The 57,345-nt window shown below is 66.3% G+C and carries 52 protein-coding genes (1 of these 52 only partly in view); 17 read left to right on the forward strand and 35 right to left on the reverse strand.

Translation table 11 applies throughout. The annotated features are described in order from the left end of the window. The first annotated feature begins 107 nt into the window (after window positions 1-107). The 3 genes from AC3IMC_RS18670 (at window position 108) to AC3IMC_RS18680 (ending at window position 2,313) form a co-directional block, all read left to right on the forward strand. On the forward strand, window positions 108-860 hold the full coding sequence (locus AC3IMC_RS18670; protein ID WP_490920263.1) for a DUF4191 domain-containing protein: 753 nt from the start codon (window positions 108-110) through the stop codon (window positions 858-860). A 96-nt stretch (window positions 861-956) separates the two neighbouring features. After that, entirely contained in the window at window positions 957-1,328 is a 372-nt protein-coding gene (locus tag AC3IMC_RS18675; RefSeq protein ID WP_490920264.1) for a DUF3817 domain-containing protein, read from the forward strand. Window positions 1,329-1,386: 58 nt separating this feature from the next. Then, a complete protein-coding gene (locus AC3IMC_RS18680; RefSeq protein WP_490920265.1) occupies window positions 1,387-2,313 on the forward strand; it encodes a DMT family transporter in 927 nt (308 codons plus the stop codon). A gap of 9 nt (window positions 2,314-2,322) precedes the next feature. Here the strand turns inward: AC3IMC_RS18680 and AC3IMC_RS18685 are convergent, their stop codons facing one another. Beyond that, window positions 2,323-2,760, reverse strand: coding sequence for an RDD family protein (locus AC3IMC_RS18685; protein WP_490920266.1), 438 nt, complete (start codon window positions 2,758-2,760; stop codon window positions 2,323-2,325). 286 nt (window positions 2,761-3,046) lie between these two features. Between AC3IMC_RS18685 and glnA (AC3IMC_RS18690) the strand changes: the two genes are divergently transcribed. Both glnA (AC3IMC_RS18690) and AC3IMC_RS18695 read left to right on the forward strand, forming a co-directional pair. Continuing rightward, a complete protein-coding gene (glnA, locus tag AC3IMC_RS18690; RefSeq protein ID WP_221387522.1) occupies window positions 3,047-4,471 on the forward strand; it encodes a type I glutamate--ammonia ligase in 1,425 nt (474 codons plus the stop codon). Window positions 4,472-4,954: 483 nt separating this feature from the next. Further along, a complete protein-coding gene (locus tag AC3IMC_RS18695) occupies window positions 4,955-5,920 on the forward strand; it encodes an LGFP repeat-containing protein (RefSeq protein ID WP_490920268.1) in 966 nt (321 codons plus the stop codon). 289 nt (window positions 5,921-6,209) lie between these two features. Here AC3IMC_RS18695 and AC3IMC_RS18700 read toward each other — a convergent pair whose 3' ends face one another. From AC3IMC_RS18700 to glnA (AC3IMC_RS18710), 3 genes are read right to left on the reverse strand one after another with little or no spacing between them, the layout of a single operon-like run. Beyond that, window positions 6,210-6,761, reverse strand: coding sequence for a GNAT family N-acetyltransferase (locus AC3IMC_RS18700; RefSeq protein WP_490920269.1), 552 nt, complete (start codon window positions 6,759-6,761; stop codon window positions 6,210-6,212). Then, a complete protein-coding gene (locus AC3IMC_RS18705; RefSeq protein WP_490920270.1) occupies window positions 6,751-9,762 on the reverse strand; it encodes a bifunctional [glutamine synthetase] adenylyltransferase/[glutamine synthetase]-adenylyl-L-tyrosine phosphorylase in 3,012 nt (1,003 codons plus the stop codon). The genes AC3IMC_RS18700 and AC3IMC_RS18705 overlap by 11 nt, the downstream gene beginning before the upstream one ends. A 9-nt stretch (window positions 9,763-9,771) precedes the next feature. Continuing rightward, on the reverse strand, window positions 9,772-11,112 hold the full coding sequence (gene glnA, locus AC3IMC_RS18710; protein WP_490920273.1) for a type I glutamate--ammonia ligase: 1,341 nt from the start codon (window positions 11,110-11,112) through the stop codon (window positions 9,772-9,774). Between the two features lie 272 nt (window positions 11,113-11,384). On the opposite strand from glnA (AC3IMC_RS18710), the gene panB reads away from it, so the two are divergent. After that, window positions 11,385-12,281 (forward strand): 3-methyl-2-oxobutanoate hydroxymethyltransferase, encoded by an 897-nt coding sequence (gene panB / locus AC3IMC_RS18715; RefSeq protein WP_490920274.1) that lies wholly within the window; start codon window positions 11,385-11,387, stop codon window positions 12,279-12,281. A 180-nt stretch (window positions 12,282-12,461) separates the two neighbouring features. Here panB and AC3IMC_RS18720 read toward each other — a convergent pair whose 3' ends face one another. Continuing rightward, complete coding sequence (locus tag AC3IMC_RS18720; protein WP_490920275.1) at window positions 12,462-12,626, reverse strand: SPOR domain-containing protein; 165 nt, start codon at window positions 12,624-12,626, stop codon at window positions 12,462-12,464. Between the two features lie 118 nt (window positions 12,627-12,744). Between AC3IMC_RS18720 and map the strand changes: the two genes are divergently transcribed. Then, window positions 12,745-13,623: a type I methionyl aminopeptidase gene (map, locus tag AC3IMC_RS18725; protein ID WP_490920276.1), complete on the forward strand. Its 879-nt coding sequence runs from the start codon at window positions 12,745-12,747 to the stop codon at window positions 13,621-13,623. A gap of 140 nt (window positions 13,624-13,763) precedes the next feature. Beyond that, a complete protein-coding gene (gene ppgK / locus AC3IMC_RS18730; protein ID WP_490920278.1) occupies window positions 13,764-14,567 on the forward strand; it encodes a polyphosphate--glucose phosphotransferase in 804 nt (267 codons plus the stop codon). Between the two features lie 51 nt (window positions 14,568-14,618). On the opposite strand, the gene nrdR is transcribed toward ppgK, so the two are convergent. From nrdR to AC3IMC_RS18745, 3 genes are all read right to left on the reverse strand, one after another. Continuing rightward, window positions 14,619-15,119, reverse strand: coding sequence for a transcriptional regulator NrdR (nrdR, locus tag AC3IMC_RS18735; RefSeq protein ID WP_490920279.1), 501 nt, complete (start codon window positions 15,117-15,119; stop codon window positions 14,619-14,621). Between the two features lie 135 nt (window positions 15,120-15,254). Continuing rightward, window positions 15,255-16,628: a histidinol dehydrogenase gene (gene hisD / locus AC3IMC_RS18740; protein ID WP_490920280.1), complete on the reverse strand. Its 1,374-nt coding sequence runs from the start codon at window positions 16,626-16,628 to the stop codon at window positions 15,255-15,257. A 4-nt stretch (window positions 16,629-16,632) separates the two neighbouring features. Further along, the gene (locus AC3IMC_RS18745; protein WP_490920281.1) at window positions 16,633-17,160 is read right to left on the reverse strand and encodes a hypothetical protein; all 528 of its coding nucleotides are present in this window, start codon (window positions 17,158-17,160) and stop codon (window positions 16,633-16,635) included. Window positions 17,161-17,294: 134 nt separating this feature from the next. On the opposite strand from AC3IMC_RS18745, the gene AC3IMC_RS18750 reads away from it, so the two are divergent. Next, the gene (locus tag AC3IMC_RS18750) at window positions 17,295-17,795 is read left to right on the forward strand and encodes a flavin reductase family protein (RefSeq protein WP_490920282.1); all 501 of its coding nucleotides are present in this window, start codon (window positions 17,295-17,297) and stop codon (window positions 17,793-17,795) included. Between the two features lie 63 nt (window positions 17,796-17,858). Here the strand turns inward: AC3IMC_RS18750 and dnaE are convergent, their stop codons facing one another. The 23 genes from dnaE to dinB all read right to left on the reverse strand — a co-directional run bounded on the left by dnaE (window position 17,859) and on the right by dinB (window position 44,639). Beyond that, window positions 17,859-21,416: a DNA polymerase III subunit alpha gene (dnaE, locus tag AC3IMC_RS18755; RefSeq protein WP_490920283.1), complete on the reverse strand. Its 3,558-nt coding sequence runs from the start codon at window positions 21,414-21,416 to the stop codon at window positions 17,859-17,861. A 63-nt stretch (window positions 21,417-21,479) separates the two neighbouring features. Further along, complete coding sequence (locus AC3IMC_RS18760) at window positions 21,480-22,406, reverse strand: RluA family pseudouridine synthase (RefSeq protein ID WP_490920284.1); 927 nt, start codon at window positions 22,404-22,406, stop codon at window positions 21,480-21,482. After that, entirely contained in the window at window positions 22,399-22,971 is a 573-nt protein-coding gene (lspA, locus tag AC3IMC_RS18765; RefSeq protein WP_490920285.1) for a signal peptidase II, read from the reverse strand. Before lspA ends, AC3IMC_RS18760 begins: the two co-directional genes overlap by 8 nt. 88 nt (window positions 22,972-23,059) lie before the next feature. Further along, on the reverse strand, window positions 23,060-23,743 hold the full coding sequence (locus AC3IMC_RS18770) for a DivIVA domain-containing protein (protein ID WP_490920286.1): 684 nt from the start codon (window positions 23,741-23,743) through the stop codon (window positions 23,060-23,062). 179 nt (window positions 23,744-23,922) lie between these two features. Next, entirely contained in the window at window positions 23,923-24,210 is a 288-nt protein-coding gene (locus AC3IMC_RS18775; RefSeq protein WP_454485225.1) for a YggT family protein, read from the reverse strand. A gap of 107 nt (window positions 24,211-24,317) precedes the next feature. Then, window positions 24,318-24,848, reverse strand: coding sequence for a cell division protein SepF (locus AC3IMC_RS18780; protein WP_221387504.1), 531 nt, complete (start codon window positions 24,846-24,848; stop codon window positions 24,318-24,320). Between the two features lie 90 nt (window positions 24,849-24,938). Next, entirely contained in the window at window positions 24,939-25,697 is a 759-nt protein-coding gene (locus AC3IMC_RS18785) for a YggS family pyridoxal phosphate-dependent enzyme (RefSeq protein ID WP_490920287.1), read from the reverse strand. Further along, a complete protein-coding gene (locus tag AC3IMC_RS18790) occupies window positions 25,690-26,379 on the reverse strand; it encodes a purine nucleoside phosphorylase YfiH/LACC1 family protein (protein ID WP_490920289.1) in 690 nt (229 codons plus the stop codon). The genes AC3IMC_RS18785 and AC3IMC_RS18790 overlap by 8 nt, the downstream gene beginning before the upstream one ends. Window positions 26,380-26,387: 8 nt before the next feature. Beyond that, a complete protein-coding gene (ftsZ, locus tag AC3IMC_RS18795) occupies window positions 26,388-27,626 on the reverse strand; it encodes a cell division protein FtsZ (RefSeq protein WP_490920290.1) in 1,239 nt (412 codons plus the stop codon). Window positions 27,627-27,811: 185 nt separating this feature from the next. Further along, entirely contained in the window at window positions 27,812-28,729 is a 918-nt protein-coding gene (locus AC3IMC_RS18800; RefSeq protein ID WP_490920291.1) for a cell division protein FtsQ/DivIB, read from the reverse strand. Continuing rightward, window positions 28,722-30,095 carry a UDP-N-acetylmuramate--L-alanine ligase gene (gene murC, locus AC3IMC_RS18805; protein WP_490920293.1) on the reverse strand — a complete coding sequence of 458 codons (1,374 nt, stop codon included), beginning with the start codon at window positions 30,093-30,095 and terminating at the stop codon, window positions 28,722-28,724. Before murC ends, AC3IMC_RS18800 begins: the two co-directional genes overlap by 8 nt. Continuing rightward, window positions 30,092-31,192, reverse strand: a complete 1,101-nt coding sequence (gene murG, locus AC3IMC_RS18810) for an undecaprenyldiphospho-muramoylpentapeptide beta-N-acetylglucosaminyltransferase (RefSeq protein ID WP_490920295.1) — start codon at window positions 31,190-31,192, stop codon at window positions 30,092-30,094. Before murG ends, murC begins: the two co-directional genes overlap by 4 nt. A gap of 6 nt (window positions 31,193-31,198) precedes the next feature. Beyond that, entirely contained in the window at window positions 31,199-32,527 is a 1,329-nt protein-coding gene (gene ftsW / locus AC3IMC_RS18815) for a putative lipid II flippase FtsW (protein ID WP_490920297.1), read from the reverse strand. 2 nt (window positions 32,528-32,529) lie between these two features. Then, window positions 32,530-34,092, reverse strand: a complete 1,563-nt coding sequence (murD, locus tag AC3IMC_RS18820) for a UDP-N-acetylmuramoyl-L-alanine--D-glutamate ligase (protein ID WP_490920299.1) — start codon at window positions 34,090-34,092, stop codon at window positions 32,530-32,532. Beyond that, window positions 34,089-35,198 (reverse strand): phospho-N-acetylmuramoyl-pentapeptide-transferase, encoded by a 1,110-nt coding sequence (gene mraY, locus AC3IMC_RS18825; RefSeq protein WP_490920301.1) that lies wholly within the window; start codon window positions 35,196-35,198, stop codon window positions 34,089-34,091. Before mraY ends, murD begins: the two co-directional genes overlap by 4 nt. After that, the gene (locus AC3IMC_RS18830) at window positions 35,195-36,658 is read right to left on the reverse strand and encodes a UDP-N-acetylmuramoyl-tripeptide--D-alanyl-D-alanine ligase (protein WP_490920302.1); all 1,464 of its coding nucleotides are present in this window, start codon (window positions 36,656-36,658) and stop codon (window positions 35,195-35,197) included. The genes mraY and AC3IMC_RS18830 overlap by 4 nt, the downstream gene beginning before the upstream one ends. Before the next feature lie 6 nt (window positions 36,659-36,664). Further along, the gene (locus AC3IMC_RS18835) at window positions 36,665-38,290 is read right to left on the reverse strand and encodes a UDP-N-acetylmuramoyl-L-alanyl-D-glutamate--2,6-diaminopimelate ligase (RefSeq protein WP_490920304.1); all 1,626 of its coding nucleotides are present in this window, start codon (window positions 38,288-38,290) and stop codon (window positions 36,665-36,667) included. A 96-nt stretch (window positions 38,291-38,386) separates the two neighbouring features. After that, complete coding sequence (locus tag AC3IMC_RS18840) at window positions 38,387-40,189, reverse strand: peptidoglycan D,D-transpeptidase FtsI family protein (protein ID WP_490920306.1); 1,803 nt, start codon at window positions 40,187-40,189, stop codon at window positions 38,387-38,389. A 48-nt stretch (window positions 40,190-40,237) separates the two neighbouring features. After that, window positions 40,238-40,927 carry a cell division protein FtsL gene (ftsL, locus tag AC3IMC_RS18845; protein ID WP_490920308.1) on the reverse strand — a complete coding sequence of 230 codons (690 nt, stop codon included), beginning with the start codon at window positions 40,925-40,927 and terminating at the stop codon, window positions 40,238-40,240. Next, window positions 40,924-41,916 (reverse strand): 16S rRNA (cytosine(1402)-N(4))-methyltransferase RsmH, encoded by a 993-nt coding sequence (gene rsmH / locus AC3IMC_RS18850; protein WP_490920311.1) that lies wholly within the window; start codon window positions 41,914-41,916, stop codon window positions 40,924-40,926. Before rsmH ends, ftsL begins: the two co-directional genes overlap by 4 nt. Window positions 41,917-42,083: 167 nt before the next feature. Next, window positions 42,084-42,512, reverse strand: coding sequence for a division/cell wall cluster transcriptional repressor MraZ (gene mraZ / locus AC3IMC_RS18855; protein ID WP_009358613.1), 429 nt, complete (start codon window positions 42,510-42,512; stop codon window positions 42,084-42,086). 312 nt (window positions 42,513-42,824) lie between these two features. Next, window positions 42,825-43,196, reverse strand: a complete 372-nt coding sequence (locus AC3IMC_RS18860; RefSeq protein ID WP_473697533.1) for an SCO2097 family morphological protein — start codon at window positions 43,194-43,196, stop codon at window positions 42,825-42,827. 264 nt (window positions 43,197-43,460) lie between these two features. Continuing rightward, entirely contained in the window at window positions 43,461-44,639 is a 1,179-nt protein-coding gene (gene dinB, locus AC3IMC_RS18865) for a DNA polymerase IV (protein WP_490920316.1), read from the reverse strand. 156 nt (window positions 44,640-44,795) lie between these two features. On the opposite strand from dinB, the gene AC3IMC_RS18870 reads away from it, so the two are divergent. After that, a complete protein-coding gene (locus AC3IMC_RS18870; RefSeq protein WP_490920318.1) occupies window positions 44,796-45,320 on the forward strand; it encodes a hypothetical protein in 525 nt (174 codons plus the stop codon). Then, the gene (locus AC3IMC_RS18875; RefSeq protein WP_490920320.1) at window positions 45,317-46,411 is read left to right on the forward strand and encodes a polyprenyl synthetase family protein; all 1,095 of its coding nucleotides are present in this window, start codon (window positions 45,317-45,319) and stop codon (window positions 46,409-46,411) included. Before AC3IMC_RS18870 ends, AC3IMC_RS18875 begins: the two co-directional genes overlap by 4 nt. A gap of 19 nt (window positions 46,412-46,430) precedes the next feature. On the opposite strand, the gene AC3IMC_RS18880 is transcribed toward AC3IMC_RS18875, so the two are convergent. Continuing rightward, a complete protein-coding gene (locus AC3IMC_RS18880) occupies window positions 46,431-46,784 on the reverse strand; it encodes an Rv2175c family DNA-binding protein (RefSeq protein WP_490920322.1) in 354 nt (117 codons plus the stop codon). Between the two features lie 248 nt (window positions 46,785-47,032). On the opposite strand from AC3IMC_RS18880, the gene AC3IMC_RS18885 reads away from it, so the two are divergent. Further along, window positions 47,033-48,418 carry a lytic transglycosylase gene (locus AC3IMC_RS18885; protein WP_490920324.1) on the forward strand — a complete coding sequence of 462 codons (1,386 nt, stop codon included), beginning with the start codon at window positions 47,033-47,035 and terminating at the stop codon, window positions 48,416-48,418. A gap of 105 nt (window positions 48,419-48,523) precedes the next feature. Beyond that, entirely contained in the window at window positions 48,524-50,557 is a 2,034-nt protein-coding gene (gene pknB / locus AC3IMC_RS18890; RefSeq protein WP_490920326.1) for a Stk1 family PASTA domain-containing Ser/Thr kinase, read from the forward strand. A 53-nt stretch (window positions 50,558-50,610) separates the two neighbouring features. Here the strand turns inward: pknB and AC3IMC_RS18895 are convergent, their stop codons facing one another. Together AC3IMC_RS18895 and AC3IMC_RS18900 are read right to left on the reverse strand one after the other, a co-directional pair. Next, complete coding sequence (locus AC3IMC_RS18895; protein WP_490920328.1) at window positions 50,611-52,005, reverse strand: class II 3-deoxy-7-phosphoheptulonate synthase; 1,395 nt, start codon at window positions 52,003-52,005, stop codon at window positions 50,611-50,613. A 97-nt stretch (window positions 52,006-52,102) separates the two neighbouring features. Beyond that, the gene (locus AC3IMC_RS18900; protein WP_490920329.1) at window positions 52,103-52,927 is read right to left on the reverse strand and encodes a lysophospholipid acyltransferase family protein; all 825 of its coding nucleotides are present in this window, start codon (window positions 52,925-52,927) and stop codon (window positions 52,103-52,105) included. A 110-nt stretch (window positions 52,928-53,037) separates the two neighbouring features. Here AC3IMC_RS18900 and AC3IMC_RS18905 point away from each other — a divergent pair, with 110 nt between their 5' ends. The 3 genes from AC3IMC_RS18905 to AC3IMC_RS18915 are packed head-to-tail and all read left to right on the forward strand — an operon-like array spanning window position 53,038 to window position 55,170. Further along, entirely contained in the window at window positions 53,038-53,826 is a 789-nt protein-coding gene (locus AC3IMC_RS18905; protein WP_490920330.1) for an alpha/beta hydrolase, read from the forward strand. After that, the gene (locus AC3IMC_RS18910; protein WP_490920331.1) at window positions 53,823-54,605 is read left to right on the forward strand and encodes an alpha/beta hydrolase; all 783 of its coding nucleotides are present in this window, start codon (window positions 53,823-53,825) and stop codon (window positions 54,603-54,605) included. The genes AC3IMC_RS18905 and AC3IMC_RS18910 overlap by 4 nt, the downstream gene beginning before the upstream one ends. Beyond that, entirely contained in the window at window positions 54,592-55,170 is a 579-nt protein-coding gene (locus AC3IMC_RS18915) for a hypothetical protein (protein WP_490920333.1), read from the forward strand. The genes AC3IMC_RS18910 and AC3IMC_RS18915 overlap by 14 nt, the downstream gene beginning before the upstream one ends. Here AC3IMC_RS18915 and AC3IMC_RS18920 read toward each other — a convergent pair. Continuing rightward, complete coding sequence (locus tag AC3IMC_RS18920; RefSeq protein WP_490920334.1) at window positions 55,167-56,264, reverse strand: ROK family glucokinase; 1,098 nt, start codon at window positions 56,262-56,264, stop codon at window positions 55,167-55,169. The genes AC3IMC_RS18915 and AC3IMC_RS18920 overlap by 4 nt on opposite strands. 171 nt (window positions 56,265-56,435) lie before the next feature. Between AC3IMC_RS18920 and AC3IMC_RS18925 the strand changes: the two genes are divergently transcribed. Beyond that, window positions 56,436-57,345: the 5' portion of an AMP-dependent synthetase/ligase gene (locus AC3IMC_RS18925; RefSeq protein WP_490920335.1), read on the forward strand. Its footprint extends 899 nt past the window's final position; only the first 910 of its 1,809 coding nucleotides appear in the window; it begins with the start codon at window positions 56,436-56,438; its stop codon lies off the right edge, out of view.

Genomic DNA, 57,345 nt, shown 5'->3' on the forward strand with positions numbered 1-57,345 from the left:
GTTCTCGCCGCCCATTCCTGAGCTAGGGGAAGCGACGGCCAAGGGCCGGACACCGGAAGATTCCGGCGTCCGGCCCTTGTCGTTAAGTCACGTAGAATTGAGGCACTATGGCGAAATCCCCTGACTCCAGCAACTCCACCCCGGCGGGCTCCAGCGCGGTGAAGCGCAGTCCGTTCACGCGCAAGCCGAAGGAAGCAAAGGCCAAAAAGCCCAGCAGGTTCAAGCAGATCGGCGAGGTCTTCACCATGACCCGCCGCCACGACCCCATGGTCCCGTGGCTCATGCTGCTGGTCTTCCTGGGCGTTGTGGCCGTCAGCTTCCTGGTGGGCTTCTGGCTGGACAACTGGATCACGGGCCTGATCATCGGTATTCCGCTGGGCCTGCTGGCTGCTACCTTCATCCTGTCGCGCCGCGCCGAACGTGCGGCGTTCGCCCAGATTGAAAACCAGCCCGGCGCCTCCGGCGCCGCTCTGGGCACGCTCCGCCGCGGCTGGATCACGGAAGAACAGCCGGTGGCTGTCAATCCCCGCACCCAGGACGCCGTATTCCGCGCCGTTGGCCGTCCCGGCGTCGTTCTGGTCAGCGAAGGACCCACCCACAGGGTGAAGCCGCTGCTTGATGCCGAGCGCAAGCGGCTGGCACGGATCCTGCCCAACGTGCCCGTCCACACCATCCAGACCGGGCACGGCGAAGGCCAGGTGCCGCTGAGCCAGGTGGCGAAGCAGATGGGCAAGATGAAGAACGAACTGACCAAGCTGGAGGTCAGCACCGTATCCAAGCGCATCGCGTCCATGGGCACCCGGCTTCCCATCCCCAAGGGCATCGACCCGTACAAAGCGCGTCCCAACCGCGGACGCTAGGAAAAAGCGCCCCGGCGCCGGCACCGCCGGGCACCGGGGCGTTTTTCTTGCCCCCCCCCCCCGAGACCGGCGGCCTTCCAGGCCAAGCATCACCTCATGACAGGACATGCCACCATGCCCCTGCGGACAACAGTCCTCCGCGCCTTCCGGATCCTTGCCGTTGCCGAAGCATTCAGCTGGGCGGCGTTGCTCACCGGCATGTACTTCAAGTGGATTGCAGGCACCTCGGAGGTGGGCGTCCAAGTGGCCGGACCGATCCACGGGGCCCTGTTCGTGGGCTACGGGCTTGCCGCGCTCATCCTGTGGCGCGTGCAGCGCTGGCCGTTCCCGGTTGCCGTGCTCGCCGGCGTCTCCGCCGTCTTCCCCTTCGCCACCATCTGGTTCGAGCGATGGGCGGGCAGGCGCGGGCACCTCAGCAGCGCACCTGCGGAGGATGCCGCCGCTGACCTTGAACCCAGCCGGGCGTAGGCGCGGGCAGGTCGGAGGGGTTGGTGTCACCGATGCGGCAACAAGGGTCAAGGACCCGGTGAAGGGCTGGCAGGGCCGCCGGGGTACCGTAGCTGTTCTCTCCCTGCTGGGCGCAACCCTGTTCTGGGCAGGGAACTACGTGGTGGGTGCCGGAGCCGTCCAGAGCATCGACCCGCTGAGCCTTGTCTTCCTGCGGTGGTCGCTGGCGGTGGTGCCGCTGCTCGTCATTGCGCAGCTCGTGGAAAGGCCCTGCTGGCGGTCGGTCCTCGCAGCATGGCCGTGGCTGGCGTCGCTGAGCGTGCTGGGGCTGCTCGGGTACAACTTGCTCCTCTATTTCGCCTTGGAGCACACCGATGCGTTCAACGCCTCGCTCATCAACGCTTTCAACCCAGCGCTCATCAGCCTGGCTGCCGCGGTGTTCCTGCGCGAGCGGCTCACACCGCTGGCGGTGGCAGGCGTCCTGATGGCGCTGGCGGGCGTCCTGATTGTCATCAGCGGAGGGAACATAGGGCGGCTGGTGGCCACCGGTTTCGGCACCGGTGAGGTACTCATGGTGGGCGCCATCGTTGTCTGGACCGCGTACACCATCACGGGCCGGCTGGCACCGAAGATCCCGCCCATCACCGCAACAGCAGTCCAGGCGGCGGTGGTCGTGGCCATTCTGGGCCCGGTCCGCTTCGCCACGGGCGGCCTGGCATTTCCCCCAACAGGTGCCGCCCTGGCATCACTGCTGTTTATCGCCATCTTCCCGTCAGTCCTCTCGTACCTGCTGTGGAACCGGGCCCTGACGGTCCTGCCTGCGGCCGGTGCGGGAGTGTTCCTCAACCTCATCACCGTCTTCACGGCGATTCTGACCGTCCTTGCCGGGCAGGTCCACACGATTGCCCAACTGGTGGGCGGCGCCGTCGTTATTGCGGGCGTGGTGGTGACCAACGCTCCGGCCCTCCGGCGGCAGGGACGGACCGGGGAATTGCCGGAGGCGTAAGCGGGACCGCTACCGGCGGATCAGGAGTGTGTTCATGGCTTTGTCATGCAGACCGCGCTGGTCGGGATCGAAAATCACTGCCGGTACCACCAGGCACAGCAGCAGGGTCCGTACCAACGCCGCGAGCGGACCCGGTGTCCCGCCGCCGGGCTTCACGACGGCAATACCCATGGCGCGGTGGCCGATGCTGTAGCCAAGGGTGCCCACAAGGAGGATCTGCTCTATGGCGAAGACCGCAAGGGTTGCCCAGGAGTCGCCGGCAAAGGCAAAGTTGCTGATCAGCAGCGCGATGCCCCAGTCGATCATGATCGCCACGATCCTGCGCCCTGCCCGGGCTATCGAGCCAGGTCCCGACTCCGGCAGGCCCAGCCGCTCCCCGGGGTACTTGGAGATGCCCGAGGTGTCCGGTCCACTGAGCCACGAACCTATGTCTTTGCGATCTACCACCCTTCAAGCCTACCGGCCCTGCTGGACGCGGCGGCGCCCACAGTGTGGATAGGGTTGGACCACTCTGTGGACGGGGGATAGCGTTGCCATAGCAGGGCATTCTGTAACCTGCCCGAAACAATGCGGACATGGACGGGAAATGCCGGATCCATAGGCTGTTAGCAGTTTCAAGCAAATCCCCCGGCAGGTGTACGCAGCAGGGAAAACCTTGCGTTCTCCCTGCCTTTGGATTGCGCTGGATCAGATGGCTTGCACGCCAGATATTACATATGCGTTAGGAGCATAGATGTTCAAGACTGCGGACGAAGTCCTCAAGTTCATCAAGGACGAAGATGTAAAGTTCGTCGATATCCGCTTCACCGATCTTCCGGGTGTCCAGCAGCACTTCAACGTCCCCGCCAAGAGTGTTGACGCCGACTTCTTCGTCAACGGCCAGCTCTTCGACGGATCCTCCATCCGCGGCTTCCAGGGCATCGCCGAATCTGACATGCAGCTCATCCCGGACGTCACCACCGCGTTCCTGGACACCTTCCGCATGGAGAAGACGCTCGCGCTGAACTTCTCCATCGTGAACCCGCGTACCGGCGACCCCTACCACCGCGACCCTCGTGGCGTTGCCGAGAAGGCTGAAGCCTACCTGGCATCCACCGGCATCGCGGACACCGCCTTCTTCGCTCCCGAGGCCGAGTTCTTCGTCTTCGACAACGTCCAGTACAAGTCCTCCCCCGAGGGCAGCTTCTACAAGATCGACTCCGAAGAAGCCCACTGGAACACCGGCCGCGAGGAAGAAGGCGGCAACCTGGGCTACAAGACCCCCGTCAAGGGCGGTTACTTCCCGGTCTCCCCCACGGACAAGCAGGCCGACCTGCGCGATGCCATGTGCGTCGCCCTGGACGAGGCCGGCCTTGAGGTCGAGCGCAGCCACCACGAAGTTGGTTCCGCCGGCCAGGCAGAGATCAACTACAAGTTCACCACCCTGACCCACGCTGCCGATGACCTGCAGAAGTTCAAGTACGTCATCAAGAACACGGCCGACGCCTGGGGCAAGTCCGTGACCTTCATGCCTAAGCCGGTCTTCGGTGACAACGGTTCCGGCATGCACTGCCACCAGTCGCTGTGGAACGGTGGCGAGCCGCTGTTCTATGACGAGAAGGGCTACGCCGGCCTGTCCGACACCGCCCGCTGGTACATCGGCGGGCTGCTCAAGCACGCTTCCGCCGTCCTGGCGTTCACCAACCCGACGGTGAACTCATACCGCCGCCTGGTCAAGGGCTTCGAGGCCCCGGTCAACATGGTCTACTCGCAGGGCAACCGCTCCGCCGGTATCCGTATCCCGATCACCGGTTCCAACCCGAAGGCCAAGCGCATCGAGTTCCGCGCTCCGGACCCCTCCTCCAACCCGTACCTGGCTTTCGCAGCACAGCTGATGGCCGGCATCGACGGTATCCGCAACCGGATTGAACCGCCGGCGCCCATCGACAAGGACCTCTACGAGCTCCCCGCCGAGGAAGCCAAGGACATCCCCAAGGCTCCGGGCACCCTGGAGGAAGCACTGGAAGCCCTGCGCGAGGACAACGAGTTCCTGCAGGCCGGCGGCGTCTTCACCCAGGACCTGATCGACACCTGGATCGAGTACAAGTACGAGAACGAGATCCGCCCGCTGTCCCTGCGCCCGAACCCCTACGAGTTCGAGCTCTACTACGGCGTCTAGCCAGATCCCGCGGGTAGAGCCGGCAGCGTCCGCACACTCCGCAGGAATCTGGATTTGAAAAGGCCGGCCTCAGGTTTACCCCTGAGGCCGGCCTTTTCGCGCTTTAATGCTCCTGAAGCCTTCACGGGTAGGTCCCCTGGGGCGAATGTTTTGTCACAAGGCAAGCATTGTTGGATGCTTGTCCTCATTTGTCACGCCGGTCACTTATGCTCCTCTTATCATCAACCGCTGCACCAGCGGCAGCACTATGAGAAAAGAAAATCCATGGGGGCATCTCAGAGGCGGCTACTGGCCGCCGCTGCTTCATTCGCCATTGCAACGTCCAGCATCGGATCCGTTGCACCGGCCACCGCAGCACCAAGCAGCGCGGTAACGACTGATCAGGTTACCAAGCCAAGCAACTCACCGACCGAACCGTCCCCAGCGTCGACAGGAATTCAGCCGACACCTACGCCCACTGAGGCGGCACCCGCTGCTACAACCATGCCGGAGCCCGCGCCCGCGTCCGTGCCAGGCAGCAACGCAGTCCCGGAACGGGCAGTCGCAGCGCCAACTGCATCACCGGAGGCGGCACCAACAAGTACCGGCACCCCCACACCGAATATCGCCAGCGAAAGCTACCCAGTGCAGGGGGCCATCGGCGCTAAATACGAAACCGCTTCGGCCATCCTTGGAGACGCTACGTCCCAGGAATTCACAAACCAGCGTTTCGGTGGCTCATACCAGCTCTTCCAGAATGGCACCATCGCTTACCTCCAGGAGTATGGCGCCTTCATGGTCATCCGTGGAAACAACATTGTTTGGCAATCCGTTGGTGCCCAAAACAGCGACCTCGGCTATCCAACATCTGATGAGTATGCGAATGAGCGTGCATACTCGGCCGGCGGGGTGACGCAGAACTTCCAATTCGGCAAGATTTCGTGGTCCTTCCACCATGGCTCGAGGATTACCAAGGGCGGCATTGGTGCCACCTGGGATAACACTGGCGGCGCTGCGGGCGAACTCGGCTACCCCACGACCAATGAGTACACCCTGGTGGCCGGCGGTGTCATGCAGGGCTTCGAATACGGCAAGGTGTACTGGGGCGCCGCAACCGGCTCACACATTATCAAGGGCAGTATCGGGGCCACGTGGGAATCCCTCGGCGGCCCGCTCAGTGGCCTTGGCTATCCCACGACGGATGAATACGCCACCGCTAACGGCGGCGTCACCCAATCTTTCCAGTACGGCCAGATTGCCTACTCCCCGTCCACGGGCTCCCACGTCATCCTGGGCGGCATCGGTGCGACCTGGCTCAGCCTGGGCGGGCCCAACAGCAGCCTTGGTTACCCGACCAGCAACGAAATCACCGGCCTGACCGGCGGCGGTGCGAAGCAGTACTTCCAAGGTGGCCGCATCACGTGGTATCCGGGCAACGTCAGGATCGAGTACGCTTCAGGCGCTCACTAGCGGGTCCCGGCACCCTGGAAGCCAGCGCACGGAGCGGGCTGGGACAGGAAAAGGCGGCCACGGATATCGCATCCGGTGGCCGCCTTTTTCGTTCACCGAGGGTTCAGGGCAGGATCCCGGCTAAGGTGGAGGCCCGGCTCCTGACGTGCTGAGACCGGGAGCCGGACCCCCTGACGAATGCCCCCCGAGACGAAGACTTTGTCCAGCCTTCCCCCCAACAAGGTTGGAGAACACCGCCAATCCACATAATCGGGCAAACGGTTGCTGAGCGCAACGCCGGAAGCGCCCGTTACGCCGCCGGGGTGCCGTCGAAGGCGCGGAACATGGTCCGCTGCGGCCCGGCCGAGCCGCCCATATATTGGCCGCAATCAACATAGCCCGCCCGGCGGTAAGCGGCCGCAGCACGCGGGTTGGCTTCATTGACGGAGAGTACGACGCCGGACTGGCCGCTTTGGTGCCGCACGGTGAGGTGGTGCGCGGCCTCGGCAGCGGCGGCAGCAGCGCGCGTCCCCAAGCCTGTGCCCTGGTGCCGCCGGTCAATCAGGAAGCCGCGCAGCAGCCAGGCGGAGTGGTCATCGGGCCAGCCGGCCAGGCGCGCCGCCCCCGTCTGGAGGGTCAGCACGCCGACGGCGGCGCCGGCCCGCTCGATCACATACGGCCGCCGCGCCTCCTCCGCCAAGCCGGCAAGGGCCATCCTCAGCGGATCACCGACGAAGCGCTCCTGCCCGGGAGCCAGCTCAAGTTCCGCCACGGCGCCGAGTTGTACGGCACGGGCGTCGGCGTCCAATTCCCGCAGCGGAATAAGCCAGACATGGCCGCCCGGCCAACCGTCACTGTCCATAGAAGACTCGTTCGAAGACCGCACGGGCACGGCGGCTCACCCGCAGGTAATCCTCCTCCAGTGTGGTCGCGTTTCCGGGCTCGTAACCACACCAGCGCGCCACGGCCTCCAGGTCCCGGCGTGAGGAGGGCAGGAGGTCGGAGGCCTTACCGTTCCAGATGACGTTGGCGGACCGGATCCGGCTTGCCAGGCGCCAGGCCCTGACCAGGAGGGCGGCGTCGGGTCCAGCGAGCAGGCCCAGCTCAGCCGCGGCCTCCAGTGCTTCCACGGTGGAGGTGGTCCTCAGTTCCGGATGCTTGCCCGCGTGCTGGAGCTGGAGCAGCTGGATAAGCCATTCAACATCGCTCAGGCCACCGCGGCCCAGCTTGAGGTGCCGGGCGGGATCGGCGCCGCGGGGCAGCCGTTCAGACTCCACCCGGGCCTTGATGCGCCTGATCTCCCGGACGTCCTGCTCGGACACGGACTCCGGGTAGCGGATGGGGTCAACGAGCTTGACGAAGTCCGCAGCCAGCCCGTCATCGCCTGCCATGGGACGCGCCCGCAGCAGCGCCTGGGCTTCCCAGATCAGGGACCAGCGGCGGTAGTACTCGGCGAACGACTCAAGGGAGCGGACCATGGCGCCGTTCTTCCCCTCCGGCCGGAGATCGGCATCCATCTGGAGGACACGTTCGGCCATGATGGCGGGCTTCAGCGGTTGGGTCAGGAGACTGGAGACCTTGGCAACGATGCGGGCAGCCTGCTCCTGCGCCTCGGCCTCGGAGAAGCCGGGCAGGGCGCGGTGGACGTACATGACATCGGCGTCGGAGCCGTAGCCGATCTCCTGGCCGCCCTGGCGGCCCATCGCCACTACCAGCACTGCGGTCTTCAGGGGCCCGCTGGCGGACACTATGCCCTCCGCCACCCGCAGCGCACCCAGGACAGCGGCCCGGTCCGTGTCCGCCAGCGCCCTTCCCACCTGGTCCTGGTCCAGCAGGCCTGCGGAATCGGCGACCGCAATGCGCAGGATCTCGCGGCGGCGGATCAGCCGGATCAGCCGCATGGCGCTCTCCGGGTCCTTGTGCCGGGACATCTTGGAGGTGATCTCCTGCCACTGCGCCTGGAAATCCACCGGGACCAGGTCCTTGTCGTGTCCCAGCCAGGCCACCGATTCCGGCGACACCTCCAGCAGGTCCGCGATCAGCCGGGAGTTGGACAGCATGTGGCAGAGCCGCTCAGCGGCGGCGTTGGAGTCGCGGAGCATGCCGAGGTACCAGTGGGTGGTGCCCAGCGCCTCGCTGACCCGGCGGAAGGCCAGCAGACCGGCGTCGGGATCCACGCCCTCGGCCAGCCAGTCAAGCAGGATGGGCAGGAGCTGGCGCTGCAGGGCGGCGCGGCGGCTGACACCGGCGGTCAGGGCCTCGATATGCCGCATGGCGCCCTGGGGATCCCGGTACCCGAGGGCGGCGAGCCGGCCCTCGGCCGCTTCGGGCGTGAGCCTCGCATCCTCGCTGCTGAGTTTCGCCGCCGTATTCAGCAGCGGGCGGTAGAAGATGCGCTCATGCAGTTCCCGTACAGAGCGCTTGGTCTTCTGCCAGGCGGACAGGAGCGCATCGGGGTGCGGCCGCTCGTTGGAGAACGGACCAAGCACTGCCTTGGCCAGCGACCGCAGCGCAGGCTCGGCCACCGGCATGAGGTGTGTGCGGCGGAGCTGGAACAGTTGGATGCGGTGTTCCAACAGGCGCAGGTAGCGGTAAGCCTTGTCCAGTGCGGCGGCGTCGGACCGGCCGATGTAACCCCCGGCCGAAAGCGCGGCGATCGCGGACGTCGTGTCCCGCCGTCGTAATGTCTCATCCGACTTGCCATGCACCAGCTGGAGCAACTGGACAGTGAACTCCACGTCCCGCAGGCCGCCACGGCCAAGCTTGATCTGCCGCTGCTCTTCCGCCGCCGGGATATGCTCGGTGACCCGCCGGCGCATGGCCTGCACGGACTCGACAAAGCCTTCACGTCCCGCCGAATTCCAGATCAGCGGAGCCACGGCCTCCTCATACTTGCGGCCCAGGTCCGCGTCGCCTGCGATGGTGCGGGCTTTGAGCAGGGCCTGGAACTCCCAGCTCTCGGCCCACCGCGCATAATACGTCTCGTGCGAGGCCAGGGTGCGGACCAGCGGGCCGGACTTGCCCTCGGGCCGAAGGTTGGCATCCACCTCCCACAAACCGGGTTCCCGGGCAACGGAGGAGATGGCCCGCGAGATGCCGCTCGCCAGGGCCGTGCCGATCGTGTTGGCGCGGGCGTCCTCAAGGCCGCCGGCATCCACCACATAGATGACGTCGACGTCGGAAATGTAGTTCAGTTCGCGGGCTCCGCATTTGCCCATGCCGATCACGGCGAGGCCGACGTCCGCCACTTCCGTGGCACTGTACTGCTCCGCGGCCTCCGCGCGGGAGACTGCGAGGGCGGCCTCTATGGCGGCACCGGCAAGGTCCGCCAGTTCCCCGCCGACAGAGGGCATGAAGTCCAGCGGGTCCGCCGCGCACAGGTCCTTGACGGCCAGGTCCACAATCCCGCGGCGGTAGGCCGTTCGCAGGGCAACGTAGGCGTCGGCTCCGGTGGCGGTGGCGACAGGGCGGGCCGCCCGGGGGTCTGCGCCCACGGCCTGCAGGAGGGTTGCGCGCAGGCGCGCGGGGTCGGCAGGCAGGGGTTCCGGGCTGACGCGGACGTGGAAGGCGTCGAGGTGCTCGGGGTGCCGGATGAGGAACTCCCCCAGCGCTTCGGAGGCGCCGAGCAGCCGGTACAGCGGCTCACTCGTTTCCGGGTCGGCAGCAGCCAGGTCACGCAGCTGCGGGTGCTTTTCGATCAGGCGGACCAGGGACTGCAGGGCGGTGTCCGGGCTGGCAGCCAGGTGCAGGCCGGCAAAAAGCCGGTCCTGGTCCAGGCCTTCCAGCTCACGCGCAGCCAGGAAACGTTCGCCCTTTTCCAGGTCGCTGAATCCGGCCGCGATGAGGCGGCGTGCCAGGCTCACGCCGGGCACCTAGAGGATGCCGAGGTTGCGCTGCAGCTCGTAGGGCGTCACCTGCAGCCGGTAGTCCTGCCATTCGGCGCGCTTGTTCCGCAGGAAGTGCTCGTAGACCTGTTCGCCGAGGATCTGCGGCATCAGCTCGGAGTCCTCCATGGAGCGGATGGCGTCGTGGAGACTTGCCGGGAGCGGATCATGGCCCATGGCGCGGCGTTCGGCGGAGCTCAGCGACCAGACGTCATCCTCAGCGGCAGCAGGCAGCTCGTAGCCCTCCTCGATGCCCTTCAGGCCGGCGCCGAGCAGTACGGCGTAGGCGAGGTATGGGTTGGCGGCTGAGTCGATGCCGCGGTACTCGATCCGCGCCGACTGGCCCTTGCCCGGTTTGTACAGGGGCACGCGGACCAGGGCGGAGCGGTTGTTGTGGCCCCAGCTGAGGTAGCTGGGTGCCTCGCCGCCGCCCCACAGCCGCTTGTAGGAGTTGACGAACTGGTTGGTGACGGCGGTGAACTCGGGCGCATGCTTGAGGATGCCCGCAATGAACTGCCGCGCGGTCTTGGACAGCTGGAACTCGGCGCCGGCTTCAAAGAAGGCGTTGCTGTCGCCTTCGAACAGCGAGAAGTGGGTGTGCATGCCCGAGCCGGGGTGGGCGGTGAACGGCTTGGGCATGAAGGTGGCGTAGGTCCCCTGCTGCAGGGCCACCTCCTTGATGACGGTGCGGAACGTCATGATGTTGTCCGCCGTCTGCAGGGCGTCGGCGTAGCGGAGATCGATTTCGTTCTGGCCGGGGCCGCCCTCGTGGTGGCTGAATTCCACAGAGATTCCCACCGATTCCAGCATGGTGACGGCGGTACGGCGGAAGTCCTGGGCCACGCCGCCGGGAACGTGGTCGAAGTAGCCGCCCTCGTCAACCGGCACGGGGGCGCCATCCGGGCCCAATTCCTGGGACTTGAGAAGGTAGAACTCAATCTCGGGATGGGTGTAGCAGGTAAACCCCATGTCAGCGGCCTTGGCAAGGGTCCGCTTGAGGACGTTGCGCGGATCCGCGGTTGAGGGCTCGCCGTCGGGGGTCAGGATGTCGCAGAACATCCGCGAGGTCTGCTCGGTTTCGCCGCGCCACGGCAGGATCTGGAAGGTGGCAGGGTCGGGCTGCAGCAGCATGTCGGACTCGAAGACGCGCGCCAGGCCCTCAATGGAGGAGCCGTCAAAGCCGAGGCCTTCCTCGAAGGCGCCCTCCACTTCCGCGGGGGCCAGGGCCACGGACTTCAGCGATCCCACGACGTCGGTGAACCACAGGCGCACGAAACGTACGTCGCGCTCTTCGATTGTGCGCAGGACAAACTCTTGCTGGCGGTCCATGATGGCCTCTTCTCCGGTCAACGTCCATGCTCCGGGGCCCCACAGGGCAAGCCGGCAGCAGTTCACCAACACTGTACTAAGCATTCGGCGCCAATGCTTGAGCCTGCACCGCGCGTAACACAGCATTAACCTCCGCGACGGGGCATGCGCGCGGCGGACCCCTTGTGGCCGCCTACACCGGGTTCCCGCGCGCCCCCGCTATGACGCTAATCACTCTTCGCTGCCTGCTGCCCCGGTAGCTAGGACGGCGGGTACCGCATTACGCTCATCCCATGGCTTCCAGCAACAGTTCCGACTCCAGCGTGTCCGCCGACGTACCCGCCCCCTACGGCAGCGGCCCCGGGCAGCAGCCTGCTTCCGCTGCCGAAGGGAAGCCGGCGAAGGTCCGTATCCACCACCTGCAGCAGGCCAAGAGGGACGGAACGCGGTTCGCCATGCTGACCGCCTACGAACAATACACAGCCGAGATTTTCGACGCGGCCGGCATCGAAGTCCTCCTGGTAGGTGACTCGGCGTCCAACAACGTGTTCGGCAACGAGACCAGCCTGCCCGTCACCGTGGACGAGCTGCTGCCGCTGTGCCGGGCTGTTGCGCGGTCAGCCAAGCGCGCCCTGGTGGTGGCGGACCTTCCCTTCGGCAGTTATGAAGTCTCGGCCGAACAGGCGGTCGCTGCCGGCGTCCGATTCTTGAAGGAAGGCCTGGCCCATGCAGTGAAGATCGAGGGCGGAAAGTATTACGCCCCTACGGTCCGGGCCATGGTTCAGGCAGGCATTCCGGTGATGGCGCACATCGGATTCACGCCGCAGAGCGAACACGCCCTGGGTGGCTACCGGGTCCAGGGCCGCGGCGACGATGCGCAGCGGCTGATCGACGACGCCCGGGCCCTCGCCGATGCGGGCGCCTTCTGCGTGCTGATGGAGATGGTGCCGGCCGAAACCGCGGCGGCGGTCGATGCTGCAGTGCAGGTCCCCACCGTAGGCATCGGCGCGGGCAAGGCAACCACCGGCCAGGTGCTGGTGTGGCAGGACATGGCAGGGCTGCGGGGCGGCCGGATGGCGAAGTTCGTCAAGCAGTACGCGGACCTGCGCAGCACCCTCCTGGACGCCGCAACGGCCTACGGTGAGGACGTCCGGTCCGGCCAGTTCCCCGGCCCCGAGCACTCGTTCTAACTTTTTACAACGGCCCTGGCTCTTTACAACGGCGCTGCAACAGGCGACCTGACCGCAACGCGCGGGTGACGTGTCGGCGTCTGGTCGGTGCTCCGGAAGCGGACGTCAAGGTGAGGCCGCCCGCGGCCCAGGCAGTCCGCGGAGGAGCGCCGCCCAGGCGCCCCTGCGCCCGCCACCTGTTCAGTCGTCGTCGCCCTTTTCCCAGGCCTCGTTGCGTGCCCTCACCTTCTCCAGCGCGTGTTCCGCTTCGGCCCTGGTCTTGTACGGGCCAATGAGCTGGCTCCAGTCCGACAGCCGGTCCTCTTCCACCTCGTGGGTGTTGATGTTGAACCAATACTCGGTCATCGTTGCTCCTCGTTCCGTCGGGGGCACCGCAGGGTGACCCACGTAACTTAAACCCCGCGGCGGGTCTTCGCCGCCTGTCGGTTGTTGGGCGTTCTGCGGTGCCTTATATGATCAATCTATGCCTTCCCTTGCCTCGACTGCACCCATCGGCACCCTCACCCCTGGAGCCGTCAGCCCGCAGCGTCCCGTCCCGGCGTCCATCCCCCGTCCGGAGTATGTGGGCAAGCCTGCCCCGGCCAAGTTCACCGGGTCCGAGGTCAAGTCCGCCGAGACGATCGAGAAGATCCGGGTGGCCGGAAAGATCGCGGCCCAGGCCATCGTGGAGGTCGGAAAGCACATCCAGCCAGGTGTCACCACGGACCAGCTGGACAAGGTGGGCCACGAGTTCCTGCTCGACCACCACGCCTACCCCTCCACCCTCGGCTACCGCGGCTTCCCCAAGTCTCTGTGTTCGTCCCTGAACGAGGTCATCTGCCACGGCATTCCGGACAGCACGGTCGTCCAGGACGGCGACATCCTGAACATCGACATCACGGCGTACATCGACGGTGTCCACGGCGATACGAATTACACCTTCCTGGTGGGCGACGTGGATGAGGAGTCCCGGCTGCTGGTGGAACGGACCCGGGAATCGCTGAACCGGGCCATCAAGGCGGTGGCCCCCGGCCGGGAAATCAACATCATCGGCCGCGCCATCGAGTCCTATGCCAAGCGCTTCGGCTACGGCGTGGTCCGCGACTTCACCGGCCACGGCGTCGGCGAGGCCTTCCACACCGGCCTGATCATTCCCCACTACGACGCCGCCCCCGCCTACAACACGGTGATCGAGGCCGGCATGGTGTTCACCATCGAGCCGATGCTCACGCTGGGCACGGTGGAATGGGACATGTGGAGCGATGACTGGACGGTGGTCACCAGGGACCGCAAGCGTACGGCCCAGTTCGAACACACACTGCTGGTCACCGAGACCGGCGCAGAAATCCTGACCCTCCCCTGAAGGCGGCCCCACCGGCCAACACACGTAGAACCAAGCATGTAGAACCAAGCACGCAGAACCGGTCCACAACCGAGAATCCAAACCAGGGGCGCCCTGATGCGCCCCTTTCCTGCCCGCCCCTGTCACGAACGGAAACCCCATTGGCCAAGAACGACGAGAAGCCGCACAAGAACGAACCGCTGATCGGCATCGATATCGGTGGAACGGGTATCAAGGGCGGCATTGTCGACCTGAAGAAGGGCAAGCTCCTGGGTGACCGGTTCCGCGTGCCCACCCCGCAGCCGGCCACCCCGGAGGCTGTGGCCGAAGCCGTGGCCCTGGTGGTGGCGGAGCTCTCGGCCAGGCCCGAGGCACCTGCCGCCGGTTCGCCAGTGGGCGTGACGTTCCCCGGCATCATCCAGCACGGTGTGGTCCATTCGGCCGCCAACGTGGACAAGAGCTGGCTGGAGACGGACATCGACGCGCTCCTCACCGCGCGGCTGGGCCGGCCGGTGGAAGTCATCAACGACGCCGATGCCGCCGGCCTGGCCGAAGCGCGCTACGGCGCCGGGGCGGGCGTGTCCGGAACCGTCCTGGTCATCACGCTGGGCACCGGCATCGGTTCAGCCTTCATCTTCGACGGCAAGCTGGTGCCGAACGCAGAGCTGGGCCACCTGGAAATCGACGGTTTCGACGCCGAATCGAAAGCCTCCGCCGTGGCACGGGAACGGGACGGCCTGTCGTGGGACGAGTACAGCGTGCTGCTGCAGCGCTACTTCTCGCATGTCGAGTTCCTGTTCTCGCCGGAACTGTTCATCGTGGGCGGAGGCATCTCCAAGCGCGCGGATGAATACCTTCCCAACCTCAAGCTCCGCACGCCGATCGTACCCGCGGTGCTGCGCAACGAAGCAGGAATTGTCGGCGCCGCCCTGGAAATCGCGCTGAAGCACAAGCTGGCCAAGTAGCGCTGGTGCCGGTGGCGGCCGCGGCTTCCCCTCCGCTGCCGCCACCGGAGTCTAGAGGGCGCTCTTCTCGGAGCTCTTCGCGCCGGAGGTGCCCTTGGCGTCATCCTCGGCCTCATGGCGGAGCAGGGCAATGGCGGTTTCGAAATCCTCGAGGGACTCGAAAGCCTGGTAGACGCTGGCGAAGCGGAGGTAGGCCACCTTGTCCAGCTTCTGCAGGGGACCAAGGATGGCCAGGCCAACCTCATGAGCGTCGATCTCGGCAGCTCCGGATGCCCTGATCTGCTCCTCCACCTCCTGCGCCAGCAGGGCGAGGTCATCCTCGCTCACGGGCCGGCCCTGGCATGCCTTCCGCACGCCGTTGATGACCTTGCTCCGGCTGAAGGGCTCCCCCACGCCGGAGCGCTTGATCACGGACAGGCTGGTGGTTTCGACTGTGGTGAAGCGGCGGCCGCATTCGAGGCACTGGCGGCGCCGGCGGATCGCCGACCCGTCGTCAGCCATTCGGCTGTCCACCACGCGGGAATCGGGGTTGCGGCAGAACGGACAGTACATCGCGTTCCCCCTTCTCGCTCGTGGTGTGCAACGTCCTCGACGCCAACAGCACCGCCGCGTGGCAATGCTGTGGCGTCTTTCAGTTTACGGCCATATCTGGGGGAATAACAATCCTGTAATTACTACATGTAGTAGCTACGGCATCTCCGGGAAGCGGGCCGTGACGGCGTCTCCGTGGGCCGGCAGGTCCTCCGCCCGGGACAGGTTGACGATGTGGCTGCTGACCTCCGCCAGGGCGGCCTCACTGTAGTTGACGACCTGGATGGCCCGCAGGAAAGTGGTGACGTTCAGGCCCGAGGAGAAGGCCGCGGTGCCGCTGGTGGGCAGCACGTGGTTCGACCCGGCGCAGTAGTCGCCCAGGCTGACCGGGCTGTAATCGCCCACGAAGATGGCACCGGCGTTGCGGATGCGTGCCGCAACCTTCGCCGCGTCCCGCGTCATGATCTCCAGGTGCTCCGCGGCGTAGGCGTCGCAGGCCGTGATGCCCTGCTCCAGGCTGTCCACCAGCACCGCGCCGGACTGCGGGCCGGAGAGGGCCTCCCGGACGCGTGCGGAGTGCTTGGTGGTGCCTGCCTGCCGCTCCAGTTCCGCGCGCACCGCCGTCACGAGTTCCTCGGAATCGGTGATCAGCACCGAGGCCGCTTTCGGGTCGTGCTCGGCCTGGCTCACCAGGTCCGCGGCGACCAGCGCGGGCTGTGCTGTGTCATCTGCGAGGACGGCGATCTCGGTGGTTCCCGCCTCCGAGTCGATCCCCACGACGCCCTTGACCAGCCGCTTGGCGGTGGCGACGAAGATGTTACCCGGACCGGTCACCACGTCCACGGGCTCCAGCGCCGGGCCGTGGCCGTTGCCCTCCGCCCCGTAGGCGAAGGCGGCAATGGCCTGCGCGCCGCCGATGGCGTACACCTCGGTGATTCCCAGCAGTGCCGCTGCCGCCAGGATGGTGGGGTGCGGCAGTCCGCCGAACTCCTTCTGCGGGGGCGAGGCCAGGGCAATGGACTCCACGCCGGCGGCGAGTGCGGGCACCACGTTCATGATCACGGACGACGGGTAGACGGCCAGGCCGCCGGGGACGTAGAGCCCCACGCGAGCCACGGGAACCCAGTTCTGGCTGACCACCGCGCCGTCGCCGAGCTCCACGTCGACGTTGCGGGGACGCTGTCCGTCCGCGAACTTCCGGGCCCGGCTGATGGACTCCTCCAGCGCGGTCCGCACGGCCGGATCCAGCCCGGCCAGGGCATCGGCAATCGCCTGTGCGGGGACCAGCGGGTGGTCCTGCTCCACGCCGTCGAACTTGCCGGCCAGCTCGGCCAGGGCTGCAAAACCGCGCCCGCGGACGTCGGAGATGATGTCCAGGACCTTTTCTTCCGCGTCCGCCATGGTCTGGCCCTGGGCCCGCGGTACGGCGGCGCGCAGTGCGGCGAGGCTCATGCTGCGCCCGCGGAGGTCAATGGTGCGGAAGTCGACGGCGGCAGTCGCTGGGGCGGGGAACTCCGGGGAAATGGTCACCCGCCTATTTTACGGCGCTGAAGCTGCCCGGAGTTCCGCGCCCGCCGTCCGCGGGCTTCCGGCCAAGCAGGGTGACCAGTTCCAGGACGAAGACCGAGACGGCCGTGGCGCCGGGCCAGAGCAGCAGGACGGGCCAGGCACGCAGGGAAAAGGCGACGCTGGCGTTGGCTGAAGCGTCCGCCGCCGGACCCCATAGACGGGCTGCGAGGACACCTGTCTGCCATGCCACAATGCTGCCGGCAAGCGCCCCCGCCAACCCCATCAGCAGCGCTGCCTGCGGGTCCCTGCGCTTTCCGTCGGAGAGGAATACCGCCAGCAGGCAGCCGGCGAGGACCATAATCCCGGCGAGGGTCAGGTCCCTTGGAAGCCACACCACGGGGTTGCCGCCCGTTGCCAGGGAGGGGTCCCGGGTGATCAGGTTCAGGCCGCCGGGCGCAAGGACCCACCAGAGGATGCCGGCAGGAATCCCCGCCACCGCCGGGGCCAGCAACATGGTCCAGGGCAGCCGGGTGGGCCGGACAGAATTCGTCATGCAACACACCTTAACAAAGGTTTCCCGTGTCTCCCGGCGCCGGGTGGCGCGGGAGTGCTGCGGTATTTTCCGCGGCGGCCCAAAAGCCCAATAGGCTTGGAGAAAGAGCCACCCACTTATCGCCAGGAGTTCCGGTGACCGACAACAGCGCGCCGTTCGAGCAGACGTTCAGGGAGATGTTCCGGCGCCATGCCGCGGGCGTCGCCATCATCACGGTGAACTACCAGGACGAACCCTACGGTTTCACTGCCACCTCCGTGGCCTCCCTGTCCGCGAAGCCGCCGCGCTTCACGTTCAACATGGCGCGCAGTTCCAGGTCTTGGCCTGCGGTCGCCAATACCCAATACCTGGGTGTCCATATGCTGGGCCTGGAAAACCAGGAGCTTGCGGCCCGCTTCGCCCGGCCGGGGAACAGGTTTGAAGGCAACCACTGGGAAATCGGTTCGCACGGGGTGCCCATCCTGAAGGACGTGGCCGGGTGGCTGATCGGGGAAATACAGATGCGGTTGTCCTTCGAGAACAACGCCGTTGTGGTGGTCCAGGTGGTGGACGGCCAGGTGGGCGGCGACGGCTCGCCGCTGCTGTACCACGGCGGCGCCTACGGGCAGCCCGTTCCCCTCGACTACGAGATCTGAGCCAGCCTGGCAGAGACCGCGGACGACGGCGGGAGGTGCTTCCCGCCGTCGTCCGCGCCTCTCTCAGGCGTCCAGGCAGGCGGGCCCCAGCAGGACCTTCAGGTCACCGAAGAGCGAAGGGCTGGGGTTCACGCGCAGGTGGACCGGCAGGCCCATGATCTCCGTCCGGGTGTCCCCCTGCAGGTGCAGCCGGACCTCGGAGTTGCCGCGGTGCGTGCGCAGCACGTCGCCGAGCTCGGTGACCACGGCTTCGGTGGCCTTGTGCGTGGGCATGGTGATCACCAGTGGGCCGTGCAGCCCCTCGCTGAGGTCCGGGACGGACAGTTCCATGCAGTTCAGGGTGATGGCACCGTCGTCGCGTTTTTGCAGCCTGCCCTTGACCACCACGATCAGGTCCTCGGCGAGCACGGAGGCGATGGGCCCGTAGACCTGGCCGAAGAACATGACCTCGATGGAGCCGCCCAGGTCCTCCACTTCGGCGCGCGCGTAGGCGTTGCCGCTGGCCTTGGCGATGCGCCGGCTCAGGGAGGTGATCATGCCCGCAATAGTGATGATGGCGCCGTCCTGCGGCCCGTCCTCCCCCAGGATGGAGGTGATGCTCATCTCCGCGTGTTGGGCCAGGAGTCCTTCCAGGCCCTGCAGGGGGTGGTCCGAGACGTACAGGCCCAGCATGTCCCGCTCGAAGGAGAGCTTGTCCTTCTTCTCCCACTCGGGCAGGTCCGGAATCTCGATGCTGAGGGACGCTTCCGACTCGGCTTCATCGAACCCGGCGAAGAGGTCGAACTGGCCGATCGCCTCATTGCGCTTGAGGGTGATGACGGAATCGATGGCCTCTTCATGGACCATCGCCAGTGCGCGCCGATGGTGGCCCAGTGAGTCGAACGCGCCGGACTTGATCAGCGATTCGATGGTCCGCTTGTTGCAGACCACGGCCGGGACTTTCATCAGGTAGTCCTTGAAGGACGTGAAGGCGCCCTCGCTTTCGCGCGCAGCCACCATGGCCTCGACGGCGTTGACGCCCACGTTGCGAATGGCGCCCATGCCGAAGCGGATGTCGTTGCCCACAGGGGTGAAGTTCAGGGCGGACTCGTTGACGTCCGGCGGGAGCACCGTGATGCCCATGCGCCGGCATTCGTTGAGGTAGATGGCGGACTTGTCCTTGTCGTCACCCACCGAGGTCAGCAGCGCGGCCATGTACTCGGGCGCGTAGTGCGCCTTGAGGTAGGCGGTCCAGTAGGAGATGACCCCGTAAGCGGCGGAGTGGGCCTTGTTGAAGGCGTAGTCGGAGAACGGAAGCAGGATGTCCCACAGGGTCTTGACGGCCTCCATGGAGTAGCCGTTGTCCTGCATACCCTGGGAGAAGCCGGCGAACTGCTTGTCCAGCTCGGACTTCTTCTTCTTGCCCATGGCGCGGCGCAAAATGTCTGCCTGGCCCAGCGAGTAGCCGGCCAGCTTCTGCGCCACGGCCATGACCTGCTCCTGGTACACGATCAGGCCGAAGGTGCCGCCCAGGATCTCGCGGAGGGGTTCCTCAAGCTCCGGGTGGATGGGGATGACTTCCTGGATCCCGTTCTTGCGCAGCGCATAGTCCGTGTGGGCGTTGGCGCCCATGGGGCCGGGCCGGTACAGCGCCAGGACGGCGGAGATGTCTTCGAAGTTGTCAGGCTTCATGAGCTTGAGCAGCGACCGCATCGGTCCGCCATCGAGCTGGAAGACGCCCAGGGTGTCGCCGCGGGCCAGGAGTTCGTAGGACGCGGCGTCGTCCAACTCAAGGTTTTCCAGGTCCAGGTCGATGCCCCGGTTCATCTTGATGTTCTCAAGGGCGTCGGAAATGATCGTCAGGTTCCGCAGGCCCAGGAAGTCCATCTTGATCAGGCCCAGGCCCTCGGACGTCGGGTAGTCGAACTGGGTGATCACCTGGCCGTCCTGGAAGCGGCGCATGATCGGGATGACGTCGATGATGGGGTCCGAGGACATGATGACGCCGGCGGCGTGCACGCCCCACTGGCGCTTCAGGCCCTCGATGCCCAGTGCCGTCTCGAAGACCTTGGCGGCCTCGGGGTCGGTGGCGATCAGCTGCCGGAAGTCGCCGGCCTCAGAATACCGCTTTGCCTCCGGGTTCTGGATGTCCGCGAGCGGAATGTCCTTGGCCATGACCGCGGGCGGCAGCGCCTTGGTCAGCTGCTCGCCCATGCTGAAGGGGTAGCCCAGCACGCGGGATGAGTCTTTGAGGGCCTGTTTGGTCTTGATGGTGCCGTAGGTGACGATCATGGCCACGCGCTCGTCGCCGTACTTGCGGGTCACATAGTCGATGACCTCGGAGCGGCGCCGGTCATCGAAGTCGACGTCGAAGTCGGGCATGGAGACGCGGTCCGGGTTCAGGAACCGTTCGAAAATCAGCCCGTGCCGCAACGGGTCGAGGTCGGTGATGCGCATCGCGTAGGCCACCATGGAGCCGGCACCCGAGCCACGGCCGGGACCCACCCGGATGCCGTTGTTCTTGGCCCAGTTGATGAAGTCGGCAACCACCAGGAAGTAGCCCGGGAAGCCCATGGACGTGATGACGCCGAGCTCGTAGTCGGCCTGTTTCCGGACATCGTCCGGCACACCACCTGGGTACCGGTACTTCAGTCCCTTGTCCACTTCCTTGACCAGCCAGGATGTTTCGTCCTCCCCGGGCGGGCAGGGGAAGCGGGGCATGTAGTTGGCATCGGTGTTGAAGGACACCTCGCACCGCTCCGCGATGAGCAGGGTGTTGTCGCAGGCATCGGGGTGGTCGCGGAAAAGCTCCCGCATCTCCTGCGGGGACTTGAGGTAGTAGCCGCTGCCGGAGAAGGCGAAGCGCGAGCCGCCGTTGTCGTACGTCGGCTCCAGCAGGGTGGAACCGGACTGGATGGCCAGCAGGGCCTCGTGCGCCTTGGCGTCGTGCTCGTGCGTGTAGTGAAGGTCGTTGGTGGCCACCAGCGGCAGGTTCAGGTCCTTGGCGAGCCGCAGCAGGTCCCCCGTGACGCGGCGTTCGATATCAAGCCCGTGGTCCATCAGTTCGCAGAAGTAGTTCTCCGCGCCGAAGATGTCCCGGAATTCGGCCGCCGCTTCCAGGGCTTCCCGGTACTGGCCAAGGCGCAGCCGGGTCTGGACTTCGCCGGAGGGGCATCCGGTGGTGGCGATGAGGCCCTCGGAATAGGTGTTGAGCAGTTCGCGGTCCAGCCGGGGCCACTTGCCGAAGACGGAATCCAGCGACGCGATGGAGGAGGCGCGGAACAGGTTCCGCATGCCCACGTTGTTGTAGCTCAGCAGCGTCATGTGCGTGTAGGAGCCACCACCGGAAACGTCGTCCTTGCGCTGGGATTCGTCGCCCCACCGCACGCGTTCCTTGTCGGTCCGTGCGGTGCCCGGAGTCACGTAGGCTTCGACGCCGATGATCGGTTTGATGCCCTTGGCCTGGGCCTTCTGCCAGAAGTCGAAAGCACCGAACAGGTACCCGTGGTCCGTGGTGGCCAGGGCAGGCATGCCCAGGCGCTCGGTCTCGTCGAACAGCTCCCCCAGGCGGGCAGCTCCATCCAGCATGGAATATTCGGTGTGGGTGTGCAGGTGGACAAACGAATCATTGCTGGAACTCACCGCACTATTCTAAGCGCTGCCTCCCGGGCGTCCGGGCCGCGGCGGGCGTGTCCGGCCTGCCTGTCAGGCCTGCCCGGATCCCAGAACGTCCAGGGCGTAGGCCAGGTCCTGCGGATAATCGCTGGCAACCGTGACGCGCTCCCCCGTCACCGGATGGTCAAACGACAGCTCCCGCGCGTGCAGCCACTGCCGCGTAAGGCCGAGGTTGGCAGCCAGTCGTGGGTCCGCGCCGTAGGTGAGGTCCCCGGCGCAAGGGTGCCGGAGCGCGGAGAAGTGGACGCGGATCTGGTGCGTCCGGCCGGTTTCAAGGTGCACTTCCACCAGGCTGGCCGTGCCGAAGGCCTCAAGCACTTCGTAGTGCGTCACGGAGGGGCGGCCGTCCTCGATCACGGCGAAGCGCCAATCGTGTCCGGGGTGGCGGCCGATCGGGGCGTCGATGGTCCCCGTCAGGGGGTCCGGGAGTCCCTGCACCACAGCGTGGTAGACCTTGTCGACCGTGCGTTCCTTGAACGCCCGCTTGAGCGCAGTGTAGGCCCGCTCGGACTTTGCGACGACCATCACGCCGGAGGTGCCGACGTCGAGCCGGTGGACGATGCCGGCCCGCTCGGGGGCACCGGAGGTGGAGATGCGGTAGCCGGCGGCGGCAAGGCCGCCCACGACGGTGGGCCCCACCCAGCCGGGCGACGGGTGCGCCGCCACGCCCACGGGCTTGTCCACAACGACGAAATCATCGTCGTCGAGCAGGATGTTCAGGCCTTCCACAGGTTCCTCCACGACTTCCAGCGGGTTGCGCTGTTCCGGGACCGTGATGTCAAGGACATCCCCGGCCACGAGTTTTGCCGACTTGCCCAGCGTTTTGCCGCCGTGGAGCACATGGCCACCGGCCAGCAACGAAGCGGCAACGGACCGCGAAATTCCCAGGATGCCGGCCAGTCCGGCGTCCGCACGTGTTCCGCCGAATGCTTCTTCGATGACGATGCGCTCAGTCATGGCCGGCCCCGTCCTTGCGTCCGCTGCCCACCCGGGTGCCGTCCAGGGCAATGCCGCGGATGGTCAGGATGCAGATGATGCCGACGGCGGACACCACCGCCGAGTCCGCGATGTTGAAGATCGCGAAGTTGGGCAGTTGAATGAAATCCACCACGTGCCCCATCCCGAAGGACGGTTCACGGAAGAGCCGGTCGGTGAGGTTGCCGAGGGCACCGCCCAGCAGAAGGCCAAGCGCCAGGGACCACCAGGCGGATCCGAGCCTGCGGACCTGGAAGAGGATGGCGATGGCGACTCCGGCCATGATGAGGGAAAACACCCAGGTGATGTTCTCGCCGATGGAAAACGCGGCACCGGAGTTCCGGATGAAGTACCAGTGCAGGAGGGGCGGCAGCACCGGAATCCGCTCGCCCTCGACCATGGTGGAGGTGACCCAGAGTTTGGTCAACTGGTCCAGGACATAGGCAAACACCGCGAATCCGGCGAAGAGGGACAGCAGCACAGCCCGGCGCGGGCGCTGGGAGGGCGGGACAGGGCGTGCGGCGTCGGCGGCAAGTTCGTCAGTCATGGTGCTTTCATTCGTAATACCGGGTGATGCCAAAAGCCGGTGGCCGAGGAATCCTCAGCCACCGGCTTTCAGAATACGTGCTGCCAGGTTAGTTGGCTTCGCTGACTTCCGGCGTCGCAACCGAGCCACGGGCTTCGAGATCGCGGAGCTGGCCCTCGATGTAGGCCTTCAGGCGTGAGCGGTAGTCGCGCTCGAAGCCGCGCAGCTGCTCCACCTTCCGCTCGAGGACCGAACGCTGCTGTTCCAGGGCACCGAGGATCTTGCGGGACTTCTCCTGGGCGTCGTTGACGAGGCTGCTGGCTTCGATCTGCGCTTCGGCGATGATCTTGTCCTTCTGGGCCTGTCCGTCGGCAACGTGGCGGTCGTGCATCTGCTGGGCCATGGCCAGCAGGCCGGCAGCGGACTCGGCGGACGCGGTAGCGGCAGGAGCCGCGGCAGCGGGGGCGGCAGCAACCGGAGCCGGCTGGACGTCCTTCTTCTTGGCGGCTTCGGCAGCCTTGGCTTCAGCCTCTGCCTTTTCGCGGGCCTCGTCCTTGTCGGCCTTGACCGGCGCGGGGACCTTCTCCACCACGGGTGCGGCGGCAGCGCTTGCCGGGACGCTGGAACCTGCTTCGGCGAGCTTCTTGCGAAGTTCGTCGTTTTCCTGGTTCAGGCGGCGAAGCTCGACGACGATCTCGTCCAGGAAGTCGTCAACCTCGTCCTGGTCGTAGCCCTCACGGAACTTGGTGGGCTGAAAGCGCTTGTTGACAACGTCTTCTGGCGTCAAAGCCATCTGGTCACCTCACTGGTCTGGTTAGTCAGTAGGCCTTCCGGCCGTCAAAACTACGGTACCTAAATTTGGTCTGCTTACTCTAATTCAACACTGCGGTGTCAAACTCGAGCTTTATTCGCTTTCACAGTAACTGTTCCCCGTCGGAGAGCACCGCTGCACAGCTGGGTCGTGTCGGTAAATCAGGCAAGGCCCCTGGTGATGTTCATCGCAATGCTGACCCCGATGAAAAGGATCAGGAAGCCCAGGTCCAGCGAAATGCCCCCCAGCCGCAGGGGCGGGATCATCCGCCGCAGGCCCTTGAGGGGAGGATCCGTGATGGAGTACACGGTGTGCGCCACCACCAGGGCCGCACCCCTGGGACGCCACTCCCTCGCGAACATCTGCACCCAGTCAAAGACCAGGCGGATGATGAGGGCGATAAAGAAGAGCAGCAGCGCGAGATAGACCAGTGCGAAAACAATTGCCATGGCTTAATTCATATCTCCGTATCCAGCGGTGTTGCCGAGCGTCTTCTCTATTTCAGCACAGATGCCAGACAGGTGTCCCTGCCTGGCATCCGGCCTCATCCTGGTGTTCAGCTTTGGTTGAAGAAACTGGCCTGCGTGTCGCTGGCCTTTTTGTCGTCGCCGATGACTTCGACATACGACGGCGAGAGCAGGAATACCTTGTTGGTCACCCGTTCGATGCTTCCGCGCAGGCCGAACACCAGCCCGGCGGAAAAGTCCACCAGCCGCTTGGCGTCAGCCTCGCCCATGTCGGTGACATTCATGATCACCGGAATCCCGTCCCGGAAGCTCTCACCGATCAGCTTGGCGTCGTTGTAGGAGCGCGGGTGGATCGTGGTGATCTGGCGGAGACCGGTGTTCTCTTCACGGCTCGACGCCGCACGCTTAATGGGAGTCACAGGGGCGCGGTATTCCTCTTCAGGGGTGTAGGACGCCTCACGGCTGACTTCGCGGACCGGCGCTGGCGCACGGCGTTCCTCGCGGTCAACTTCCATTGTTTCGTCCTCATCCTTACGTGTGGTCTGTTGCTCGGGCTCGTAATGCTCATCGCCGTCGGCGAGCCCAAGATAGATCATTGTCTTGCGCAGAGCGCCGGCCATGGTCGACTCCTAATCGTGTCCCGTAAGCGGGCCGCCCAATGATTCGACAGCACTGGGGTCCCCCGCCCATCACTTCCAACAGGACCGACGCTACCCCACTGCGGGACGGGAACCGAGAATATCGGAACCGATTCGCAGGTGTGTCGCTCCGAACCTGATGGCCTCCTCCAGGTCCTGGCTCATCCCCGCCGAGATGGCTGTGGCGCCCGGGTGCTCCGCGACCAGCCGCGCGGAAATTGCGGCCAGCTCCTCGAACGCCGGACCCGGCGGCAGGCCCAGGGGGGCAACCGCCATAACCCCGGCAAGGTTCAGGCCGGGCTCCGCGGCGATCTTCTCCGCCAGTACCGGGACGTCGGCCGGGACAGCCCCTCCCCGGTGCGTGCCGGCGTCGTCTGCATGGTCTTCAAGGTTGACCTGGATAAAGCAGTCCAGGGGCGGCCGTCCGCTGGCGTCCATCTCATTGCGGGCCGCCTTCGCCAGGGCCTCTACCAGCTGCTGCCGGTCCACGGAGTGCACTGCCGAGGCATAGCGGACCACGGACTTGGCCTTCTTCGTCTGTAGCTGGCCCACGAAGTGCCAGGTGAGAGGGCAGTCGGCGAGTTCGGCCGCTTTCGCGGCTGCTTCCTGGTCCCGGTTTTCGCCCACGTCCGTCACGCCCAGGGCAGCAAGCCGCCTGATGTCTGCGGCCGGGTGGAACTTGGTGACCACGATGAGTGCGGGCAGCCGGTCAGCGCGCCCTGCGGCTTCGGCGGCGGCAGAGATGCGCCGCCGGACCGCTGCGAGGCGCTCCGCCAGCTCATTGGTCCGGGGATCGGTCCCTGGTTCGCTGTGGGCAGGGGCGTCAGTCATGGCACCACACAACTCCGGCAAAGCGGCCGGTGTTCCGGTCCCGCCGGTACGAATACAGGCTCTCGGTCTCCAGCGTGCAGGCGCCGGAGTATTCCACCTGCACCCCTGCTGCTTCAAGCTGGCTGCGGGCTCCAGCCGGAAGGTCCAGCGCGGGGGTTCCCCACGAGGTGGCGCTCCAGCTCGCGGGTACCAGGTCCGCGACCTCGTCGCGAAGGGCCGCGGGAACCTCGTAGCAGGCGCCACACACCGATGGACCCAGCCACGCGCGGATGCCGGAGGCGCCGAGGGACACCATCCTCTCCACTGCGGCAGGCAGGACACCGTTGGCAACGCCCGGGCGCCCGGCATGGACGGCGGCGAGGACTGGACCGGTGGACGCAGTACCGGCGAGCAGAACGGGAATGCAGTCGGCCACCATGACTGCCAGTGGCAGACCGCGGGACACCATGGCGTCCGCTTCCGGTGTCGGGGAACCGGCCTCCATGACGGCAACGTTTGCTCCGTGGACCTGGTTCATGAAGCGGAGCGACCGGGGAGGGACGCCCATGGACTGCTCCACGCGGCTCCGGCGCTCCTGGACGGCTGCAGGGTCGTCGCCTACATGCAGGGCCAGGTTGCCGGCGCCGGCGTCGGTGAATGCGGCCGACACCCCCGGAAGGATGCCGGCGCGCCAATGAAACAAGCCGGTGCCTACTTCAGGAAGTCGGGGACATCCAGGTCGTCCGGGTGGGTGCCGGTCAGGTCCGGCTCCACGACGGACGGCAGGTCGACGTCGAAGCCGGAATCAGCAGGGACGGCCGACGGACGCTGCTGGCCCCAGTTGCTCAGCCCTGCCGCGCCAACACCGGCGTGAATGGGCTGCACACTGGCCTGGTGGGTGCCGCCCGGCTGCGGCTGGGCAGACGCGGGCGCGGCGGCCGGGGCGGCCGGGCGCTGCGGGGCGGCCTGGGGCTGGGACTGGTCCATGGACGGCGAGGTGGCCTTGACGTCGTCGAACCCGGCGGCGATCACGGTGACGCGCGCTTCATCGCCCAGGGCGTCGTCAATGACGGCACCGAAGATGATGTTGGCCTCGGGGTGTGCAACCTCCTGCACCAGCCGGGCCGCCTCGTTGATCTCGAACAGGCCGAGGTCCGAACCGCCCTGGATGGAGAGCAGCACGCCATGGGCGCCGTCGATCGACGCTTCCAGCAGCGGCGAGGCGATGGCCAGTTCGGCCGCCTTGACGGCACGGTCTTCGCCCCGGGCCGAACCAATGCCCATCAGTGCGGACCCAGCACCCTGCATGACGGACTTCACGTCGGCGAAGTCGAGGTTGATCAGGCCAGGGGTGGTGATGAGGTCGGTAATGCCCTGCACACCCGAGAGCAGCACCTGGTCTGCGGAGCGGAAGGCGTCCAGGACCGACACGTTGCGGTCGCTGATGGACAGCAGGCGGTCGTTGGGGATCACGATGAGGGTGTCGACTTCGTCGCGCAGGGCGTCGATGCCGGCCTCTGCGGAGCCGGCGCGGCGGCGGCCCTCGAAGGTGAACGGACGCGTGACGACACCGATGGTCAGGGCGCCGAGGGACCGGGCAATCCGGGCGACGACGGGCGCGCCGCCGGTTCCGGTTCCACCGCCTTCACCGGCGGTCACGAACACCATGTCGGCTCCGCGCAGGACTTCCTCGATTTCGTCCGCGTGGTCCTCGGCGGCCTGCTTGCCGACCTCCGGGTTGGCGCCTGCTCCGAGGCCGCGGGTCAGCTCGCGCCCGACATCGAGCTTCACGTCGGCGTCGCTCATGAGCAGTGCCTGGGCGTCGGTATTGATCGCGATGAACTCAACACCCCGAAGCCCGACCTCGATCATGCGGTTGACTGCGTTCACGCCACCGCCGCCGATGCCGACGACTTTGATGACGGCCAAGTAATTCTGCGGAGCTGCCACGTTACGTGTCCCTTGTTCGTGTCTTATTGCGAAAACTGATGGAGAGCTTGAAGGTCCACAACCTTAACCTTCGAGTTGAAGGTTATAGTTATGTCAAGTAACTCTTGTCTGTGACGGTATTTCCTCTGGTTCGGACATTCAATAACCGGGTCCGCGTGTCGGATTAATACCGGAAAAGAAAGTGCTCACCGCGTCACGGGTTGGCGCGGCACGCTGACGTCGTAGACCCGGACCGGGTTCCTCGGGTCCACGGGAGCCTTGAGGAGCGCAGCCAGGACGCGGGCCTTGAGCTCTTTCTCCGACGCATTGCCCCAGACAATGGTCTGGCCATCCACAAGCTTGAGTTCGACGGCGTCGACCGACTGGGCGGAGGCATTGGACAGTTTCGCCAGTACGTCGGCAGGCAAGGCAGCAAGGACCGCGGCGGTTGCCCGGAACAGGTCCTGGCCGATTGCACCGGCACCGCCGTCGATCACGGGCAGGGAAACCGAGGCCGGATCAGCCGTGGTGGCCAGCTGGATCCCGTCGACGTCCACGAGCTGGTACTGCTCCCCCTGCTTGACCAGCGCCACGGGAATGCGTTCATGCACCGCGACAGCGAGGGTGGATGGCGGCCGCGCCTCCACCGTTACCGACTTGACCTGGACCAACGAATTGAGGAGACCGCGCACTTCGTCGTCCGTGATCTGCGGCAGCGGCTTGCCCCGCAGTGGTTCCAGCGCAGCCTCCACCTGCCCGGGCGTGGTGAGCCGCGTCCCGGAGACAGAGATGCTCTGGAGTGCCAGCAGCGGCGAGTAGACGGCAGCTGCCAGCAGCGCGGCAACGAGTGCCAGCACCGTTCCCGTAACCAGCAGCAGCCTCTTCCGGCGCCGCTTGCCCTTGGGCTCCGGAAACGCCAGGACCGTGGCACCGGCAGGTTTCTGCTCCTTCGCCGGCTTCGGCGCAACGCCGTTCGCAGCGTCGTCGGGGACACTCCGGGACGCCGTAATCACGTCACCCGCGGCGCTACCGGACGCCTCTTTCTTCGCACCGTTTCCGGACCCGGTTTCGGGCCGCCTGCTCCGGCTGGCCGGCGAGTAGGTGGGGCGGCGGGTGCTAGCCACGCAGCGCCTCGACAATCCTGGGGCCGTATGCAGTGACATCCCCGGCGCCGACGGTCAGGACGATGTCCCCGTCGGCGGCTTCGGCCGCCACCGCCGCGACGGCGTCGCCCGCAGCCACAAGGCGTCCTCCTGCCTGCAGGTGGTCGGCGATGAGCTGGCTGCTGACCCCGGGGATGGGATCCTCCCGGGCCGGGTAGATGTCCAGGACGAATGCGGTGTCGGCAAGGTTCAACGCATCCGCAAACTCTTCCGCGAACTCGCGGGTGCGGGAAAACAGGTGCGGCTGGAACAGCACGTGGACCTTGTGGTCCCCCGCAACGGAACGCGCCGCGGCGAGGGCAGCCCGTACTTCCGTGGGGTGGTGCGCATAGTCGTCAAAGACGCGCACCCCGCGTTCCGAACCCTTCAGTTCAAAGCGGCGGGATGCCCCCGAGAATGTGGCAAGCCCGGCGGCTGCCGCGGCAGGTTCGACTCCCAGTTCCAAGGCCACGGCAAAGGCGGCTGCCGCGTTGAGCGCGTTGTGCCGGCCGGGTACCTGCAGGGCAAGGTCGAACTGCCCCTGGGCCGTGGATACGGACACGTGGCCGGGGCCGCCGTCGAGCAGCCGTACGTCCGCGTCGCCGCCGGTGCCGTAAAGAATGACCCGGGTGGTGCCGCGGGCCTTGGTCCTGCCTGCCAGCGCCAGGGCGCCGGCGTCGTCAGCGCAGGCAACCAGCACGCCGTCGGCGGGCAGCAGTGCGGTGAAACGGTCGAAGGACTCGTACACCGCTTCGGCTGTGCCATAGAAGTCCAGGTGGTCGGGCTCCACGTTGGTGACGACGGCGATGCGGGGCCGGTAGTTGAGGAAAGAACCGTCGGACTCGTCCGCCTCGGCCACGAAGATACCGGACTGCCCGGACGCGGCGTTGACGCCGAGGGCAGGAACGTTGGCGCCGATGGCGAAGGAGGGATCGAGTCCGGCGCCCTGCAGCAGGACGGTGACCATCGACGTCGTGGTGGACTTGCCGTGCGTTCCCGCGACGGTCACCACGGTGTCACTGCCCATGGTGGCCGCCAGGGCCTGGGAACGGTGGAGCACGGGCAGCCCGGCCTGCCGTGCGGCCGCAAGCTCGGGGTTGTCCTCCCGAATGGCCGAGCCGGCAACCACCGTCTGCGCGTCGCCCAGGTGTGCCGCGTCGTAGCCGACGGCGATGCGGGCACCGGCCGCGGCGAGGTCGGCCATGACAGGCAGGTCCTTGGCGTCGGAGCCGCTGACGGGCACGCCGCGGGCTACCATGATCCGGGCGACGGCGGACATGCCTACTCCCCCGATGCCGATGAAATGCACCCGGCCAAGGGCGTCCAGGCCTGCGCTGTTGGGGTTCATGCGGATACCGCTTCCAGGATGAGGCCAGCCATGCGCTGGTCGGCGTTTCGGATGCCCAGCCGGTAGGAATTGGCTTCCATGCCGGCGAGCCGTGCTTTGTCGGTGATGAGCGGGATCAGTTCCCTGGAGACCCATTCGGCCGTGAAGTCCCGGTCGGCGACCAGCAGGGCTCCGCCGGCGGCGACAAGGCCGGCGGCGTTGAGTGCCTGCTCCCCGTTGCCGATCGGCAGGGGCACCAGGATGGCGGGAACGCCAACGGCGGCCACCTCGCAGACCGTGGCGGCACCCGACCGGGCCAGCAGCAGGTCTGCTGCCGCGTAGGCAAGCTCCATGCCGTCGACGTACTCCACCTGGCGGTAGCCGGGGGCGGCCAGCGGCTGTCCACCCTCATCCAGGACGGTCTTGCCGCGGCCAGTGATGTGCAGGGTCTGGATGCCCGCGGCGGACAATTGCCCCACGGCCGAGGCGATGGTTCGGTTGATGCTTTGGGCGCCCGAGGATCCGCCGGTAACGATCAGGGTGGGCTGGTGGGGGTCGAGTCCGAGTGCTTCGCGGGCCGCGGCGCGGGCGGCTTTGCGGTCCAGTCCGGAGATTTCGGTCCGCATGGGCATCCCGACGTGCACGGCGTTCCGCAGGGGGGTTCCCTCGAACGCCACGGCAACCCGCGCGTTCAGGAGGGCACCCACGCGGTTTGCGAGCCCGGGCCGGGCATTCGCCTCATGGATCACGATGGGGATCCGCCGCTTCCGCGCCGCGAGGTACATGGGGGTGCAGACGTAGCCGCCCACGCCCACCAGGACGTCTGCCGCCGCGTTGTCCAGGATAGCTCCGGCCTGGTGGACGGCGCCGGACAGCCGGGCGGGCAGGCGCAGCAGGTCGGCCGACGGCCTCCGCGGGAAGGGCACGCGGTCGATGGTGGCCAGTTTGACGCCTGCGGCGGGAACCAGCCGGGTCTCCATCCCGGAAGGTGTTCCCACGGCGAGGATGGCGGCCTCCGGCGAGGCGCTCCGAAGGGCGGCCGCAATGGCGAGGAGGGGGCTGATGTGGCCTGCTGTTCCGCCGCCGGCCAGGACGATGGAGGGTTGTGTCGGAGTCATCTCTGGTTAGGCACGCTTCCTTGCAGTCTTTTGTTTGGGCTTGGCGCCCCGCCCTTTCCGGGCCTTGAACTTGAGCATCCGCTTGGGCCGGATGGCGGGCGCCATCTGCTCCCGGGCCAGGGACAGGACCACGCCGATGGCACACAGCGACATCAGCAGCGCCGATCCGCCGTAGGAGATGAACGGCAGTGGAACACCGATAACCGGCATCAGGCCTGTCACCACCGACATGTTGACGGTGGCCTGGCCGAGCAGCCAGACCATGATGGTGCCGGCCAGGACCCGGTGGAACATGTCGGCCTGGGCCACCACAACGCGGTAGATGGCGGCGCCGAGGATGGCAAAGAGGACCAGGACGACGACGGTCCCCACCAGCCCGAGCTCCTCGCCAATGATGGCGAAGATAAAGTCGTTGTGCGCTTCGGGGATCCAGCTGTACTTCTGCCGGCTCTGCCCCAGGCCCACCCCGAGCCACCCGCCCGAGGCGAGGCCATAGAGGCCGTTTGTGGCCTGGTAGTTCGCGTCGATCCCGTCGGCGCACGATTGGCCCGTCCACCATGAGGTGATGCGGCACATGCGGTTCGAGCTGGTGACGGCCATGACGGCGGTGCCGGCGGCGGCGACGACGCCCGCGATGCCGAAAAGGTAGAGCGGAACGCCTGCGAAGAAGAGGGCGGCCGCGACGATCATCATGATGATCATCGCGGTGCCGAGGTCGTTGCCCACGAGGACCAGGCCGACGATGACCGCGGCCACGGGCACCGCCGGGACCAGCACGTGCTGCCAGCGGCTGATCAGCTGCCCCTTCCGGGCGAGGACGGTGGCCATCCAGAGGGCGAGGGCGAGTTTGGCTGCCTCGGACGGCTGGAAAGTCACGCCGCCGAGGTCGATCCAGTTCCGGTTGCCGTTGATCTCGTCACCGATGACCTGCACCAGGCCCAGGAGCACCACGGCTGCGCCGATGCCCGGCCACGCAAGCCGCTTGAGCCAGACGACATTGACGCGCGAGAGCACGAACATGGTGGAGATTCCGAGCGCCGCGAAGATGCCCTGCTTCAGGGCGTCCCCGTAGGGCGACTTGCCCGCGGCGATGGATTCGACGCTTGAGGCCGACAGGACCATCATGATCCCGATGGCCGTCAGGGCCAGGGTGGCCCCGAGGATGAGGTAGTACGTGGAGCCGTTCCGTGACGTGCCCGTTCCCTCCAGGGCGGACCAGAACCTGCGGTAGATGGTCCGCAGCCTCTCGACAGGGACAGCGTTGCCCCGTGCTGCCGTGGCGGTGGACCCGGGGCGCGGCTTGCCACCCTGTGGCCGGGTGGGCGTGCTGACCATTGTTACTCCTCGCCGGTCTGGGCCTGCCCTTCCACAAGCTCGCGGACAGCGTCGATGAAAGCACCACCACGGTGAGCATAGGAAGAGAACTGATCCATGGACGCAGCTGCCGGAGCCATCAGCACGGTATCGCCGGACCCGGCCAGCCGCGCTGCTGACGCAACGGCCCTGGCCATCACCTGCTCTCCGTTGCCGGAGGATCCGGCCTGGGTGCCGCCAGGTGCCCCGGCAGTCTGCACTCCTTCAGTGTCACCCGGGCCCGGCTCGATCACCGGGACATCGGGCGCGTGTCGCTGGAGGGCCTCGCGGAGCGCGGAGGTGTCTGTTCCGATCAGGACCACGGCCTTCAGCCGGTGGGCGTGTTCGCGGACCAGGTCGTCATAGGTCACGCCTTTGGAGAGCCCGCCGGCGATCCACACAACATTGCTGAACGCCGACAGGGAAGCAGAGGCGGCGTGCGGGTTGGTGGCCTTGGAGTCGTTGATCCAGAGGACGCCGTTCATGCGGGCCACGGGCTGGATGCGGTGGTCGCCCGGGATGTAGTCCTGGATGCCCTGGCGCACAGCCTTCGGCTCAACCCCGTAGGCCCGGACCAGGGCCGCGGCAGCCAGGGCATTGGCCACCATGTGCCGGGGCGCCAGCGGACCGAGGTCCGTCATGGCCGCCAGTTCAGCTGCGCTGTCCTTGCGCTCTTCGATGAAGGCGCGGTCCACCAGCAGTCCCTCCACGACGCCCAGCATGCTGATCGCGGGAGTGAGGGTCGTGAATGCGACGGCGCGGCATCCTTCCACCACGTCGGCGTTCTCCACCATCCGTTCGGTTTCCACCTGCTCGGCATTGTAGATGCAGGCCTTTTGGGTGCGTTCGTACACTTTGGCCTTGTCCGCCAGGTAGGAATCGTAGGAGCCATGCCAGTCGACGTGGTCCTCGGCCACGTTCAGGCAAACGCTGGCCACCGGCGAAACGGACTCTGCCCAGTGGAGCTGGAAGCTCGAGAGTTCGACGGCGAAGACGTCGTATTCCACCGGATCCCGGAGGGCATCCAGGATGGGTGTTCCCACGTTGCCCACCGCAATGGCCTTCAACCCGCCGGCCCTCAGCATGGACTCGGTGAGGCCAACGGTGGTGGTCTTTCCGTTGGTGCCCGTGATGGTCAGCCAGTCGGCCGTCTTCCTGCCCTCGCGGATCCGCACGCGCCAGGCGAGTTCCACGTCGCCCCACACCGGAATGTGGGCGCGTGCCGCCGCGGCGAGCAGGGCCTGGTCCGGCCGCCAGCCGGGCGAGGTGACAATCAGTTCGGGGAGTTCGCCGTCGATCCTGGGTATCCGGGTGACAGCATCCGGGCCCAGCAGCACGTCTGCGGCGCCGACGATCTTCAGGGTGTCCGCGTGCGCGCGGGCAGTCTCACTGGTAGCGGCGTCCACCACCACGACGCGTGCCCCGAGTTCAATGAGCGTATCCGCGGCGGCGAAGCCTGAAACTCCGATCCCGGTGACGGCCACCCGGAGGCCGGCCCAATCCGAGTCCCAGGAGACGAGGTTCTGCAGTCGGGGGGAAATGGTCATAGCAGTACAACCCATTCAGCGTAGAAAATACCCAGTCCGACGGCGACGAACAGTCCGCCCAGGATCCAGAACCGGACGACAACAGTGACCTCGGCCCAGCCCTTCAGTTCGAAGTGGTGCTGCAGCGGCGCCATCTTGAACACGCGCTTGCCCCCGGTGGCTTTGAAGTACCCCACCTGGATGATGACCGAGAGGGTGATCAGGACGAAGAGGCCGCCCACGATCCCGAGGAGGAGTTCGGTCCTGGAGAGGATGGCGAATCCGGCGACGGCTCCGCCAATGGCCAGTGAGCCGGTGTCGCCCATGAAGATCTTGGCGGGCGAGGTATTCCACCAGAGGAATCCCACCAGCGCGGCACTGAGGATCGCGGCCAGGAGCGCCAGGTCCAGCGGGTCCCGGACGAGGTAGCAGCCGCTGCCGGCTTCCCTCGGAGAGCCGCAGGCCTGGTTGCTCTGCCAGATGCCCATGAGCGTATATGCGCCGAAGACCATGACGGATGCGCCGGCGGCCAGCCCGTCCAGGCCGTCCGTCAGGTTCACGCCGTTGGTGGCAGCGGTGACGATGATGTTGGACCAGATCACGAACAGGATGGCACCGAGGACGGTGCCTCCGAAGGCGAGGTCAAGCCATGGCAGGTCCCGGACGAGGGAAATTTTGGTCGACGCCGGCGTGAGGCCTGCGTCGTTGGGAAAGTTCAGCGCCAGCACCGCAAAGATGATGCCCACCAGCCCCTGCAGGACCAGCTTGGCTTTGGCGTTCAGCCCGAGGCTGCGCTGCCGGGAGATCTTGATGAAGTCGTCCAGGAAGCCCACCAGGCCCATGCCCACCATGAGGAAGAGCAGGATGAGGGCGGATGCGGACGGTCCGGGCGAATCGGGGTTCATCATCAGCATGATGAGATGGGTCAGCCCGTAGCTGAGGAGCACCGCAGCCACCACCACCGTTCCGCCCATGGTCGGCGTGCCGCGCTTGGTGTGGTGCGACGTCGGTCCGTCGTCGCGGATGAACTGGCCGTAGCCCCGGCGCACCAGGAGCCGGATGAAAAGCGGGGTGCCCACCAGGGCGCACAGCAGTGCCAGGCCCGCACCGATCAAAAGTGCAATCACAGCAGAGTGCTCCTTTCGTCGGCAGGTCGCGGGGTTGGTGGCAATGCTATCCGATCGCCCAAATGGCGAAGTCCCACGCTGTTGGAAGACTTGAACAGCACCAGGTCGCCCGGCTGCAGTTCGGCGTCCAGAACCTCATAGGCCTCATCAACGGTTTCCGCGAAGAGGCATTCGTCACCCCAGGAGCCTTCCTGGACTGCCGAGACGTAGAGGGCACGGGCTTCGCGCCCCACCACCAGGAGCCTGGAGATGTTCAGGCGGACCACTTGGGTGCCGACGGCAGTGTGTTCGCGGATGGAGTCATCGCCGAGTTCCAGCATGGCCCCCAGGACCGCCCAGGTGCGGCGGCCCCGGCCGAGGTCGGCCAGGGTGCGCAGCGCGGCGCGCATCGACTCCGGGTTGGCGTTGTACGCGTCGTTGATGATGGTGACGCCGTCTTCGCGTTCGGTGCGTTCCATGCGCCAGCGGCTGGCGGCGGCCTGGTTGCTGAGGGACCGGGCAATGTGCTCACCGGGCACCCCTGCTGCCCAGGCTGCGGCAGCAGCAGCGAGGAGGTTCCCGGTGTGGTGGGCGCCGATGAGCCGGCTGCTGACGTGGCGCGGGTCCGCGCCGTCAGGCAGTTGAAGATCAAATTCAGGGCTTCCGCCCGCGTTGGTGTCGGCGTTCAGCGCCTGCACTTGAGCGTCGGGCCGTCCTTCAGCGGAGAAACCAATGACTGTGGCTTCGGTGCGGCTGCGCATGGCAGCAACACGTTCGTCGTCGAGGTTGATGATGGCGGTGCCGGCGGCACTAAGGCCTTCGACCATCTCGCCCTTGGCCAGCGCAATGTTATCCACTCCCCCGAACTCGCCGGCATGTGCCGTTCCCACCGCGAGGACAACGCCGATGTCCGGCTTGACCATCTCCGAGAGGTAGCGGATGTGGCCGATGCCGGTGGCGCCCATTTCGATGACCAGGTAGCGGGTATCGGTTCCGGCCCGGAAGACCGTGAGTGGCACGCCGACCTCGCCGTTGTAGGAGCCCTGTGGCGCGACCGTGTTGCCCTGGGTGGCAAGGATTCCCGCCAGGAGGTCCTTGGTGGTGGTCTTCCCGGCAGAGCCGGTGATGCCGACGACGGTGAGCTGGTCGCCGGCTTCGGCGCGGGCAGCACGGATGCGGCGGACGGCTTCGGCGGCAATGGCGCCCATGGCGAGGACGGCGTCCGGTACCACGATGGACGGGTAGGTGGTTCCGTCCGGGGCCACAGTGGGTCGCTCGACGAGGGCCAGGGTTGCCCCCGCGTCGAAGGCCGCCGCGATGAAGTCGTGGCCGTCGGCGTGCTCGCCCGGCTTGGCGACGTAGAGCGAGCCCTGGGTCGCTTCGCGTGAATCCGTCACCACCGACAGGGGCGTGATTCCGGGATCGGCGTCCAGGCGCCCGCTGGTGATGTCGGCAATTTCCGCCGCTGTGAATGCAATCATCTCGGTCTAGGACTCTATCCGGTCGTCATGGAGAACGTTGAATCCCCTGGCTGTCAAGGCAGCGCGCAGCTCCACCCTGTCGTCCAGGGCAAGATTCACGCCTTTCACTTCCTGCCACACCTCGTGGCCGCGGCCGGCAACGAGAATCGTGTCCTGCGGGCGCGCCAGTTCGACGGCACGCCGGATGGCTTCATCGCGCGGGAAGACCTCCAGCAACTGTGAGCCCAGCGGTTCAGTGTCAACAGCCTCGCGGGCTCCTGCCATCACGTCGGCCCGGATCGCCGCAGCGTCCTCGTCATGGGGATCGTCGTCGGTGATGATCACGGTGTCGGCAAGCCGGGCGGCGATGGCGCCCATCGCGGGACGCTTGCCCTGGTCCCGTTGTCCGGTGGCGCCGAAAACGACGATCAGGCGGGAGTCGGGTTCCGGCGACCGGACTGCTTCCAGTGCCCGCGCCAGGGCGTCGGTGTTGTGGGCGAAGTCGACCACGGCGGCTGGCCGCTCGGCGACCAGTTCCATGCGTCCTGGGACTGCCACTGTCAGGGGATCGCGCCTGTCCAGCGCGTCCTGCAGGGACGCCACCTCCACCCCCGCCGTGAGCACCATGACCACCGCCAGGGCGGCGTTGGCGACGTTGAAGCCGCCCGGCAGCCCGGTGTGGATGTCCAGGGTGGCACCCTCCGGCCCGGAGAGCGTAAAGTCGGTGCCCAGTCCGCGGGCCTCTGCCCGGGTGACTGTCCAGTCGGCAGGCGTTCCAGCGCTGGTGCTGACGGTGGTGACCGGCACCTCGGCGGCGCCGGCGAGGCGGCGGCCCCATTCGTCGTCGACCATCACCACTGCCTTGCGGGCCCGCCGGGGAGTGAACAGCTCCGCCTTGGTGGCGAAGTAGCCCTCCATGCTGTGATGCAGGTCCAGATGGTCCTGGGTGAGGTTGGTGAAGCCGGCGACATCGAACACCACTCCATCGACGCGCTGGTACGAGATGGCGTGTGACGAGACTTCCATGGCCGCCGCGTCGAGGCCCTTCTCGCGCATGAGTGCCAGCAGCCCATGGACCTCCGTGGACTCCGGCGTGGTGAGGAGGCTGGGAATAGGCTCCCCGCCGGCGAGGATTTCGATCGTGCCGATGAGGCCGCTGCGCTTCCCCAACGCACGAAGCAGCGAGGTAATGAAGTACGTGGTGGTGGTCTTCCCATTCGTGCCTGTCACCCCGAACAGCGGCAGCGGGTTTCCCGCCTGGCTCCGGTAGATCATGGCGGACAGCGGCCCAACGTCGTTGCGCGGGTTGTCCACGACGATCACCGGGACGGCCGTATCGGTGGACAGCGCAAGAAGGCGCGCGCCGGCGTCGTCTGTCAGGACTGCTGCCGCACCTGCCTTGATGGCGTCCGAAACGAAGTCGGCACCATGCCTGCTGGCGCCGGGCAACGCCACGTACAGGTCCCCGGGCTCCACGGTACGCGAGTTGAGGGATATGCCGGAGATCTCCACGTCGGCGGCAGGTGCCGGCACGGCCACGCCGAGGGCCTCCCCGACGGCGGCCAGGCGGACTGCCTCTACGACTGCAGGCCGGAAGCGGCCCTGGCTGGCGTCCCCGGCAGCTTCGCCGCCGGGCGTGGTGAACTCTGACAAGGGGATCTCCGATGGTGCTAGTGATCGCGCCCGGCGTTGATCGGCCGGGCACTGTGATGCGCTGGATGCTGCTGGTACTTCCGGCGTGGCGGACGGTTACTTGGCGTACTGGGGCATCCGGGCCGGTTCGCCGGTCGAAGGCTGGACGTTGTAGGTGCGCAGTGTCTGGCTCATGACGGACCGGAACACCGGCCCGTTGGTGATGCCATAGATGCTGCCCTTCGGCCGCTGGAGCACCACCTCCACAATAAACCGCGGATCATCCATCGGCGCCATTCCCACGATGGATGCTGTGTAGCCGCAGTAGCCTGACTTGCCGTCGTCGCAGGGTGATTCCGACGTGCCCGTCTTGGCTCCCACCCGGTAACCGTCAATCCCTGCGTCCTTGATCTCGCCCTCGGTCACGGCACTTTCCAGGATGTCCTGGACCTGCTGGGCCGTTTCGTTGGAGACGATCTCGCGGGAAGGCTGCGCCGGTACTTTTTCTTCGGTGCCATCCGGGGCAATGTACGAATCGATCAGCCGCGGCTGCAGCATCACACCGTTGTTCGCGATGCTCTGGTAGGCGCGGACGGTCTGCAGCGTGGACTGCGAGACGCCCTGCCCGAAGAGGACCGTGTACTGCTGGCGGCCGTCCCACTGGTCCGCGGGGGTGAGGATGCCGGAGGCTGTCGCCGGGAGGCCGATGTCCGGGGCCTCCCCGATGCCGAACTTCTTCAGCCAGTCGTAGCGCTGTTCCTTGCTCAGCCGCTGTCCGGCCATCACCGTACCGGTGTTCATGGAGTAGCCGATGATGCCCGCCAGCGTCCGTTCCTCGGTGCCGTGGGTAAACGCGTCGCTGAACGTCTGCCCGTCCACCGTATAGGTGGGCGGAATGGTGAACCTGTCCAGCGGGCTGGCGAGGCCTTCATCGATGACGGCGGCAGCCGTCATCATCTTTTCCACCGATCCGGGTTCGTAGGCCGCCGTCACCGACCGCACCCCGCGGTCCTTCGCGGCCACCAGGCCGGGGTTGTTCGGGTCGGGCGAATTCGTGTCGGCCAGGGCAAGGAGGTTGCCCGTCTTGGCATCCATCACGATGATGACGCCCCATTCCGCGCTCAGCTTGTCCGCCTGGCTCTGGATGGCCTGCTGCGCGAAGTACTGGAGGTCCGAGTTCAGGGTGAGCTTGACGTCCTTGCCGTTCTGCGGCGGAGTGAGCTCGTCGACTCCGACGGGGATACGGAGGCCGTCGGCACCGATTTCGAACAGGCGCTTGCCGTCCTTGCCCTTGAGCAGGTCGTCCTGGGTCTGTTCGATGCCGGCCTGTCCTGTGGTGCCGTCCTGCAGGAAGCCCACCACTCCCCCCGCAACCGCACCGTTCGGATATACGCGCTTGCTCACGCCTTCGGCAACGATCCCTGGCACCTGGAGCTTGGAAATCCGGTCCTCGACGTCGGGCTTCACGTCCTTGGCCACGATGTAATAGGGCTGCTGTCCCGTCACGGCATCACGGACGGCGTTGGTCTCCATGCCCAGGGCCGCGGCAAGTTCGGTAATCGCCTGGTCGCGGCTGACGTCCACCAGTTTCTCGTGGCCGTCCGTCTGTTCCAGCCGCTTATAGGAGTCAGTCTTGGTGTTGACCCGCTGGTCAACGACGATGTTGTACCGGATGACGCTGTTCGCGAGGACGGTGCCGCGGGAGTCCAGGATGCTGCCGCGCTCTGCGGGCAGCACTGCGGAGGTCATGCGGCTGTTCACTGCTGCCTCGGCCATGCCGCCCACGTCCAGGCCCTGGACCAGGAAGAGCTTTCCGCCCACCACCAGCAGGAGCGTGAGCATAATGCCGAGCCCCAGGCGCAGGCGCTTGGTGGCGTTGGGCACCTTGCTTGTTCCTGCCTTGCCGGACTTTTGCGCCACCGTGTAATCCCTTGCTGCTTGACCCTGCTGCCTGACCTGCCTGTTGACCTACTGCCCGGGGACCTTCTGCTGCGGCGCCGGAACGGAGCCGCCGTGAAGCTCAGGAGCCGGGGCAGCCGAAGCCGCCGGCGCCGGCGTGGTTGCAGGAGCCGGGCTTGCCGCCCCGGCGGCTGCAGCCTTGTCCGCTGCGGCCTTATCCGCCGCAGCCTTGTCCGCCACAGCCTTGTCCGCCGCGACTTTGTCCGCCGACGGAACAATTTGCTGGCCGGCCACCGCCGGAGCAGGAATGACGGCTCCCGCGGCAGCACCCTTGGCTGCCGGCGTCGCTTTTCCTGTCACGGACAGCGTGGACAGGTCGATCTGGCCCTTGACGGTGGATGCCACCATTCCCAGCTCCGTGGCCTTGGCGGCCAGGTTCTGGGGAGCCTCGTAGCCCTGCACCTGCTGGGTAAGGTCCTGGTTCTGCTTGGTCAGGGTGCTCTGCTTGGCGCGCAGCTCCACCAGCTGGTACTGGGCAGTGGATACCGAGATGTTCAGGACCAGCACGGCGAGCAGTGCCACCGCCAGCATGGCGAAGCAGAGCACCACGAAAGGGGCCCGGCGCTTGCGCGGGGCTGTGCGCACCACGGAGAGCGGGGTGCGGCCCTTCCGGCCGTCGCCGGGCGCACCTGCCGGCCTGGCATCAGCCGCCGAACTGCCGGAGACAACGGGAAAGTTCTTGACGGCGGCGGTGCTCATGCAGCTCTCCTGGCTCTGATTCGTTCGGCCGCGCGCAGCCTTGCGGAGGCAGCGCGGGGGTTTTCGGCGATTTCGACGGCGGTGGGCACCTCGGTGCCTTTGGTCAGGGTCTTCAGTTCGGGCTTGTGTTCCTCCAGCTCCACGGGGAAGCCAAGGGGGGCCGAGGACTTGGAGCGGGCCTGGAAGACGCTCTTGACGATCTTGTCTTCCAGTGAGTGGTAGGACATGACCACGATGCGGCCGCCCAATGCGAGTGAGTCAACGGCAGCCGGTACGGCCCGTTCCAGGACGTCAAGCTCTTCGTTGACCTCGATCCGCAGGGCCTGGAAAGTGCGCTTCGCAGGGTGGCCGCCGGACTTTGCGGCTGCGGCCGGGACGACGGACCGGATTTGTTCGACCAGCTCGCCGGTGGTGGTGAACGGCTTGGCGGCACGTGCTGTGACGATCCGGTTGGCGATCCGGCCGGCGAACTTCTCTTCGCCCCACTTCCGGATGATCCTGACCAGGTCTTCCTCGCTGTACGTGTTCACGACGTCGGCAGCAGTTTGGCCCCGGCTCGTGTCCATGCGCATATCCAGGGGCGCATCAAAGGAGTAGGCGAACCCGCGGTCCCGCTCGTCGAGCTGGAGCGAAGAGACGCCCAGGTCCATCAGGATGCCATGGACTTCGGCAACCCCGAGGTCTTCCAGGACGTCCTGGATTTCGTCGTACACGGCGTGGACGAGGTCCGTCCGGGAGGCGAACGGCGCCAGCCGTTCCCCCGCCAGAGCGAGGGCTTCCTCGTCGCGGTCGATGCCGATCAAGTGGAGATCCGGGAAGCGCTGCAGCATGGCCTCGGAGTGGCCACCCATGCCCAGCGTGGCGTCCACGGCGACCGGCGTTTCACCGCGGAGCCTGGCAGCTTCGAATCCCGGTGCCAACAAATTGATGCACCGGTCCCGCAGGACCGGCACATGGCGTTCGGACGTGGGCTTGGGTTGATCGTTCATGCCTGGTCCTTTCCCGCCGTCGTTGTCACCTGCTGCTTCTGGAACCAGATCCCCATCCGCGCCTACCGTCCCGCCCGCCTGGCTCCGGGGAAGGTGAGCCAGGTTGGCAGCCGATGGGCCGGCTGGAGATCTCATCCAAGAAGCCACCCGCTGCCCCGTTCCGGAATTCAGAGAATGCCCGGAATGGGATCGTCAGTTTCGGAGAAGGCCGTTTCCTTCTCCGCAAGGTATTCATTCCAAGCCTGGGCGTCCCAGATCTCGGCACGGGATCCGGCGCCGATGACGGCCAGTTCCCTCCCGAGTCCTGCATACTCCCGGAGCGCCGGTGGAATGGTCACGCGCCCCTGCTTGTCAGGTACCTCATCAGAGGCTCCAGAGAGAAACACACGGATGTAGTCGCGGGCCTGCTTTGAGGAGATCGGTGCCTCCCGCATCTGCTCGTGGACCCGTGCAAATTCCTTCTCACTGAAGACGTAGATGCAACGTTCCTGGCCCCTCGTGAGCACCAGCCCGCTGGCAAGCTCCTCGCGGAACTTCGCGGGGAGGATGATCCGTCCCTTTTCGTCCAGACGTGGCGAGTGAGTGCCCAGAAACACTGGCCCACCGCCTGTCCGCCGTCAGGAACTGCACATCCCCTGTGTTGCAACCACCCTCTTATGTCCTCCACATTACTCCACTTTCCACCACAGTCAACGCAAAACGGCGGGTGGCGCGGCTGTTTTGTGGGAATTTACCCGCTTAAAGACGCGGATTTCCTGCCGTGGTGGGAAGTGGAGGAATTTGGGCTCCGCAGGGCTGCGGAAACTGCCTTAAATGCGAAAAGACCCGCTTGAAGCGGGTCTTTTCGCATTTCCCCGGTGCCCGGGGAGCGAAATGGAGGAGCGAAGAGGCGACGCCCGGGTGTGAGGTTAGGGCTCTCCCCTGCGCCTTTCATCCCAGCGCTCTTCGAGGCCGCTCATGAATGAGCTCCTCTGTTTTCCGGATTTAGGCGTGCGGCCTTTGGATCCCCGCGCGCCGCCCGAACTGCGCATCGTGGCGAAATAGACGCCGCCGCCCATCACCACAAAGCCCAGGACCCCGACAAAGATGTTCTGGAGGGTGACGCCTATAAGGAGCAGGAAGACTCCGGCAAGCGCACAGAGCACCCCAATAACCACATGCCTGGTTGACCATGAACGCCCGGGGTCCGAACCCATTGAGTTCGCGAACTTCGGGTCGTCCTCGTGAAGCTGCTTTTCAAGCTGCTCCAGCAGCTTCTGTTCGTGCTCCGACAGCGGCATCACGACCTCCTTTTGTAGGCCAACGTCCGGGCTGATCCCAGCCACTACTTCTACTCCGTAGAACGTCTGCTGTTGCTGGAAAGTTCCCGCTCCGCCGGCTTTGGCGGCAACGGAAACCTAGCATGCAGTCGCTGGAGCGGGAGCATGTCCAAGAGGGTCCGGCAGTAAGTCCATTCACTCGAAACTATGTACCTCTAAGGATAGATTGTTGAGGGCCGATCTGAAAGACGGCAATGACTTTGCGGGAGCCTCTCCCAAGCCGGTCTACGGGCCCTCCGGCCCTGGTTCAAGCCGTGCCTCCGGCTCCATCAGCCGGGCGGGGAGGATGGACTTGCTGCCGAACCTGCGCGTCACCTCGTCCAGGGCCTGCTCCGCCGCGCGCCAGTTCTCATCCCTGCGGTCGAAGCTCAATTGGCGCGAGGTCCGGGACGCATTCTCGAGCTGTTCGCCCCTGACGCCTATGAGCCGTATCGCCATCGCCCTGGATCCGAGCGAGGCCAGCAACTGCTGCGCCACCGAGTAGATCAGCTGGGCGCTGTCCACCGGGGTCTGCAGGGTCCTGCTGCGGGTAACGGTCGAAAAGTCGGCAAACCGCAGCTTGAGTGCCACTGTCCGGGCCACCATCCCGGATGTGCGCAGGCGGGCAGCAGTTCGATGGGACAAGCGGAGCAGCTCCCGATGCAGGAGGGCATCGTCGGCGGTGTCCACCGCGAAGGTCTCCTCGGCGCCGATACTCTTCTCAAGCCGCACGGGCGTGACGGGACGGGGATCGACACCCCAGGAAAGCCGGTGGACGTGCTCGCCGGTGGCGCCGAGCACCTTCTTCAAGGCAGACACCGGCGTCGCTGCCACATCAGCCACTGTCCTGATACCCATCTTTGCCAGGACCTCGCCGGTTTTCGCCCCTACGCCCCACAGGGCGCCCACCGGAAGGCTGTGGAGATACGGGACGGTTTCATCCGGCCCGATCAGCAAGAGCCCGTCGGGCTTGCACCGGGTGGAGGCGATTTTGGCCACGAACTTGGTTTCGGCGATCCCCACCGAGGCCGTGATACCCAGCTCAGTGGCCACCCGACTGCGGATGAGCTCCCCTATTCCGCGGGGCGGGCCGAGCCTGCGGATGGCACCGGTAACGTCCAGGAAGGCCTCGTCGACGCTGAGCGGCTCCACGAGCGCGGTGATGGACTCGAAGATCGCCATGAGTTCCGCCGACACCTCGTAGTAAAGCTTGTGCCGGGGTTCAATGATCACGGCCTGGGGACACATGCGCATCGCCACGGCCATCGGCATGGCGGATTTGACCCCGAAGGCCCTCGCTTCGTAGGACCCGGAGAGGACCACGGAACGTTCGCCGGGGAACCCGACAATCACGGGCTTCCCCCGGAGTTCGGGACGTGTGCGCAGCTCAACTGAGACAAAGAAGGCATCCATGTCCACGTGCATGATGCACGTCCTGCGGCGCCCGGGATGGCGCGCTGCTGCTGGTTGATTACTGGCTGCGGGCCCCACGGCTGCAATCCTATCCGTTGGTACTGGCTGATCTGGAGGCTGGCTAAACTGGAGGCTGGTCCCGGCAACAACACCAGGAGGAAAGTCTCTGTGACGGCCATTGGAAACTTCAAGCCAGCTGGCGTGGCGGCCCTTGCCGCCGCTGCGGCACTGGCCCTTGCAGCATGCAGCCAGAGCCCGTCGGGACAAGCAGAAACTTCCTCTTCCGCTGCAGCTGCCAGCACGCAGGCCACGCTGACCGCGCCGCCAAGCCCTTCCGCCGCGCCCAACACTTCCGCCACCGTTGGCGCCGTCGTTGAGGGGTTCCCGAAACAACTCCTCCCCTTGATGGATGGGGCAACGGTGGTGTCCAGCAGCTTCGATAAGGCATCCAGCCCGGCAACTGCCGCCCTGGTCGGAAAAGTCTCGGCACCAACGGCTGCTGTTGTGGACTTTTACACGAAGGCGCTGGAGGCACAGGGCTTTAAGGCAGTACCCGGCGACGCCGTCGGCAGCGTGGCTTCCAAGGACTTTGTCCGCGGCGACAACGAGACCGTCAATCTCGCCGTGCTCGAAGCCGCGGGGGTTTCCACGTTCACTATCGGCGCAAACGTCGCAGCTGAGTCAGCCAAGTGACGGCCGCAGAGCAGCTGCGGAATGAGCAGGCAGATTTCGTCGCCGGCGTGGCCGGGGAACTGACCGGCTTCCTCACGTCACGCCAGTCGGTAATGTCCGGCATCTCCCCGGACATCGAACCCATCATGGGCTCCATCTCCAACCTCGTCACCGGCGGCAAACGGCTCCGCGCCCTGATGTGTTACTGGGGATGGCGCGGTGCAGGCGGCGAGGCCGGAGCCAGCCAGATCGTCACGGCAGGGGCGGCGCTGGAACTTTTCCAGGCGGCGGCACTGATCCACGACGACATCATCGACCGCTCGGACACGCGGCGGGGCGGTCCAAGCGTCCACCGGCGCTTTAGCCAGCTCCACACCTCGCAGGGGTGGGCGCTGGACAGCGAGCGGTTCGGACAGGCCGCCGCCATTCTTGCGGGCGACCTCTGCCTGTCATTCAGCGAGGAGGCGTTCACGGACATCGGTGAACGCGCTGCATCAGGAAGCCGGGCACGGCTCATTTTCAACCTAATGCGCGCAGAAGTGATGGCGGGGCAGTACCTGGACATCCTGGAGGAGGTCGCAGGGCCGGTTCGGGACCGGGCCGGAGCGGTGGGCAGGGCACAGTCGATCATCCGGTTCAAGAGCGCGAAGTACTCCACGGAACACCCGCTGGCCCTCGGCGGCGCCCTCGCCGGAGCTTCCAATGAACTGCTCCGCGGCTATTCCGCATTTGCCCTTCCGCTCGGCGAAGCGTTCCAGCTCCGCGACGACGTGCTGGGCGTGTTCGGCGACCCGCTCACCACGGGCAAACCGGCCGGCGACGATCTCCGCGAGGGCAAGCGTACGGTCCTGGTGGCACTGGCGCTGGACCAGGCCTCCCCCGAGGAGTCGGCCTTTATCGATGCGAGCCTTGGCAGCCCCGGCCTTTCGGAAGCGGACATTCTCGAGATCCGGCGGATTATCGAAGATTCAGGGGCGCTGCAGGCCACCGAAGTACTTATCAGCGAATTCGGCGCAGCGGCGTTTGCAGCCCTTGAGGAACTTGAGCTGGACGAACTACCCAAAACGGCCCTTCGGAGGCTGGCTGAGGCGACGGTCAGCCGAGCCTCCTAGGGATTTATTTGGGCCGCGCTTACCAGGCCAGCGTCTGGGCCCGTCGCCGGATTTCCGTCTTGCGTCCTTCACGCAGCGCGTCGATCGGCCGGCCCCGCAGTGATTCATCGGCCGTAAACAGCCACACGATGAGGTCCTCGTCGGAATAACCGGCGTCGGCCAGCACCACAATGGTGCCCTTTAAGCTGTCCACCACCTGGCCGTCCTGAATGAATTCGGCAGGGACCGAGCGGATTTTCCGTTCCCCTACCCGCAAGGCTGCCAGTGCATGCTCATCCAGCAGGCTGTGCACCTTGGTGACTGAAACATCCAATAAACGGGCGACGTCGGGCAGCGGCAACCACTCGCCCACCAGGTTTTCTACATTGCTCACGGATCAAGGTTGCCACGCTGGCTACCGCGGCGCCTAGTCGGCGGATTCCTCTTCCTGCCGTGACCTGCGGACACTCCGGAAAAGAACGCCTTATCGGGAAAAGGCAAATTCTTGTGCTATTGCGATTTTCGTGAGAGATTCACTTTCATCACATGAGTAACAGAAATAACATAAGTCACAGTAGTATCAAGATTATCCGCGGATCCCCGTCCGCGTCCGCGCCCGCAGTTGAGAAGAGGATTCCTTCCATGACGATGTCCCGCTCGCCCAAGCAGCCCCCCAAACCGAGTCTGCCGATGATTGCCGCCACCACGGCGGCGCTGCCAGCGGTCGTATTGTCATCCCTGGCCTTGGCCCAGCCGGCCGCAGCACAGCAGCCCACCCGGACCATCCCCAACAGCCTGGCCGCGGCAATGAAGGCCCAGGCCGCTGCACAGGCGGCCGGCACGGTGATCCCCGCCGCTTCGGTGTCCACCACGATTCCCGCTGCTTTCCAGCCCGCACAGCCGGCGGCTCCGGCGGAATACACGATTGCCCGCGGTGACACCGTCAGTGCCATCGCCGGCAGGTTCGGGCTGCAAACCGGGGAGATCCTGAAGCTGAACAACCTCCAGCCGAACACCCTCATCTACCCGGGCCAGAAACTTAAGCTGTCAGGTTCGGCCGAGCCCGCTGCGCCCGCCCCTGCTCCCGCGCCCGCAGCTCCCGCTGCCGCCAGCGGCGCAACGTACACCGTCAAGCCCGGTGACACCCTGGGTGCCATTGCAGCCCGCCACAACGTCGGCCTGTCAGATGTCTTTGCCTGGAACAACCTGTCCATGCGCTCCATCATTTACCCGGGCCAGAAGATCAAGGTCGCTGCCGGCGACTCCGCTCCGGCTCCCGCTGCGCCTGCTGCCGCCCCGGTCCTGGCAAACACTTCGGCTCCCGCGGCCCCTGCCCCGGCGTCGGGCTCCTACACCATCAAAGCCGGCGATACGCTCTCTGCCATCGCGTCCCGGCACGGGGTGAAGCTGTCCGACCTCCTGTCAGCGAACAAGCTCGGCATGACGACGGTGATCTACCCCGGCAGCAAGTTGGTGATTCCCGGCGCTGCGGGCCAGGCTGACCCGCAGCCGGCCGCCGCCACGCAGCCTGCCGCCGCTCCCCTGGTACCCAGCTCCTTCCTCGGCTTCAGCTATCCCGCAGCGGTGGTGAGCTCGGCCAACGAGAACAAAGCCCTCCTGAACGCGTCGCCAGTTCCGTCCCGGGACGAGATGAAGAACATCGTGGCAGACACCGCGCGCCGGATGGGCGTGGATCCCTCGCTTGCCCTGGCCTTCGCATTCCAGGAATCAGGATTCAACCAGCGGGCGGTATCCCCGGCGAACGCAATCGGCACCATGCAGGTCATCCCCAGCTCGGGCCAGTGGGCGTCGGACCTGGTGGGGAGGAAGCTGAACCTGCTGGACCCTTACGACAACGCGACCGCCGGCGTGGCCATCATCCGACAGCTCCTGGCAACCAGCAAGGACGAGGACACCGCTATCGCGGGGTACTACCAGGGCCAGTATTCGGTCAGCAAGTACGGTATGTACGACGACACCAAGGCGTACCTGGCTGCCATCAAGGCACACCAGAAGAACTTCGGCTGAGGCTCCCTGGCAGCGCCTGCCCGGACGCAGCAGCGGGTCCGAACCGTCACCGGTTCGGACCCGTTCCGTTTCAGGCACCTTTGGCTGCGGGATTAGGATCGTAAGGTGCAGGAACACGTGTCAGACCCCCTGGTGGGTACGCTGGTGGACAACCGCTATGCCGTCACCTCGAAACTGGCCCGAGGGGGGATGTCCACCGTCTACCTTGCTGTTGACCAGAGGCTGGACCGCGAGGTGGCGCTCAAAGTGCTGCACCCGCACCTCGCTGCCGATGAGAACTTCCTGGGCAGGCTTGGCCGGGAAGCCAAAGCAGCCGCCCGGCTCTCCCACCCGCATGTGGTGGGTGTCCTCGACCAGGGCAGCGACGGGCATGCCGCGTACCTGGTCATGGAGTACATCAAGGGACACACGCTCCGGGACGTCATCCGGGACAGGGGCGCACTGCCGCCCCGGCTGGCGCTGGCACTGATCGATCCCGTCGTCGAAGGGCTGGGGGCCGCGCACGCCGCCGGGTTCATCCACCGCGATGTAAAGCCGGAAAACGTCCTGATTGCCGACGACGGCAGGATCAAGATTGGTGACTTTGGCCTCGCCCGGGCCGTCACAAGCTCAACCAGCAGCGGTGCCCTGATCGGTACAGTCGCCTACATCTCTCCGGAACTCGTCCTGGGGAAACCTGCAGATGCCCGCAGCGACGTCTATGCGGTGGGCATCATGCTCTACGAAATGCTCACCGGCCGGCAGCCATTTGACGGCGAAGTCCCCATCCAGGTCGCCTACCAGCACGTGAACGGGGCGGTAGGACCGCCGTCGGACCTTGTGCCGGGACTGGCAGCGGAAGTGGACGAACTGGTCCAGTGGTGCACGGCCAATGACCCGGAGAACCGCCCCGTTGACGGCAATGCGCTCCTCCAGGAACTCCGGCATATCCGTACCAACCTCACGGACGCGGAACTGGACCTGCTTCCTCCCGCAGCCATTGCTGCCGAACCCCAGCAGCATCAAACTGAAGTCTTGGCCCGCTCCAGCAATCCAACCACCCTGATGCCTGCGGGCAGGCCGGCTGCCCCGCCACACCCACCCGGGCAACGTCCAGGCCTGGCCCTCCCTGACGAGGAGGATGCCGGGGTTGCCTGGCCTCCCCCGCCGCCGCTTGCCGGCAAACGGGCCGGCAAACGGGCCGAAAAGGAAGACGCCAGGGACCGGGCACGGGCGGCGGCCACCCCGGCAAGGACGCTCCGGGAGGGAAACCCGCGACGCCGCGGACTTCTATGGGTCATCGGGCTGATACTGGCTGCCCTGCTGGCCACGGGCGCCGGATGGTTTTTCGGGATGGGGCCGGGGGCTCCTGCCGCCGTACCGGCCGTGGCCAACAAAACCGTGGCGCAGGCGCAGCAGCTGCTGGATGCGGCAGGTTTCCGCTCCACCACCAGCGATGTCTTCGACGACCAGGTGCCGACGGGGCTGGTGGTGGGCAGCGAGCCTGCCGCCGGGACTGAAATCAGGAAATTCCAGCCTGTTTCCCTGCTCGTCTCGAAAGGCCCACAGCTGTTTCCCCTGCCGAAATTGAGCGGCGGTACCCTCGACCAGGCAAAGGACGCCCTGAACGCAGCCGGAATGGCGCTGGGCACGGTCACGGAGCAGTTCGATGAAAAGGCCGCTCCAGGAACGGTGCTGTCCCAGGATCCCGCCGCCGGCACGCCGTCCCGCCACGGGACGCCCGTGGCCATGGCGGTTTCCAAAGGGCCGCAGCCCATCCCTGTTCCCTCCGTGGTGGGAAAAGCCAAGGGCGAGGCCGTGAACGCCATTGAAGCCGCCGGCCTGAAAGCCGACGTAGCCCGGGATGAAGTGTTCGACCGCAACGTCCCTGAGGGCGCCGTTGTCAGCCAGGCCCCGGCGAACGGGACGCTGACCCGCGGGGGCACCGTGACGTTGACCATCTCCAAGGGCCCGCGCATGGTGGACGTGCCAAGCTTCATCGGCAAGCAGGCTTCGGAGGCAAGGAAGTCATTGGAGGCTTTGGGCTTCCAGGTCCGGGTGAACAACATCCTCGGCGGATTCTTCGGCACGGTCCGCGACCAGGAGCCGGTGAACCGGAAGGTCCCGGAGGGCTCGGTCGTCACCATCACGGTGGTCTAGCCAAGCCCGGCGCCTTGCGGCGGGCCGGCCGCCCGCCGCAAAGGCAAATGGAGCTAGTGCTTCGCCAGCGCCCCGGCCACAAGGAACGCCATTTCCAGGGACTGCATGTGGTTCAGGCGGGGATCGCACACCGACTCGTAGCGGTCCAGGAAAGCGTCCTGGTCGATCGGGTCTGCGCCGCCCAGGCATTCGGCGACGTCGTCGCCGGTCATCTCAACGTGCAGGCCGCCGGGAACGGTCCCCAGCCCGTGGTGCACTTCGAAGAACCCGCGCACTTCGTCGATCACGTCGTCGAAGTTGCGGGTCTTGTAGCCGTTGGGCGAGGTCACGGTGTTGCCGTGCATGGGGTCGGTGACCCACAACACCTGCGCGCCGGACGCGGTGACCTTTTCGACGACGGCCGGCAGCTTCTCGCGGATGTTGCCCGCGCCCATGCGGGTAATGAAGGTCAGGCGGCCGGGTTCGCGTTCCGGGTCGAGTTTATCGATCAGGCGCAGGGCGTCGTCACCGGTGGTTGACGGGCCGAGCTTGACGCCAATGGGGTTGCGTACCCGCGAGAGGAAGTCCACGTGTGCGTGGTCGAGTTCGCGGGTACGTTCGCCGATCCACAGGAAGTGGGCCGAGGTGTCGTAGGGGAAGCCGGTGCGGGAGTCGATCCGGGTCAGGGCGCGCTCGTAGTCCAGCAGCAAAGCCTCGTGGCTCGCGAAGAACTCGACCCTCTTCAGGGCTTCGAAGTCGGCGCCGCAGGATTCCATGAACTTGATGGCCCGGTCGATGTCCCGGGCCAGCGACTCGTAGCGGGCGTGGGCAGGGTTTTCGGTGAACCCCTTGTTCCACTGGTGCACGGAGCGCAGGTCGGCGAATCCGCCCTGGGTGAAGGCCCGGATGAGGTTCAGCGTGGAAGCGGAGGTGTGGTAGGCGCGCAACATCCGGGAGGCGTCGTGGCCACGGGACTCGGGCGTGAAATCGTAGCCGTTGACGATGTCGCCGCGGTAGGCGGGAAGGGTGACGCCGTTGCGGGTTTCGTCGTTGGAGGAACGGGGCTTGGCGAACTGGCCTGCCATCCGGCCCATCTTGATGACGGGCATGGCCGCACCGTAGGTGAGTACCACTGCCATCTGGAGGATGGTCTTGACGCGGGCACTGATCTTGTCGGCGGTGGCCGCTTCGAACGTTTCGGCACAGTCGCCGCCCTGCAGCAGGAAGGCCTTGCCCTGGGCGGCAGCAGCGAGCCGCTCACGCAAGACGTCCACCTCGCCGGCGAAGACCAGCGGCGGAAGTACGGAGAGTTCCTTGACCGAGGCCTCGAAGACCTCGCGGTCCTGCCAGCTGGGCTGCTGCGAGATGGGAAGGTCCCGCCAGTTATCGAGTCCGGGATAGTTGGCCGCTCCGCTCTGGGCGGTGCTGGACAGCGTAAAGGCGGGTTTTGCAGATAGCTCAGTCACCATCTAAGACTAACGGCAGGCTGCGGCCGGTGGACACCGCCCCGTCACGCTGCCTGCCCGGTGCGTCACAACTGCGTCGACGCCCCTCCGGGCGGCGCGGCTACCCCGCGACGGAAGTGCCGCCGTCGTCCGCCTTGGGACGCTGGCCCTCCTTGGCCTTGCCGGGGCCGGCATCCTGGGCAAAGCCGCCTTCCACCGGCTCCGGCCCGGCCAGCGGCTCCGCCGCTGCCTCCGGTTCCGCAGGCTTGCCCGCGAGCCGGAGCTTGACCACGGCCGCATATTCGTCCACATATTCCTGCCCCGAGAGGCGCATCAACCGGGACATGATCTCGTCCGTGACCCTGCGCTGGACTGTCCTGTCCTCGGCCTGGTCCCGGTACTGGCTGAAGTCCAGCGGCTCGCCGAAAACCATGCCGATCCGCCGGATGTTAGGCAGGCGCTTGCCGATGGGCTGGACTTTGTCAGTACCGATCATTGCCACCGGAATGACGGGAACACCGGCCTGCAGAGCGAGCCTGGCCACCCCCACCTTGCCCCGGTACAAGCGGCCGTCAGGGCTGCGCGTGCCCTCGGGATAGATGCCGAGCAGGCCGCCGGCGTTGAGCACTTCCATTCCTGCATTCAGGGACGCGGCGGAGGCAGCCCCTCCGGACCTGTCCATGGGCAGCTGGTTGGTGAGCCGGAAGAACGCCGCTGTCAGCCTGCCTTTGACGCCGGTGCCGGTGAAGTATTCGGATTTGGCCAGGAACACCACCGGACGGTGCACCATAAGCGGCATGAAAATGGAATCGGAAAACGACAGGTGGTTGGAGGCGATGATGGCGGCCCCCTGTGCCGGGATATTGTCCAGGCCTTTGACCCAGGGCCGGAAAAGCAGCTTGATCACCGGACCGAGGAAGATCCTTTTCATGACCCAATAGAACACGTAGTGACCTCTCCGGAAGGCGGCTTCCAGTCCCCGCATCGGGCCTGGCCAGCGATTCAATGCAACCCTACTCTAGTGAGATTTGGCTGGAACAGTGACACGATGGACTCATGACTGAAAGCAGCACCCCGTCCCGTCCGGCTGCTTTCAGCTACCCCGGCCACGGGGCCAACGCAAGCATCGGAATTGCCATCTGCCATGGCTTCACCGGCAGCCCCCTGAGCGTCATGCCCTGGGCGCAGCACCTGGCGGAGCAGGGGTACGCCGTCACTGTTCCCCTGCTGCCCGGACATGGGACGGACTGGCGCGAACTGGCCCGCTCCGGCTGGCGCGACTGGTACCGCAGCTATGAGAAGGCCTTCCTGGACCTGTCGGCACGGACCGACTCCTGCTTCACGGCCGGGCTGTCCATGGGCGGGGCAATTGCCCTGCTCACCGCCTCCCGCCATCCCGTTGCCGGGACTACCGTGGTCAATCCCGGCTTGAGTTTCTATGACCGCAGGGTCAGGGTGATCGGGCTGCTGAAGTACTTCCAGCGGACCACAGTCCCGATCCAGGAGGACCAGACCGGGGCACCGGCCACCAACGACGGCGATTATTCCCTCACTCCGCTGGCTGCAGTTCACGAATTGAAGAAGCTGTTCGCTGCCGCGGTGCGAAGCCTGCCCCGAGTGGACGCGCCTGTCCAGGTCTTCAAATCACGAACTGATGCGGTGGTCCCACCCACCTCCCTGGCCCTGCTGAAGAAGGGCCTGGGTGCACATCTTGCCCAGGTGGTGGACCTTGCCAGCAGCGGCCACGTGGCTACCCTTGACGTTGACGCGCCCTTGATCTTCGCGGAGTCTGCCGCCTTTGTGGCAACCCACGCCCGCCGCACCACCACTTTGGAGGCCCCATGACCACCGGCCCTGACCACAGCGCCTTCAGCAGCTCCTTCAGCGGTGACGGCACCCGGACCGGAGTGGTCCTGTCCCACGGCTTCACCGGAAGTCCACACGGGCTCCGGGCCTGGGCCCATGCCCTCGCTGAAGCCGGTTTGGCAGTCCGCATGCCGCTGCTGCCGGGCCATGGGACAACCTGGCAGGACCTGAACCGGACGCGGTGGCAGCAATGGCACGGCGCCCTCGATGAGGCCTACCTGGAACTCGACGCCCAGTGTGACCAGGTGTTCTCGGCGGGCCTGAGCATGGGCGGGGCCCTGGCGCTGAGGATCGCCGCCACCCGCCCGGTTGCCGGCGTGCTCCTGGTCAACCCGGGGCTGACGGTGGACGATCCGCGTGCCCCGCTGGCCGGGATCCTGAAGCTGGTGCTCAAGAGCACCCCCGCCATCGGCAATGACATCCTCAAAGCCGGCATGGACGAGGGAGCCTATACCCGCACGCCCGTGGCCGCGGCCCACGAGCTCAACAAAATGTTCAAGGACACCGTCCGGCTCCTGCCGCGTGTCACTGCACCCGTCCAGGTGTACCGCTCCACCGTGGACCACGTGGTGTCCGACTCCAGCATGGCCCTCCTGCGGCGCGGGCTGACGCATGCGCCGCTTGACGTGGTTCAGCTTGAGAACAGCTACCACGTTGCCACGCTGGACAACGACGCCGACCGTATCTTCGAAGGGTCCGTGGCTTTCATCCGGCGGGTCCTGCAAACGGGCCAGGAGGTCCGCCATGGCAAGGCCTGACCCCGGCACGCCGGATCCGGGTGCCAACCAGGACGACGCCGTCTGGCTCGACCTGGTGGCACGCCTGGAATCGGACACTGTCGCCACGCGCCCCGACCCGCCTGGACCCGGCCGGCAGCCGGACAAAGCCGGCGGCGGCCCCGGAGACCCGCGGCCGTCGTTCCGCGACTTCGATCCGTTGGGACTGGCCGGGACACCCCCGGCCGGGTTGGCCGCCGCAGAACACGGGGCCACCGCGCCCGCGGACGCTGCCGGCACGCCCGGCGGCGGGCGGACGTCGCCGCATGACCCGGCCGACCCGCGCGATTATGAGGTGGACGACGACGGCGGGGAGTTCGTGCCGGAGGAGCCTCCCAGCCTGGCCGGCACGGATCCGCTGACCATGCTTGCGTGGCTTGCCGCCGTTGGTGGACCGGTCGCACTGCTGCTGTCGGCGATGTTCTGGCGCTCCGCTCCGCTGCTTGCCATTGTCGGCATTGTTGCCGTGTTCGTGCTCGGCACGGTGTACCTGATCATGAAACTGCCGCAGGAAAAGAACGAGGACGACGACGGTGCGAGGGTCTAGCGCACGCCTTGGCTGCGCACGCGGCTGCTGACCCGGGAAAGGTCGGCGGCGCCGATCAGTCCTGCGTTCGGGCCCAGCGCAGCCAGTTCGATGCCGGCCGCCGGGCGGAAACCGCGGCCGGTCAGGTTCCGGGCGAAGGCTTTCCGGGCCGGTTCCACCAGCAGGTCCCCTGCCGAGCACAATCCGCCGCCGATGACGAAGAGCCCGGGATCCAGCGCCGCGGCGAGGTTGGCCAGGCCCAGCCCCAGCCATTCGCCCACTTCCTCGATCAGTTCACGCGACGCCCGGTCGCCGGCCAGGGCCAGTTCAGTCACGATGGCTCCCGTGATGTCTTCCGGATGTCCCCCGGCCGCAGCCAGCAGGTCCTGGGCAACGGGAGAGTTGGCACGGGCCAGCAGCCTGGCTTCCCGGCCCAGGGCGTTGCCGGAGGCGTACTGCTCCCAGCACCCCCGGTTGCCGCACTCGCACCGGTGTCCGCCGGGCATGATGACCTGGTGGCCAAACTCCCCGGCCACGCCGAAGCGGCCGCGCTCGAGCCTGCCGTCCATCACCATGGCTCCGCCGATGCCGGTGCCGAGCGTGATGCAGACCAGCCGGGTTTCCCCCTGGCCCGCGCCGAAGCGCCACTCCGCCCACGCCGCGGCGTCGGCGTCGTTGGTCAGGAGCACGGGACGGCGAAGAAGCCGTTCCAGGTTCTCGCGCAGCGGCTCATTGCGCCATGCCAGGTGCGGGCTGAAGAGGACGGTTCCACCGGCGAGGTCCATCCAGCCGGCAGCACCGATGCCCACGGACCTGATCCGGTGCCCGCGGCTGAGTTCCTCCACCAGTTCCACGATGACCCGCTCCACTGCCCGCGGATCAGTTCCCGGTGTGGACCTGCGTGCCTCACTGAGGATCCGTCCCTCGGCGTCCACCACGCCGGCCGCCACCTTGGTTCCCCCGATATCGATCCCGATGGCGAGGCCTTTGCGGTTGAGTCGCAGGTGCCCCCGGGCGGCACTGCCGGGCAACCGGCCGGGGCGGTAGGCGGCGTAACGGCGGGGTGCCGGTCTTTTGAGGGGGCCGGTCTGTTCGCCGGGCAGCGGTCCGTACATAGTGTCCCATTCTAGGCGGGGCGCTGGATTGTCTTGACATATGCGGTACATGTGTCCCGGCATTGACGACTAAGTTACTCGCCAGTAGGTTTGGGTACTGCACAGTCCGGCCGCGGGTATTAGTCTTTAGGCATGCCCCGGCGTGGGACTTCGGATATCAAAGGAGCTATAGTGCGCGAATTCAGTGTTCCGCCTCTTGTTGTTGTCCCACTGGATACGAACATCACGGACCTGGTGTTGCGGCAGGCAGCCAAGCCCAGCAACCCCGCGCTCTTTTCGCGCCGGAACTCCGCAGGATCGTGGGAGGACGTCCGGGCCACGGACTTCCTGGACGACGTCCGGGCACTGGCAAAGGGACTCATCGCCAGCGGCGTGGGGGCGGGTGACCGGGTCGGCATCATGTCACGTACCCGCTACGAGTGGGCCCTGGTGGATTTCGCCATTTGGTTCGCGGGCGCCGTCTCGGTTCCCATCTACGAAACCTCCTCCCCCTCCCAGGTGGCCTGGAACCTCGGCGATTCCGGTGCCGTGGCAGCCTTCGGCGAGTCCGCCCACCACGAAAACGTCATCCGGCAGGCAGTAAACGCCGAGGGGCTCACCGCCCTGCAGCACGTCTGGCAGCTCGAAGGCCGGGGACTGGATGCGCTCCGGGAGGCGGGCCACGGCGTCAGTGACGAGGAACTCGAGGCGCGGCGCAGTGCGGCGGGCCTTCGCGACGTCGCCACCATCATTTACACGTCGGGCACCACGGGACGGCCCAAAGGGTGCGAACTGACCCACGGCAACTTCGTCGAACTCTCGGACAACGCCCTGGCCATCATCGGCGAAATCGTCCATGAGAACGCCAAGACCATTATGTTCCTGCCCCTGGCGCACGTGTTTGCGCGCTTCATCTCCGTCCTGGCGATGGCAGCCGGAACCACGGTGGCGCACACTCCGGACATTAAAAACCTCCTGGCGGACCTGCAGAGCTATGAGCCCACGTTCATCCTGGCGGTGCCCCGCGTCTTCGAGAAGGTCTACAACTCGGCGCTGACCAAGGCCGAGGACGGCGGCAAGGGTGCCATCTTCCACCGGGCCG

The organism is Arthrobacter sp. E70 (genome assembly GCF_058266945.1).

Coding starts and splice junctions, on each gene's coding strand:
- AC3IMC_RS18670 (WP_490920263.1), top strand. CDS start 108: ATGGCGAAATCCCCTGACTCCAGCAACTCCACCCCGGCGGGCTCCAGC.
- AC3IMC_RS18675 (WP_490920264.1), top strand. CDS start 957: ATGACAGGACATGCCACCATGCCCCTGCGGACAACAGTCCTCCGCGCC.
- glnA (WP_221387522.1), top strand. CDS start 3,047: ATGTTCAAGACTGCGGACGAAGTCCTCAAGTTCATCAAGGACGAAGAT.
- AC3IMC_RS18695 (WP_490920268.1), top strand. CDS start 4,955: ATGCCGGAGCCCGCGCCCGCGTCCGTGCCAGGCAGCAACGCAGTCCCG.
- AC3IMC_RS18700 (WP_490920269.1), bottom strand. CDS start 6,761: ATGGACAGTGACGGTTGGCCGGGCGGCCATGTCTGGCTTATTCCGCTG.
- glnA (WP_490920273.1), bottom strand. CDS start 11,112: ATGGACCGCCAGCAAGAGTTTGTCCTGCGCACAATCGAAGAGCGCGAC.
- panB (WP_490920274.1), top strand. CDS start 11,385: ATGGCTTCCAGCAACAGTTCCGACTCCAGCGTGTCCGCCGACGTACCC.
- AC3IMC_RS18720 (WP_490920275.1), bottom strand. CDS start 12,626: ATGACCGAGTATTGGTTCAACATCAACACCCACGAGGTGGAAGAGGAC.
- map (WP_490920276.1), top strand. CDS start 12,745: ATGCCTTCCCTTGCCTCGACTGCACCCATCGGCACCCTCACCCCTGGA.
- nrdR (WP_490920279.1), bottom strand. CDS start 15,119: ATGTACTGTCCGTTCTGCCGCAACCCCGATTCCCGCGTGGTGGACAGC.
- AC3IMC_RS18745 (WP_490920281.1), bottom strand. CDS start 17,160: ATGACGAATTCTGTCCGGCCCACCCGGCTGCCCTGGACCATGTTGCTG.
- AC3IMC_RS18760 (WP_490920284.1), bottom strand. CDS start 22,406: ATGACTGAGCGCATCGTCATCGAAGAAGCATTCGGCGGAACACGTGCG.
- lspA (WP_490920285.1), bottom strand. CDS start 22,971: ATGACTGACGAACTTGCCGCCGACGCCGCACGCCCTGTCCCGCCCTCC.
- AC3IMC_RS18770 (WP_490920286.1), bottom strand. CDS start 23,743: ATGGCTTTGACGCCAGAAGACGTTGTCAACAAGCGCTTTCAGCCCACC.
- AC3IMC_RS18775 (WP_454485225.1), bottom strand. CDS start 24,210: ATGGCAATTGTTTTCGCACTGGTCTATCTCGCGCTGCTGCTCTTCTTT.
- AC3IMC_RS18780 (WP_221387504.1), bottom strand. CDS start 24,848: ATGGCCGGCGCTCTGCGCAAGACAATGATCTATCTTGGGCTCGCCGAC.
- AC3IMC_RS18785 (WP_490920287.1), bottom strand. CDS start 25,697: ATGACTGACGCCCCTGCCCACAGCGAACCAGGGACCGATCCCCGGACC.
- murC (WP_490920293.1), bottom strand. CDS start 30,095: ATGAACCCCAACAGCGCAGGCCTGGACGCCCTTGGCCGGGTGCATTTC.
- murG (WP_490920295.1), bottom strand. CDS start 31,192: ATGACTCCGACACAACCCTCCATCGTCCTGGCCGGCGGCGGAACAGCA.
- ftsW (WP_490920297.1), bottom strand. CDS start 32,527: ATGGTCAGCACGCCCACCCGGCCACAGGGTGGCAAGCCGCGCCCCGGG.
- murD (WP_490920299.1), bottom strand. CDS start 34,092: ATGACCATTTCCCCCCGACTGCAGAACCTCGTCTCCTGGGACTCGGAT.
- AC3IMC_RS18830 (WP_490920302.1), bottom strand. CDS start 36,658: ATGATTGCATTCACAGCGGCGGAAATTGCCGACATCACCAGCGGGCGC.
- ftsL (WP_490920308.1), bottom strand. CDS start 40,927: ATGAGCACCGCCGCCGTCAAGAACTTTCCCGTTGTCTCCGGCAGTTCG.
- rsmH (WP_490920311.1), bottom strand. CDS start 41,916: ATGAACGATCAACCCAAGCCCACGTCCGAACGCCATGTGCCGGTCCTG.
- AC3IMC_RS18860 (WP_473697533.1), bottom strand. CDS start 43,196: ATGCCGCTGTCGGAGCACGAACAGAAGCTGCTGGAGCAGCTTGAAAAG.
- dinB (WP_490920316.1), bottom strand. CDS start 44,639: ATGCACGTGGACATGGATGCCTTCTTTGTCTCAGTTGAGCTGCGCACA.
- AC3IMC_RS18885 (WP_490920324.1), top strand. CDS start 47,033: ATGACGATGTCCCGCTCGCCCAAGCAGCCCCCCAAACCGAGTCTGCCG.
- AC3IMC_RS18895 (WP_490920328.1), bottom strand. CDS start 52,005: ATGGTGACTGAGCTATCTGCAAAACCCGCCTTTACGCTGTCCAGCACC.
- AC3IMC_RS18905 (WP_490920330.1), top strand. CDS start 53,038: ATGACTGAAAGCAGCACCCCGTCCCGTCCGGCTGCTTTCAGCTACCCC.
- AC3IMC_RS18910 (WP_490920331.1), top strand. CDS start 53,823: ATGACCACCGGCCCTGACCACAGCGCCTTCAGCAGCTCCTTCAGCGGT.
- AC3IMC_RS18915 (WP_490920333.1), top strand. CDS start 54,592: ATGGCAAGGCCTGACCCCGGCACGCCGGATCCGGGTGCCAACCAGGAC.
- AC3IMC_RS18920 (WP_490920334.1), bottom strand. CDS start 56,264: ATGTACGGACCGCTGCCCGGCGAACAGACCGGCCCCCTCAAAAGACCG.